At 63.8% G+C, this 57,671-nt stretch carries 43 protein-coding genes and 1 riboswitch (1 of these 44 running past the window's edge); of the genes, 29 read left to right on the top strand and 14 right to left on the bottom strand.

Features of this window, described 5'->3' with window-relative positions:
* The 3 genes from ACVOLV_RS04510 to ACVOLV_RS04500 all read right to left on the bottom strand — a co-directional run.
* Positions 1–494: the start of a TonB-dependent receptor gene (locus ACVOLV_RS04510; protein WP_481553342.1), read on the bottom strand. 2,422 nt of this gene lie to the left of the window's left edge; the window shows 494 of its 2,916 coding nt (coding positions 1–494); it begins with the start codon at positions 492–494; the stop codon falls past the left edge of the window.
* A gap of 126 nt (positions 495–620) precedes the next feature.
* The gene (locus ACVOLV_RS04505) at positions 621–1,592 is read right to left on the bottom strand and encodes a FecR family protein (protein WP_481553369.1); all 972 of its coding nucleotides are present in this window, start codon (positions 1,590–1,592) and stop codon (positions 621–623) included.
* A gap of 88 nt (positions 1,593–1,680) precedes the next feature.
* Positions 1,681–2,181 carry an RNA polymerase sigma factor gene (locus tag ACVOLV_RS04500; RefSeq protein WP_481553341.1) on the bottom strand — a complete coding sequence of 167 codons (501 nt, stop codon included), beginning with the start codon at positions 2,179–2,181 and terminating at the stop codon, positions 1,681–1,683.
* Positions 2,182–2,397: 216 nt separating this feature from the next.
* On the opposite strand from ACVOLV_RS04500, the gene ppa reads away from it, so the two are divergent.
* Both ppa and ACVOLV_RS04490 read left to right on the top strand, forming a co-directional pair.
* Positions 2,398–2,943 carry an inorganic diphosphatase gene (ppa, locus tag ACVOLV_RS04495; RefSeq protein WP_481553340.1) on the top strand — a complete coding sequence of 182 codons (546 nt, stop codon included), beginning with the start codon at positions 2,398–2,400 and terminating at the stop codon, positions 2,941–2,943.
* 161 nt (positions 2,944–3,104) lie between these two features.
* A complete protein-coding gene (locus ACVOLV_RS04490) occupies positions 3,105–4,220 on the top strand; it encodes an HDOD domain-containing protein (protein ID WP_481553339.1) in 1,116 nt (371 codons plus the stop codon).
* 237 nt (positions 4,221–4,457) lie between these two features.
* Here ACVOLV_RS04490 and ACVOLV_RS04485 read toward each other — a convergent pair whose 3' ends face one another.
* The 7 genes from ACVOLV_RS04485 to ggt all read right to left on the bottom strand — a co-directional run bounded on the left by ACVOLV_RS04485 (position 4,458) and on the right by ggt (position 16,549).
* Complete coding sequence (locus ACVOLV_RS04485) at positions 4,458–7,322, bottom strand: TonB-dependent receptor domain-containing protein (RefSeq protein WP_481553338.1); 2,865 nt, start codon at positions 7,320–7,322, stop codon at positions 4,458–4,460.
* A gap of 61 nt (positions 7,323–7,383) precedes the next feature.
* Positions 7,384–8,286: a helix-turn-helix transcriptional regulator gene (locus ACVOLV_RS04480; RefSeq protein WP_303747336.1), complete on the bottom strand. Its 903-nt coding sequence runs from the start codon at positions 8,284–8,286 to the stop codon at positions 7,384–7,386.
* A 133-nt stretch (positions 8,287–8,419) separates the two neighbouring features.
* Complete coding sequence (locus tag ACVOLV_RS04475; RefSeq protein WP_481553337.1) at positions 8,420–10,705, bottom strand: winged helix-turn-helix domain-containing protein; 2,286 nt, start codon at positions 10,703–10,705, stop codon at positions 8,420–8,422.
* Between the two features lie 241 nt (positions 10,706–10,946).
* Complete coding sequence (locus ACVOLV_RS04470) at positions 10,947–11,624, bottom strand: ion channel (RefSeq protein WP_303747338.1); 678 nt, start codon at positions 11,622–11,624, stop codon at positions 10,947–10,949.
* A 69-nt stretch (positions 11,625–11,693) separates the two neighbouring features.
* Positions 11,694–12,284 carry a DUF4136 domain-containing protein gene (locus tag ACVOLV_RS04465; protein ID WP_481553336.1) on the bottom strand — a complete coding sequence of 197 codons (591 nt, stop codon included), beginning with the start codon at positions 12,282–12,284 and terminating at the stop codon, positions 11,694–11,696.
* A gap of 162 nt (positions 12,285–12,446) precedes the next feature.
* A complete protein-coding gene (thiC, locus tag ACVOLV_RS04460) occupies positions 12,447–14,321 on the bottom strand; it encodes a phosphomethylpyrimidine synthase ThiC (RefSeq protein WP_481553335.1) in 1,875 nt (624 codons plus the stop codon).
* A 116-nt stretch (positions 14,322–14,437) separates the two neighbouring features.
* Positions 14,438–14,539, bottom strand: a riboswitch (TPP riboswitch).
* A gap of 306 nt (positions 14,540–14,845) precedes the next feature.
* Positions 14,846–16,549 carry a gamma-glutamyltransferase gene (gene ggt, locus ACVOLV_RS04455; protein ID WP_481553368.1) on the bottom strand — a complete coding sequence of 568 codons (1,704 nt, stop codon included), beginning with the start codon at positions 16,547–16,549 and terminating at the stop codon, positions 14,846–14,848.
* 163 nt (positions 16,550–16,712) lie between these two features.
* Between ggt and ACVOLV_RS04450 the strand changes: the two genes are divergently transcribed.
* The 15 genes from ACVOLV_RS04450 to ACVOLV_RS04380 all read left to right on the top strand — a co-directional run bounded on the left by ACVOLV_RS04450 (position 16,713) and on the right by ACVOLV_RS04380 (position 34,649).
* On the top strand, positions 16,713–17,501 hold the full coding sequence (locus ACVOLV_RS04450) for a type II secretion system protein (protein ID WP_481553334.1): 789 nt from the start codon (positions 16,713–16,715) through the stop codon (positions 17,499–17,501).
* A 4-nt stretch (positions 17,502–17,505) separates the two neighbouring features.
* Positions 17,506–18,054, top strand: coding sequence for a hypothetical protein (locus ACVOLV_RS04445; RefSeq protein WP_481553333.1), 549 nt, complete (start codon positions 17,506–17,508; stop codon positions 18,052–18,054).
* Complete coding sequence (locus tag ACVOLV_RS04440) at positions 18,051–19,442, top strand: hypothetical protein (RefSeq protein ID WP_481553332.1); 1,392 nt, start codon at positions 18,051–18,053, stop codon at positions 19,440–19,442. Before ACVOLV_RS04445 ends, ACVOLV_RS04440 begins: the two co-directional genes overlap by 4 nt.
* Positions 19,439–19,957 (top strand): hypothetical protein, encoded by a 519-nt coding sequence (locus ACVOLV_RS04435; RefSeq protein WP_481553331.1) that lies wholly within the window; start codon positions 19,439–19,441, stop codon positions 19,955–19,957. The genes ACVOLV_RS04440 and ACVOLV_RS04435 overlap by 4 nt, the downstream gene beginning before the upstream one ends.
* Entirely contained in the window at positions 19,954–20,598 is a 645-nt protein-coding gene (locus ACVOLV_RS04430; RefSeq protein WP_481553330.1) for a hypothetical protein, read from the top strand. Before ACVOLV_RS04435 ends, ACVOLV_RS04430 begins: the two co-directional genes overlap by 4 nt.
* A 1-nt stretch (position 20,599) precedes the next feature.
* Positions 20,600–21,373, top strand: coding sequence for a type II secretion system protein (locus ACVOLV_RS04425; RefSeq protein WP_481553329.1), 774 nt, complete (start codon positions 20,600–20,602; stop codon positions 21,371–21,373).
* A gap of 50 nt (positions 21,374–21,423) precedes the next feature.
* Entirely contained in the window at positions 21,424–23,148 is a 1,725-nt protein-coding gene (gene mshL, locus ACVOLV_RS04420) for a pilus (MSHA type) biogenesis protein MshL (RefSeq protein WP_481553328.1), read from the top strand.
* A gap of 110 nt (positions 23,149–23,258) precedes the next feature.
* Positions 23,259–24,101 (top strand): tetratricopeptide repeat protein, encoded by an 843-nt coding sequence (locus ACVOLV_RS04415; RefSeq protein WP_481553327.1) that lies wholly within the window; start codon positions 23,259–23,261, stop codon positions 24,099–24,101.
* Positions 24,098–25,522: an AAA family ATPase gene (locus tag ACVOLV_RS04410; protein WP_481553326.1), complete on the top strand. Its 1,425-nt coding sequence runs from the start codon at positions 24,098–24,100 to the stop codon at positions 25,520–25,522. Before ACVOLV_RS04415 ends, ACVOLV_RS04410 begins: the two co-directional genes overlap by 4 nt.
* Positions 25,509–27,224 (top strand): GspE/PulE family protein, encoded by a 1,716-nt coding sequence (locus tag ACVOLV_RS04405; protein WP_481553325.1) that lies wholly within the window; start codon positions 25,509–25,511, stop codon positions 27,222–27,224. The genes ACVOLV_RS04410 and ACVOLV_RS04405 overlap by 14 nt, the downstream gene beginning before the upstream one ends.
* Entirely contained in the window at positions 27,221–28,477 is a 1,257-nt protein-coding gene (locus tag ACVOLV_RS04400) for a type II secretion system F family protein (RefSeq protein WP_481553324.1), read from the top strand. The genes ACVOLV_RS04405 and ACVOLV_RS04400 overlap by 4 nt, the downstream gene beginning before the upstream one ends.
* 9 nt (positions 28,478–28,486) lie before the next feature.
* On the top strand, positions 28,487–29,221 hold the full coding sequence (locus ACVOLV_RS04395; protein WP_481553323.1) for a type II secretion system protein: 735 nt from the start codon (positions 28,487–28,489) through the stop codon (positions 29,219–29,221).
* A 33-nt stretch (positions 29,222–29,254) separates the two neighbouring features.
* Entirely contained in the window at positions 29,255–32,236 is a 2,982-nt protein-coding gene (locus tag ACVOLV_RS04390) for a hypothetical protein (RefSeq protein WP_481553322.1), read from the top strand.
* On the top strand, positions 32,236–33,315 hold the full coding sequence (locus ACVOLV_RS04385) for a type II secretion system protein (RefSeq protein WP_481553321.1): 1,080 nt from the start codon (positions 32,236–32,238) through the stop codon (positions 33,313–33,315). Before ACVOLV_RS04390 ends, ACVOLV_RS04385 begins: the two co-directional genes overlap by 1 nt.
* The gene (locus tag ACVOLV_RS04380) at positions 33,312–34,649 is read left to right on the top strand and encodes a prepilin-type N-terminal cleavage/methylation domain-containing protein (RefSeq protein ID WP_481553320.1); all 1,338 of its coding nucleotides are present in this window, start codon (positions 33,312–33,314) and stop codon (positions 34,647–34,649) included. The genes ACVOLV_RS04385 and ACVOLV_RS04380 overlap by 4 nt, the downstream gene beginning before the upstream one ends.
* 165 nt (positions 34,650–34,814) lie before the next feature.
* On the opposite strand, the gene ACVOLV_RS04375 is transcribed toward ACVOLV_RS04380, so the two are convergent.
* The gene (locus tag ACVOLV_RS04375) at positions 34,815–35,636 is read right to left on the bottom strand and encodes an AfsR/SARP family transcriptional regulator (protein ID WP_481553319.1); all 822 of its coding nucleotides are present in this window, start codon (positions 35,634–35,636) and stop codon (positions 34,815–34,817) included.
* Positions 35,637–36,277: 641 nt separating this feature from the next.
* Between ACVOLV_RS04375 and ilvC the strand changes: the two genes are divergently transcribed.
* The 9 genes from ilvC to gdhA all read left to right on the top strand — a co-directional run bounded on the left by ilvC (position 36,278) and on the right by gdhA (position 46,838).
* On the top strand, positions 36,278–37,252 hold the full coding sequence (gene ilvC, locus ACVOLV_RS04370; protein ID WP_481553318.1) for a ketol-acid reductoisomerase: 975 nt from the start codon (positions 36,278–36,280) through the stop codon (positions 37,250–37,252).
* Between the two features lie 132 nt (positions 37,253–37,384).
* Entirely contained in the window at positions 37,385–39,112 is a 1,728-nt protein-coding gene (gene ilvG / locus ACVOLV_RS04365; protein ID WP_481553317.1) for an acetolactate synthase 2 catalytic subunit, read from the top strand.
* Positions 39,096–39,347 (top strand): ACT domain-containing protein, encoded by a 252-nt coding sequence (locus ACVOLV_RS04360; RefSeq protein WP_481553316.1) that lies wholly within the window; start codon positions 39,096–39,098, stop codon positions 39,345–39,347. The genes ilvG and ACVOLV_RS04360 overlap by 17 nt, the downstream gene beginning before the upstream one ends.
* A 111-nt stretch (positions 39,348–39,458) precedes the next feature.
* Positions 39,459–40,559 (top strand): threonine dehydratase, encoded by a 1,101-nt coding sequence (locus tag ACVOLV_RS04355; protein ID WP_481553315.1) that lies wholly within the window; start codon positions 39,459–39,461, stop codon positions 40,557–40,559.
* A complete protein-coding gene (locus tag ACVOLV_RS04350) occupies positions 40,556–42,112 on the top strand; it encodes a 2-isopropylmalate synthase (RefSeq protein ID WP_481534435.1) in 1,557 nt (518 codons plus the stop codon). The genes ACVOLV_RS04355 and ACVOLV_RS04350 overlap by 4 nt, the downstream gene beginning before the upstream one ends.
* 35 nt (positions 42,113–42,147) lie before the next feature.
* Positions 42,148–43,566, top strand: coding sequence for a 3-isopropylmalate dehydratase large subunit (gene leuC / locus ACVOLV_RS04345; RefSeq protein ID WP_481553314.1), 1,419 nt, complete (start codon positions 42,148–42,150; stop codon positions 43,564–43,566).
* Positions 43,566–44,144 carry a 3-isopropylmalate dehydratase small subunit gene (gene leuD / locus ACVOLV_RS04340; protein WP_481553313.1) on the top strand — a complete coding sequence of 193 codons (579 nt, stop codon included), beginning with the start codon at positions 43,566–43,568 and terminating at the stop codon, positions 44,142–44,144. The genes leuC and leuD overlap by 1 nt, the downstream gene beginning before the upstream one ends.
* A 169-nt stretch (positions 44,145–44,313) precedes the next feature.
* Positions 44,314–45,375: a 3-isopropylmalate dehydrogenase gene (gene leuB / locus ACVOLV_RS04335; protein ID WP_481553312.1), complete on the top strand. Its 1,062-nt coding sequence runs from the start codon at positions 44,314–44,316 to the stop codon at positions 45,373–45,375.
* Between the two features lie 113 nt (positions 45,376–45,488).
* The gene (gene gdhA, locus ACVOLV_RS04330; protein WP_481553311.1) at positions 45,489–46,838 is read left to right on the top strand and encodes an NADP-specific glutamate dehydrogenase; all 1,350 of its coding nucleotides are present in this window, start codon (positions 45,489–45,491) and stop codon (positions 46,836–46,838) included.
* Positions 46,839–46,954: 116 nt separating this feature from the next.
* On the opposite strand, the gene ACVOLV_RS04325 is transcribed toward gdhA, so the two are convergent.
* From ACVOLV_RS04325 to ACVOLV_RS04315, 3 genes are all read right to left on the bottom strand, one after another.
* Positions 46,955–49,846, bottom strand: a complete 2,892-nt coding sequence (locus tag ACVOLV_RS04325) for a ligand-binding sensor domain-containing protein (RefSeq protein WP_481553367.1) — start codon at positions 49,844–49,846, stop codon at positions 46,955–46,957.
* Between the two features lie 215 nt (positions 49,847–50,061).
* Positions 50,062–53,223 carry an efflux RND transporter permease subunit gene (locus ACVOLV_RS04320; protein WP_481553310.1) on the bottom strand — a complete coding sequence of 1,054 codons (3,162 nt, stop codon included), beginning with the start codon at positions 53,221–53,223 and terminating at the stop codon, positions 50,062–50,064.
* A 3-nt stretch (positions 53,224–53,226) separates the two neighbouring features.
* Positions 53,227–54,354: an efflux RND transporter periplasmic adaptor subunit gene (locus ACVOLV_RS04315; protein WP_481553309.1), complete on the bottom strand. Its 1,128-nt coding sequence runs from the start codon at positions 54,352–54,354 to the stop codon at positions 53,227–53,229.
* Positions 54,355–54,459: 105 nt separating this feature from the next.
* Between ACVOLV_RS04315 and ACVOLV_RS04310 the strand changes: the two genes are divergently transcribed.
* From ACVOLV_RS04310 to ACVOLV_RS04300, 3 genes are all read left to right on the top strand, one after another.
* Positions 54,460–55,134 carry a TetR/AcrR family transcriptional regulator gene (locus ACVOLV_RS04310; protein ID WP_481553308.1) on the top strand — a complete coding sequence of 225 codons (675 nt, stop codon included), beginning with the start codon at positions 54,460–54,462 and terminating at the stop codon, positions 55,132–55,134.
* A gap of 125 nt (positions 55,135–55,259) precedes the next feature.
* Positions 55,260–55,907: a protein-L-isoaspartate O-methyltransferase family protein gene (locus ACVOLV_RS04305; protein ID WP_481553307.1), complete on the top strand. Its 648-nt coding sequence runs from the start codon at positions 55,260–55,262 to the stop codon at positions 55,905–55,907.
* A 20-nt stretch (positions 55,908–55,927) separates the two neighbouring features.
* Positions 55,928–57,286 (top strand): TolC family outer membrane protein, encoded by a 1,359-nt coding sequence (locus ACVOLV_RS04300; RefSeq protein ID WP_481553306.1) that lies wholly within the window; start codon positions 55,928–55,930, stop codon positions 57,284–57,286.
* The last annotated feature ends 385 nt before the right edge of the window (positions 57,287–57,671 follow it).

The following is a 57,671-nucleotide window of genomic DNA, read 5'->3' as shown; positions in this document are numbered from 1 at the left end:
ATATAGGCGGTCGAGCCGGTGGTGCGGTAGGTATCGAGCAGGCGGGCGCTATCACTGCCTGCACCGTCGCCACCGCGTTGGTCGCCGGCCACGCTCAGCGTGCCGGTGACGACCAGATCGTCCGCATTGGCGCCTGCCGGCAGCTTCTCAAGCGTCACCGCGCCATTGCCGCTGCGACGGGCAGCGATGCCGGTGCCGCGCAGCAGCTGTTGCAGCGCCGCTGCCGGCGCCAGCTGACCGGATACCGGCGCGGAGGTCGCGCCATCGGCCAAGGCTGCCGCATAGGCCACCTGTACGCCCGACTGGCGCATGTACTGCCCCAGCGCAGCGGCAAGCGGCTGCGCGGGGATATCGAACTGCGCGGAGGCGCTGGCAACCGTGGCCTGTGCCATTGCGGGAACGGCTGGCGTCAGCACCGCCAGGCCGGCGGCCAGCATTGCAACGTGCAGACGGGACAGGCGCAGGCGTGGGCCGGCGCGGAAAGAACTGGGCATTGAAAATCCTGTTGTCGAAGCCGCAATGAGGCGGCGGAGGTTCGACGTACGTGGCGGCGGCTGAGGTACGGTCGGGGTTAAGACGAATGAACCGGGCAATCCCCCAAGACCAATCGTCCAGCTCAGCTAGCGACGCGCTGGCAGCTCGTTTTGTCGGGCCTGCACGATGGCGATGCCGAACGGCAATCGCGTCACGCTCAGGCCACTGCCCGCAGCCAGCGCATCCAGCGCCTGCTCGGGTTGATCCAGACGCAGCGCGGCATTGATCGGCGGCAACGCCGACAGATCCCCGCGCACGAACACATGGCCTGGACGGTAACGTTGCAACTCGGCGAGCACCTGGGTCACAGCCGCGTTCTCCAGCAGCAACTCGCCACGTCGCCAAGCCGCGACATGATCCGGCGCCAGCTCGGCGCCGCGCTCGGCCACGCCGCGCTTGTCCCACCCCGCAGCCTGACCGGCCTGCAGGTACATCCAGCCCTGGTCCGGGCGCGCCGCAACCCGCACGCGGCCCTGCTCCACTGCCGTAGCGACACGGTCGCCTTCGCGGCTGACCACGAACGCGGTGGAGATGTCCTCCACCACGCCCTCACCGACGGTGATGCGGAATGGCGCATCAGCCTGCGGCACAACCTCGAACCAGGCGCGCCCGCGCAGCAGTTCGATGCGCCGCGAGGCCTCACCGTAGTGCACGGCAATCGCAGCGCCTGCATCCAACACCGCGGTTGAGCCGTCCGGCAGGCTGACATGGCGGATGGCCACATCCGAGCGGTAATCGGCGCGCATGCGCAGGGCCAGTTCGGGCGCGGACATCACCCCACAGAACAGCGCCAGCACCGCCACCGCGGCCAACCAGCGGCGTTGGCTGCGTCGCACCGGCCGCTGCACCACCACCGTGGTCTGCGGGCGGGCAGCGAGGCTGCGCCAGAGCACGCGTTCATGTTCAAACGCATGGCGGTGCCCGGGCTGCAGCAACCACTGCTCGAACGCCTGCATGTCGGGCTCGCCCATGGTTCCCGATGCCAACCGCAGCAGCCAGTCGCGCGCCTGCTGCGCAACGGGACTCTCGGGCGGAACGGAGGATGACGGCGGGCGCATGGGCTGGCTCAGGTAATTACGGTGGTAATGGCTACGGACGGAATACAAGACGACTGGCAGCATCGCATCCCCAAGGGAAGCTGCAGCGCTAGTCGCCGCTGCGCGCCCAGGCCAGGCGCTGCAGGGCCAGCCGCAGGTGGTTCTCGACGGTGGTCACCGACACCCCCATGCGCCGCGCCACTTCCGGCTGGGTCAGCCCCTGCAGGCGGTTGAGGCGGAACATGCTGCGGGTCGGCTCGGGCAGGTGCTCGGCGGCCTCCAGCACCCGCGCCAGCTCGTCCTGCGCCATCACCTGCTCCTCGGTGGACAGCACCTCGTCCGGCCCCCACAGGTAATTCTCGGCCTGCAGGCGCAGCCGACGCGTACGTTCACGGCCGTGATCGGTGGCCAGGTTGCTGGCCAACCGGTACAGGTAGGCACGCGGATTGCCGATTACCGGCTCGTTGCCGACCCCGCGGACCTTGAACCACACCCCCTGGATGACGTCGTCGGCACCGCCGTCGCTGCCGAGGATCTGGCGCACCAGACGCAGCAAGGCCGGGCGTTCGCGGATCAGCAGTTCGGTCAAAGTGGTGGCGTTGCTGGACATGAGGGGCTGTGAAGGCAAGGCAGGCCGCCCGCGTCAGGCGGCCTTGGGCGGACAAGGATATCCGCATAATGATAATGGTTCTCATATGTATTGCGCGACAGTGTGTTCCCCGCGCCCGCTGGGGATCACCCAGCCAGCCGGGGTTTGGTGCGCCGCAATAGTGGTGCGCGTAGAATGGAGCTCTTTTTCAACCAACAACGATTCGGAGTCAGCGCAATGAGCCTGAAATTGGTCTCGCCGGGCAAGAACCCGCCGGAAGAAATCAACGTCATCGTCGAGATCCCGAAGGATTCGGAGCCGGTGAAGTACGAAATGGACAAGGAAAGCGGCGCGATGTTCGTCGATCGCATCCTGTCCACGCCGATGCGCTACCCCTGCAACTACGGCTTCGTGCCGCAGACCCTGTGCGGCGATGGCGACCCGGCCGACGTGCTGGTGGTGCTGCCGCTGCCGCTGGTCCCGGGCTCGGTGGTACGTTGCCGTCCGGTCGGCGTGCTGAAGATGAGCGACGAAGCGGGCAGCGACGAGAAGATCCTCGCCGTGCCGGTCGCCAAGATCTTCAGCGGCTACGCCCACGTCGAAGACATCGCCCAGGTGTCCAGCCACTGGCTGGAGCGCATCGGCCACTTCTTCGAGCACTACAAGGACCTGGAAAAGGGCAAGTGGGTCAAGATCGAAGGCTGGGGCGACGCCGCTGAGGCCAAGCGCATCCTGGTCGAGGCGCACCAGAGCTACCTCGCCACCCAGGAACAGGACGTCTGATTGCGCCGGCGCAGGGTCGTAACACCCGGCCCTGCGTAGCGACAACCATCACGTTTTCCTTGCAGAGGGCATGACCCTTTGCCAGCGAGCAGCTACATTGACAGGCCGGTTTCCGGCCTGTTTTTTGTTCGGATTTTGCGTTTTTTCCAAGGGGAAGTGTCTTGCGAATCCTGTTAGTCGGCGGCGAAGCCAGTCTGTCGGCCGAGCTGCTTGAGTACATCGCCGACCTCGGCGACGAGTGGGAAGTGGAATCGGTTCCGGACGGCAGTGCCGCCATCGTCGCGGTGTCCTCCGCCACGATCGACGCAATCATCGTCGCCCCGGCTTTGCCAGACCTCGCCCCGGCCACCCTGCTCGGCCAGATCCGGACGCTGCGCCCGGAGACCATCCGCATCGCGTTGATCGACGGTGACAACAGCCAGCGCGTGCCATCGGCGCGCATCATTGGCGTGGCCCACCGCTTCCTGCCGCTGCCGCTGCCGCCCGAAGTCCTGCTTGAGGCCCTGACCAGCCTGGAAGAACTGCGCGAGCTGCTGGACAGCCCGCGCCTGCGCCAGGCCATCGGCCGCATCGAGAAGCTGCCCTCGCCGCCGCACCTCTACCTCAGCCTGATGCACGCACTGGAGGAAGACGAGGACAGCAACGCGGCGGAGATCGCCAAGCTGGTTGCCGCCGATCCGGCCATCGCCGCCAAGGTGCTGCAGCTGTCCAACTCGGCCTTCTTCAACAATGGCCGGGCCATCTCCGACCTGCGCGGTGCGGTGACCCGCCTGGGCATGGCCACCCTGCGCGACCTGGTGCTGGCCAGCGAAGTCTTCGCCCTGCCCGGCATGTCCGGCCCCGATCGCGCTGCGATGCAGTCACGCTCACTGCTGGCCTCGCGGCTGGCGGCGAAGATGCTGCCAGCGGCCAGCGCCGAGCTGGGCTCCACCGCCGCACTGCTGGCCGACATCGGCCTGCTGCTGCCCGGCGTGCGCGACGAGCGCCAGCCCGCCGATGCCGATGACTCCCGCCCCGGCCATGCCGAAGCAGGCGCCTACCTGATGGGTCTGTGGGGCCTGCCGATGCCGATCATCGAAGCAGTCGCCTTCCAGCTGCAGCCTGGGCGTTCCAATGTGCGCAGCTTCTGGGTGGCCGGTGCGGTCCACGTTGCCACCGCACTGGCGGCCGGCACCGAGGTCGACGAACAATACCTGGCCAATGTCGGCGTGCTGCCCAAGCTTGAGCAATGGCGCGCGATTGCCGATGAGATGATGGGCTTGAGTGTCGACGCCTGAGCCAACACTGCACTGCACTACAGGATCAGGATTGAATGACAACGGCCGCAGCGCGGCCGTTGTTGTTTGCGCGTGTTGAACGCGGCTGGCGTGCCGGACACTGCAGCCCGTGCGACCTCGCTCGCTCCGGCTGCGCTGTGCTTGGCCGGGCTGCGTTGGCCGTGCTGACAAGGCACAAAGAAAAAGGGTGGGCCTTGCGGCCCACCCTTCGTCATGCGTCACAGATGCTTCGATGGATCAGAAGCTCTGGCTGTACTTCATGTACATGAAGCGACCGATGTCGAAGCCACCGTAGTACGAGAAGCTCGAGTTCGGCTGGCTGTACATGACCGGACCTTCGTGGTTGAACACGTTGTTCACGCCGACGGAGATCGTTGCCTTCCACGGAGCGTTGTAACGAACCTGCACGTCGTGGAAGGTGTTCGAACCACGCTCATGGGTCGGCTGCGCCAAGGTGTACGGCGAGTTGAAGTCCGGCATGTTGCATTCCGGGCCGCCTTCCATGTCATAGGTGCAGGCCTCCTTCATGCTGGAGTAGTAACGCACACCCCAGTTGACGCCGAAGTCGCCGTAGCTCCAATCGACATTCAGGTTCGAACGCACGCGGAAGTTGCCTTCCCAGCCGGTCGACTGCTCGGTCGGGGTGCCGGCTTCGTTGTCACGCTTGTACTCGAGGTAGTCGACGTAGGTCGTCTTCCAGTCAACAACGAAGTTACCGATTGCCAGCTCCGGCAGACGGTACTTGATGCCCAGATCGAAACCTGCGGTTTCCTGGTAGCCGCCGTTGATCAGCGTACGGGTCACGTCGATGACCTGACCGTTGGTACGGCCAGTGGTGCCACGGGTGAAGCGATCGCAAGCCGAATCGATACCCAGCACGTAGCACTGGTTCAGGATCGAGGTGACCGACTCAGCAGCGATCACGTTGTTGATGCGGATCTTCCACCAGTCAAGACTGACGTCCAGGCCCTGCACATAGCTCGGGCTGTACACCAGGCCGGCAGTCCAGGTCTTGGAGGTTTCCGGCATCAGCTCGGCGTTGGAACCGGATTCGAACGGGCTGTACGACTGGGTGCCCGGACCGGTGGACAGTGCGCCACCAGAGGTGATCTGGCGGAAGTCGGAAGCAAGACCACCAGCCTGGCAGGCTGCAGCAACCGACGGGTTACGCACGGCTGCACCAAAGGTGCTGTCGCACGGATCGGTGTAGCTGTCGAAGGTCTGCGAAACGCCACCGTACATGTTGGAGATGTTCGGTGCACGGAAGCCCGTGGCATAGGTTGCGCGAACCAGCAGGTCGTCGATCGGCTTCCACTTCAGGCCGAACTTGGAGTTGATCGTGTCACCGAAGGTGCTGTAGTCCGAGTAACGGCCAGCCAGGTCGAGCGAAAGCTCCTTGGCGAACGGCATGTCGGCCAGGATCGGCACGTTCATTTCCAGGTAGAACTCGTCCAGCTCGTACTTGCCCTGGGTCGGGCCGCCAGCCAGGCTGGTGCTCAGACCCGACTGCAGCATCGCATCCGGGCTGTACTTGCCGCTTTCCTCGCGGTGCTCGTAACCAGCAGCAAAGGCCAGGTCGCCAGCCGGCAGCGTAACCACGCTACCCGACAGGTTGGCGCTCAGCACCTTGGTGGTGTTGGTGTAGGTGTCGTGGCTCGGCAGGAACAGGTAGTCCTGCAGTGCCTGGTTGCCGGTCAGGCCGCCAATGCCGGTTTCACCGTAGCCCAGCAGCGGGTTCCACGGGGTGCAACCTGCAATCACCTTGCTTTCGGTACCGCAATAGGCAACGCCGTCCTTGATGAACGACGGGCCGACTGCATTGGCAACGTTCGGGGTGAACAGGTCGCCGGTGCCGGTCTTCACGCCCTTGTTCTGGTTGTAGACGTAGCCCACATCCCAGTCGAAGTAGCGATCAGCAAACTCGAACGCGCCTTCCAGGCCTGCGCTGAAGCGGAAGGTTTCCTGCTCGGACTCGGTCTGACGCGGCATTTCCGAGGTACGACGGATGAAGGAAGCTTCTTCGCCCAGCGGATTGAAGGCGCTGTCAGCCGACATCGGGGTATCGAAGCGCTCGGACTGGTACGGATAGCCGGCAATCTGCGAGGTCGCGGTGCGCTTGGTATACAGGGCGCTGGCGGTGGCGCGGATGTTCTCGGTCACATCGAAGTTGCCGTTGGCAAAGATCGAGCGACGCTCCAACTTGTTCTGCAGCCACATTTCCGAGCTCGGATTGCCATAGTCGGCCAGGCCAAACTCATGGTAATCAGCCAGATCGCTGCCTGCAGCGCCCTGGTTCTTCACATACCAGTTGTCATCCTTGTCGATCAGGATGCCCTTGTTGGTGGCCGCGGACCAACCGTTGGCACCTTCCTCTTCGGTCGGGACCGGATGCCACTGGCCATTGCCAGTGCGGCTGAAGCGGCGATCCTTGGCTGCCACCGGCTTCTCCGAGCTGTACTCGGCACCGAAGGTCACCGAACCACGCTCACCGGTCTGGCCGTAGACGAAGTTGTAGGTTTCCTTGTCGCCGTCGCCCTGGCCGTACTGGCCGCGGTAGACGCTGGCTTCCAGACCATCGAAGTTCTTGCGGGTGATGATGTTGATCACGCCGGCAATGGCGTCGGAACCGTAGATGGCCGAGGCGCCGTCGGTCAGGACTTCAATACGCTCGACAACCGAGGTCGGGATGGAAGCCAGATCGGTGTAACCACCGGTGCTGGAGCCCATGCGCTTGCCGTCGAGCAGCACCAGGGTGCGCTCCGGGCCGAGATTGCGCAGGTCAACGTACTGACCACCGACTTCTTCACCCGAGGTCAGTGCATCGGCGCGGCTGATGGCCGGCGAACCGGTCGCTGCCAGGTTCTGCACGATGTCGGCGACGCTGGTGAAACCCTGCTTCTCGATGTCAGCGCGCTGCAGCGCGATGACCGGCTGCGCGGTTTCCATGCTGGCCGAACGGATACGCGAACCGGTGACTTCCAGGCGATCCAGGGTGGTCGCACCGGCAGCAGCTTCCTGCGCCGAAGCAAAAGCGGGGGTCAATGCAATAGCAATGCCGGCCGGGAGCAAGCCCAACCGCACTGCAGAATTACGAAGCTTCATCAATCTCTCCAAAGAGCAAAACAAACGACAAAGTTAGCGGTGCGTTAAACACCCCTGAACGTTACGTTCGTACTGCCGCCTTGGTTTTGCGCGAGCCATCCTTAGACTTTGCCGAATCTGGCTTCAATGCCACCGGCATCTCGCGGTACTGCGTTGCAGAGGCACCGAAACGTGCACGGAACGCACGCGCGAAGCTGCAACAGTTATCAAATCCGCTGGCAGAGGCCACTTCACCAATCATCATGTCGGTATCGCGCAGAAGCATCGCCGCGCGTTCCAGTCGCAGGCGCGCCGACAAGGACTGCGGACTCTCTTCATAAAGACTCTGGAACGTTTTGGAAAGATACCAACTGGAGAAGTTGGTCAGTTCAGCCAACTCACCAATGCGCACGACGCGATGGCTGTTGCCTTCCAGGTACATGCGTGCGCGCTGCATGCGGCCGAACACCTGACGCTTGCGGATGCGCGAACGGCCAGGGCAACGCTGCACGGTGCCGGCGAGATCGCGCTGCAGGGAGGCAAGATGCAGCAACAACGGTCGCAGCTGGTGGATGGTCGCCCCAGGCGCCTGCGCCTCACGCCACAGTCGCAACGCCAGACGCGCCTCGCCCAGGCTCATGCGGCCACGACCGGTATAAACACTGCAGTCGGCCAAGGTGCCGAGCATGCGCAGCGCATCGGTATCCAGGCTGATGCCAATGCACATGCCGTCGCGGCCAGCCTGGATCAGCGGGCGCGATTCCTTTTCAAACGCGATCCACTCGCGCTGGCGCAGACGGAATTTGCCTTCCTTGGATTCCACCCATGCGGTGCCACGCAGCTGCAGCCACACCGTGAACACGGTGCCAGAGGTCTGCAGACTACCGAGCCGGGCAACCCCGACACAGGCAGGACGCGGGCCGTCCTCGGCCTGCTTTTCGAACGAAACCGATTGCCCCCGATCCACCCATGAAACCTGCCGCATGTCGTACACCGTCATTTGCCTTTAATGGGCTGACGTTTTGCCAACTTTGGCGTCGATGGTCAGGAAAGTCTGGCGAGAATGCTCCGAATTCTTCCCGATAGTTCCTACGAAAAACTTCCGAAGGAAACTTTCCTTACGGTGACAACCACTTAGCGAGTCCCATCACCCGTCGAGGCGCGCGCAGCGGAACCCGCATCACCCCGATATCGGTGTTATCGGCAGTGGCCAAAGCGATGAAAACCGCGCTGCCATCGGGCGCCAGGCTCAGTCCATTGCCAGCACTGAAGCGCGTCGCGTCCAGGCACTGGCTGCTGCCATCGCCAGCGATGGCGGTCAGACGGCTGCTGCAATCGCGGCTTATATCCTGATACTCGACCGCACCGTTAGCCGCTACAGCCCAGGTGCGATAGCGCCAGCGGCTGGGCAACTCGGCATGCACAGGCTTCACACTGTCCGCAGCCAGATCCGGCGCGGCCTGCCAGAGTCCGCCGCTGGCCAGACGCGTGAACAGGATGCGCTGCCCGGCGCGGTCATAGCGCACCTGTGACACGCCATCCAGTGACGCCAGTCGTTTCCATGGCTGCTGGCTGCGGTCGAACAGGGTCAGCGCCATGCGCTCATCGTCGCCCCGCTCCACCACCAGCAAGGTGTTCGGTGCCGGCCCATAGACCGCCTGCAGTGGTTCGCGCACCGGCACCGCCAGTTTTACCCAATGCCCTTCTTCGGGCGCCACTTCGTAGATGCCAGGTACGCCGTCGGCATCACGCCCGGTCACCAGCAGCTGCCGCCCATCGGCTGCCCAATCCATGGGCTGGCGGGCTTCCGGATGCATTCCTTCGATCATCTGCAGCGACGCCGGCTCATTCAATCGCGCCCACCACAGCGCAAACGCGCCGGAGCGATCGGAGGTAAACGCCAACTGCGCGCCATCCGGAGAAACCATTGGTTGGCCATCGCGCGCCGAAGAAGCGAACAACCGCTGCGGCGCACCTGCATTGACACCCAATGGAATGCGGAACAATCCGTACTGCAGCTGGCTGCGCATGAAGGCGAGGTTGCCGCCACCGCGCGATACCGCCGGGCTCTGCGCATTGTCGATGCCCATGTCACGCAGCAGACGCGTAGCCACATCCAACCGGTACAGGCGCGATTCGCTGTCGATGCGGCGGCCGAATACCATTTCGTCCGGGCCCAACCAGCTCCAACCGCGTATTTCCGCCGCCTCGTCGGTCAAACGCTGCGCGTTGCTGCCATCGGCATCCATCATCCACATATCGCCAACCTGCGGATTGCGCACGAACCCGATCTTCTTGCCATCCGCCGAATAGCGCGGTGCATAGTCGAAGTCATCTGCGCCCATCTCGTACTGCAACGATGACCAGCGCCCGGATGCCAGATTCAAGCTGCGGATACCGCGGCTGGCATAGCGCCCGGTCATCGAGCCGAACAGCAGGCTCTGCCCATCCGGTGCCCAGTCAAAACTGAGCATGTCGGTGCCATCGCAGCGGGTGACACGGCGCAGCCCGGTGCCGGTCGCCGACACCACCAGCACTTCGCAATCACCTTGCGGCAGGAACCGCGCGAAGGCGACGCTGCGCCCATTGGGAGACCACGCCGGGAAACGATCCGATGCCCCGGCCGGCGTGCTCAGCAACGGCGTTGCAACTGCGTTGCCAACACTCTGTATCCAGAGGCTGGAGCGATTATCCTCCTCACGCGCAAACACGACCAAGGCGCCGTCGGGCGAAAGCGAAGGATTCACTTCGACGCCTTCGGTTGCGGTGATCAGACGGTAGGGACGCGCCGGGCTACCCACCACGCGGCTGCCCTCAACTACCGCTGCATCATGTGCCGACGGTGCCTCACGCCCCCACAGCAGCCATGCCATCACCACGGTACTGAGCAGCAGGACGATTCCGACAACCAGCAGGGCCACACGGCGCATCTTCCGACGCTTGTAGCGCCCGGCATCCTGCACCGGTGCGGGCTCTGCATCCGTTGCGACGGCATCTGCATCGGCGACGGCGGGCACGTCAAACGCGGGCGTCCCGGTTTCCGCTTCCGTCTCCCACGACACAGGTGCCAGCAGGCGATAGCCGGTCTTGGCGATGGTTTCGATATAGCTGGTGCCATCGCCCGCTTCAGTGGCTGCGAAGGCCTTGCGCAACTGCGTGACCGCCTGGGTCAGCACGTCATTGGTCGGCATGGTGTCCGGCCAGACTTCCGCAAACAATTCCTCGCGCGTCACCACCTGCCCCGGCCTGCGCGCAAGCGCCAACAACACCCCCACGGATTTGGGAGTGAGGCGCTGGTTTTTGCGTGTCCTTGGCAGCTCCACCTCACGTGAGGAAAGCACCACCAGACACTCACCGACGCGCAGTCGATCAGAGTTGGATTTTTCGGTGAGATTCAGTGCCATCGCGGTCAATCAAAATCGCTGGCGGACACTCATCCTGTGTCCAGCTCATAGAACTCGAATCCCTATAAGCCGCCAAATTCCGCAAAAGGCATCAACGCACAGAGCAAATGTTTTTTCTGGAACGAATATTACTCTAACGACGTTCCCGCGTGCCCGCACGTGGAAGACATCAGGCCCTCTCTCGCCGACGCAATTACATAATCAGCTACATGATTCGCGCCGCATGGCGCGATTTTTTTATCTAGCGTTCAGTTTTCTCGGCTTTGTAGATGGTCAAACCAACCAGCCGCGAAACCACCAAAGCAACGTACATAACGCCTGCAAACTGCTCCAGCATCACCAATGCGCGTGCCTGCGGATGCACCGGCACGACATCGCTCAGACCTACCCCTGACAACAAACTGAAGCTCAGATAAAGCAGCTCCACCCAGCTCCTGAAATCGCCCTCGCTGGTGGCTACAAAACTGCCCGGATAGATGTGCTGACAAACTGAATAGGCGAACGCAAATGCCCACGCCAACAAAGTGAAAGTAGCGCCGGCGGCAAACAGCTCATCCCGGCTCACTTTGTGGTCCTGCAGCATGTAGGCGATCAGGCTGCACGAGGTGTAGAAATACAGCAGGCACTCGAACGCCTGCGCCACTGCAATCAGCGAATAACGTTCAAGCAGAACGCCGGCTATCGAGAACACCACTGCCGGAATTGCCAGGGTCAGGGCCAGCCAGATGCCCAAGGGGCTGCGCCGCACCACCCACACCGCCAGGCCCAGCACCGCCATCCCGAACATGCCGAACAGCGCACGCCCGGCCGGGGTCTGTTCCATCGCCGGATACAACAGCACGCCGAGCAGCTGCACCGCCAGCAACCACGCCGACGGATGCCGCCGCGCCATCACTATCCACTTCAAGCGCGATTGCATACGCGTCCTTTCTCCGCCACTGGCAGCCGCTGCGATTGAATGCCCACCCGCGCTTGGTCGGTGGGGGTCTTAGGGAACCGGATTTGCCGGCATGCCAGCGCGGTAAGGGTAATCGGCGAAAATGGCCGCCACCGCTGCATCGATCCGCTGTGCGCGCTGCTCAGGCTTGATCCTGCCCACCGTACCCACGGCAACACCTTCCCAGACCAGGCGCTTCTCGCGTGCATCCACCACGTCGATGTTCAAGGTGCCCTCGGTGTACTGGCGCACGTCGGTGCGGTCACGCCAATACGGCACGGCAACGTAGCCGCGAGCGCGATAGCTGTAGTAATAGTCGTAATCCACTTCCGGCATCGTGGTGACCTGGGTCTTGTCCTGCAGGTAGGCGTTGAGGTTCACCCACAGATCCGGATTGGTTTCATCGAACCGATAGCCACGCGCTTCCATCTGCGTCCGCACCGACGCACGGATGCGGTTGCTGGTGATGGTGGTATAGCCATGCTGCTCCAGCGCCAGCGGACTGAAGAACGCAAAACTGCGGTAACGCGAGAAGTCGGCGCTGGGGTCGACCTGGCTGGCGACCCGCGGGGTGCTGGCGCAGGCGCCCAGCAGGAGCAGCGAGGACAAGACGAGAAGCAAGGAAACGAAGCGAAGTTTCATGGCCTACCCCTGATATGGACGGCTGCACGCTAGCACGTCCACGCCGATACCGGCGTCAAGCGCCAGCCGGGGCATCCACGCCGATGCCCCGGCCGAAACGTCCAGCCCGCTTGCCGCGGACCTTTCGACGCAGCTTATTGGACGCAATCCATTTGGCGCGCTCTATTCAACGCGATACACCTGCGCGCCCTGCTCACGGAACTGCGCCGACTTCTCGGCCATGCCGGCCGCCAGTGCCTGTGCTTCCTCCACGCCCTGTTCGGCGGCGTACTCGCGCACGTCCCGGGTGATCTTCATCGAGCAGAAATGCGGGCCGCACATCGAGCAGAAGTGGGCCAGCTTGTGCGCATCCTTGGGCAGGGTTTCGTCGTGGAATTCCTTTGCCTTCTCCGGATCCAATCCGAGGTTGAACTGGTCCTCCCAACGGAACTCGAAACGCGCCTTGCTCAGTGCGTTGTCACGGACCTGCGCGCCTGGATGGCCTTTGGCCAGATCGGCTGCATGCGCGGCGATCTTGTACGCCATGATGCCATCACGCACGTCCTGTCGATTCGGCAGACCCAGATGCTCCTTTGGCGTCACGTAGCAGAGCATCGCAGTGCCATACCAACCAATCATCGCCGCGCCAATCGCGCTGGTGATGTGGTCGTAGCCGGGCGCGATATCGGTGGTCAAGGGCCCCAGCGTGTAGAACGGTGCTTCGCCGCATTCCTGCAGCTGCTTGTCCATGTTCTGCTTGATCAGCTGCATCGGCACATGGCCGGGGCCCTCGATGATGGTCTGCACATCGTGCTTCCAGGCGATCTTGGTCAACTCACCGAGCGCCTCCAGCTCACCGAACTGCGCAGCATCATTGGCATCGGCAATGCAACCCGGGCGCAGGCCGTCACCCAGGCTGAAGGACACGTCATAGGCCTTCATGATGTCGCAGATATCCTCGAAGTGCGTGTAGAGGAAATTTTCCTTGTGGTGTGCAAGGCACCACTTGGCCATGATCGAGCCGCCACGCGACACGATGCCGGTAACGCGCTTCGCGGTCAGCGGCACATGTCGCAGCAGCACGCCGGCATGGATGGTGAAGTAATCCACGCCCTGCTCGGCCTGTTCGATCAGGGTGTCGCGGACTATCTCCCAATTGAGTTCTTCGGCACGCCCATCCACTTTCTCCAGCGCCTGGTAGATCGGCACCGTACCAATCGGCACCGGCGAATTGCGCACGATCCATTCGCGGGTTTCATGGATGTGCTTGCCGGTGGACAGATCCATCACCGTATCGCCGCCCCAACGAATTGCCCACACCAGCTTCTCCACTTCCTCGGCGATACCGGAAGAAACCGCGCTGTTGCCGATGTTGGCGTTGATCTTGGTGAGGAAGTTGCGGCCGATGATCATCGGCTCGCTTTCCGGGTGATTGATGTTGTTTGGCAGTACCGCACGACCGCGCGCAATCTCCTCGCGCACGAACTCTGGAGTGATTATCTGCTGGATGTTGGCGCCGAAACTTTGCCCGGGATGCTGGGCACGCAGCCCAGCGTCACGCACCGCTTCCAGCCGCTGGTTTTCGCGGATGGCGACGTATTCCATCTCCGGGGTGACGATGCCACGGCGTGCGTAATGCATCTGGGTCACGTTGGCGCCGGCCACCGCCCGACGCGGCAAGCTACGGCCGGGAAAGCGCACGGCATCGAGCTTGGCATCGTGCTGCCGAGCACGCCCGAACTGCGAACTCAAGCCCTGCAGCTGTTCGGTGTCGCCCCGTTCTTCGATCCAGCGCGCACGCACCGCCGCCAGGCCCGCGGCCAGGTCGATGTTGGCATTCGGATCGGTATAGGGACCGGAGGTGTCGTAGACGGTGACGGGTTGATTCTCCTCGCCGCCAAACAGGGTTGGTGTTCGGGTCAACGCGATCTCACGCATCGGCACCTGCAAGTCGGGCCGCGAACCAGCGACGAATATCTTGCGCGAACCGGGAATTGGCCGGGTCACGGATTCGGAGAGTTGCTGGGCCTGCTGCTGCAGGCTGGGCTGTGCGTTCATTGGCATTCGTCCTGGTCTATCCACACGCGGGGTGCGAAGGCCATGCGAGGGATTCGCATGACGGAACGAAGCGAAGGCGCACGCCACGCGGCCCTGACCCATCACGGGCACAGCGACCGGCAGCACACGAAGCTTCCCTACGCCGGTATGAGCCGGATCAGGTTCGAAGGGTATGTCTCAACCGCGACCCAATGGCCGCGGTACCCCCGCTTCGGGCGGGATTAGACCACAGCTTTGAGGTTGCGCACAGGGGCGAATACTTCAATTGCCCCGTGTTTGGGTGATCGGAGCGTCAGGATTGATTGCACTGACTGATGTTGCTGATTTGTTTCCCCTGCTGATCAACTGCCAAGAGCTACCCCTCCCCAACCCTCCCCTTCGCTATGCGAAAGGGGGGGGCAGTTCTTGGCGATCTACCAGATGAGGACGGAGCCGCCGTTGCCCCCTCCCTTTCGCATAGCGAAGGGGAGGGCTGCGGAGGGGTGCTCTGGCTCTGGCCCTGCCGCAAGCACAACAAGCGAAGGTCAATACCCCGCAGCCTGCCCATCCTTGCGGCTCTCCGAAGCCCCGTAATAAACACCACTCTCAGGATCACGCATGATGGCCTGATAGCCACCATAAGGACCATCTGCAAACACCACGCGATGACCCTTGCGCATCAAGCTGCGCACCGTCTCGTACGCAAAGCCGGTTTCAAGATTGACTTCGCCACCATCGCGCATCGCCGTGGCCTGTCCGGTCGGTTCGGTCGAGCCTTCATGCTGGATCCGCGGCGCGTCGCCGGCTTCCTGCAGGTTCATGCCGAAGTCGACCAGGTTCATCACGATCTGCGCATGCCCCTGCGGCTGCATCGCGCCGCCCATCACGCCGAAGCTGGCGAACGGTTTGCCATCCTTGGTGATGAAGGCAGGAATGATGGTCTGGAACGGGCGCTTGCCCGGCGCATAGCCATTGGGATGATCTTTCTGCAGCACGAACATCTCGCCACGGTCCTGCAGGATGAACCCGAGTCCCGGTGGCGCCATGCCGCTGCCCATGCCGCGGTAATTGGACTGGATCAGCGACACCATCATGCCGTCGGCGTCAGCCACGGTCATGTAGATGGTGTCGCCCTCCTCCAACTGCCTTGGCGTACCCGGCTGTACTTCCTTCAAGGCCTTGTCCAGCGAGATCAGGCTGCGGCGCTGCGCGGCGTAGTCCTTGGAAATCAGCTGCTGTACCGGTGCCGGCGAGAATGCCGGGTCTGCATAGAAACGGGCGCGGTCGGCGAAGGCGAGCTTCTTGGCTTCGACGAACAGATGGATGTGCTCGGGCGAGCCAAATGGAATCTTCGAGAAGTCATAACCCTCCAGCACATTGAGGATCTGCAGCGCGGCAATGCCCTGGCTGTTCGGCGGCAGCTCCCACACATCGTAGCCACGGTAATTGCTGCTGACAGGCTCCACCCACTCGCCCTGGTGCGCGGCCATGTCCTCGTAGCTCAGGTAGCCGCCATTGGCCTTGAAGTAGTCACCAATCGTGCGTGCGATCGCGCCTTTGTAGAACGCATCGCGGCCGCCATCGGCAATCTGCTGCAAGGTATCTGCAAGATTCGGGTTTCGCCACATCTGCCCTTTGCGCGGCGCGTGCCCTTCAATGGTGAACTGCTCCTTGAAGCCCGGGTACTGCGACAGCTTGGGCACCGAACGGTCCCAGTAGTACGCAATCACCTCGGACACCGGATGCCCATTGCGGGCATAGGCGATAGCCGGCGCAAGATTCTCGGCCATCGGCTTGCGGCCGAAACGCTCATGCAGGGCAAACCAACCATCGACCGCGCCTGGCACCGACACCGGCAGTGGGCCAGTCGCAGGAATCTCCTTCAATCCACGGCGCTGAAACTCGGCAAGCGTCAGCGAGCGCGGCGAGCGGCCAGAACCGTTGTAGCCGAACAGCTTCTGCGTCTTCGGGTCCCAGACAATCGCGAACAGATCACCGCCAATGCCATTACCGGTTGGCTCCATCAAGCCCAGCGCGGCGTTGGCAGCGATGGCGGCATCCATCGCCGAACCACCACTTTTCATCACGTCCAGCGCGATCTGGGTGGCCAATGGCTGCGAGGTTGCCGCCATCGCATGCGGCGCGATGACTTCCGAGCGGGTCGCGAATTCGTGACCGGTTACACGATCTGCGGCGAAGGCTGCAGCAGGCATCGCAAACAAAGCTAGAAACAGGACATTGCGCAGCATGAGCAGGGCCAATTGAGTGACCTTGCGACGATAGCCCAGCCACCGCTCTTACGCACGTCTTACGTGCGTCTTACGCCGGCCTTGTATCTAGTGCGCTGAAACAAATCACCCGGCGCTGCAGATACGCGCCGGGCACGCATGTTCTTCCACAAGGGGCTATTCAATGCAAATGCGATCCAAGCGCCGCCAGGGCGGCTTCACTCTGGTCGAGATGGCCGTGGTGCTGGTCATCATCGGCGTGATCCTAGGCGCGGTGATGATCGGCCGCGATGTCCAGCGCAACGCCGAATATACGCGTATCAAGCAGAAGTTCGTCGACCAGTGGGTCGTCGCCTACAACAACTACAACCAGCGCCTTGGCGCGCCGGTGGGCGACAACCAGAGCGCGCCGCGCCTGATGGTCAACGGTGCCAACTTCAAGGACATGTCCGGTGGCGACATGAGCAGCGTTACCGAGCCCTCCGCGATCTGCCGTGGGCAGAAAGGCCAGAACATGGTCCGCCAGATGGAAACCGGCGCGAACTACAACCTGCGTGACCTGATGCGCCGTGCCGGTATCACCCTGCCCCCGGGCCGTGGCGACGGCATGGAAGACCGCTACGTGTATCTGGATACCAACGGCAACCCGCAAGAAATCCAGGTCTGCTTCCAGTGGAACAAGCCGGGCACCGATTCCGGCTCGGGCAACGTCATGGTCATCACCGGCCTGACCCCCGATCTGGCACGCGCCCTGGACCAGGCAATCGATGGCAAGCCGGATGCGCAGAACGGCGCTTTCCGTCAGGAAGGTGTCAAGCGCGCTGCAGCGGGCAGCGCCAACGACCCCGGCATCGAATGGGCTGGCAACAACACCCAGAAGATCGGCGGAACCGGTGATGCACTCTCGGATGGTGCGAACACCGACACCGAGCAGGTCGTGACCTTGGTTGCCCACTACAAGATGAATCAATAAGTCGATGAGCGCTTCCTCTCTGTTCGTCCGCCTCCGCAACTCCCGTCGCACTTCCCTGCTGTTGTTCGCCATTACCTTGGGAACCCTGGTCGTGGCTGCGATCTGGTTCGGCAATGCTCGATCCGCACTGGCAAGCGCCTACCAGAACCTGGGTAGCCGCAATCAGGTGTTGGCGGAGGCGCGCGTGCGCGAGCAGGAAGCGCAGCTTCGCGTCGACTATGCAGAGTCTGCCAGGCAACTGCTGGTGGCTGCCCAGCAGCATGGGCTGTCGCCACAGACCTGGGGCGAACGTCTGATCAATCTTCGTCAGAGCCAGGTAACGCGGGAAGAAGCGCTTCCGCTGTTGGCAACTGTGTTGCGCAGCAATGACCGGATGTTTGGCGCAGATGCGTTCGAGCTGTCCGTCACCCATCCGGAAGAAGGTCTGTTCGATCCGCCCATTTCGGCCGATCGCAAGCCCGCGCCGGTGTCACTGAGCCTGCGCGGCAGCCTGCTGTTCCAGACCGAGTCCACTCCGGACGTTCTCGCTCCCCAATCGGCAACCCTCCCATGATCCCTCTCTACATCATCCAGCAGCAGGGGCAATGGCTGGTATTCGACGACCAGCGGGTCACCCTTGCACCGGTACGCCCGAAGCTCACACGTGCGGCATTTGTCATCAGTGAGTTCGAAGGTGCCGTCAGCAGCGTCATCTCACTGGAAGGCAGCTCGGCGCACGCGGTTGCGCTGATCGAAAAACGCCTGCGCTCGGACGGTATGATTGATGGCGAAAGCAAAATCATCGTCCACAACACGGTCAACATCGGTGCGGGTTACCAGACCTTGTTCAGTGCCGTGCCGTTGGAGCTCTGGCAGCAGACGTATGCCTGGTGCGAAGCCCAACCCGACCATTGCCTGCTGATCCCTTCCACCTCGCTGCTGTGGCATTCGCTCAAGCCCCGGCAGGGCATCGTCCTGCAATCCGGGCGGCAGATCAGTGTGCTGGCGCGGCTGAAGCACAGCATGATCTATCGCACCGCGTTGGCCTACAGCGACGATCCGTCCGATCTGGCAATGACCGCGGACATGCTGGCCAATCAGTTCGGCGAAGATCTGTCCAGCGACGAAAGCGTCGAAGCCATCTCCCTGCAATGGTGCCCGGTACTGGTTCGGCGCCCCAACGAGGGTGAGCAATGGCTGGACGACCTGTTGCGTGAGAACTTCGCCAAGCGTTGTGGCGTCGTGATCAACAGCGTCCCCACCCAGATCGTCAGGGACGAGGAGCACAACGAGTATCGCAGCGGTATCCGCTGGATGAAGTCTGCCTGTGCGGTATCCCAGGCCGCCAACCCGACGGCAAGCCGGGTCGCCTGGCTGGCCGAATGGGCGCTTCCGATCGCCAGCGCTGCATCGTTGTTGTTTGCGATCACGCTGGGAGCGTTGGGAGCGCGCTGGATGCTCAGCGCCCAGGAGGCCAATACCCAGGCCCAGCAGCTGAACAATGACATCGAGCAGATCGAAGCACGCATCGCCGCGATGGAAAGCAAGCAGCAGGTGCCGACCGACTTCCAGAAAACGCTGGATTTCATGGAGCGTGCCAAGACGCTACAGAGCAGCGTAGATCCCTCGGCCTCGCTGGTCGTCGTCCGTGATGCGGCCGATGGTGCCGTGCGCATCCTGCGGGTCAAGCTCGAAGAGAAGCCCAATCCCGCGCCCGGCACTGCAGCCGCACCGGATGGCGCCGAGCACCAGAGCTACACACTACGCATTGACGGCGTCGTTGATCCGGACCGCGGACCGCCCGGCATGCAGGTGCCGATGTTCGTGGAACGCCTGCGCCGCGCAGGATTCGACCCGCAGCCCATCGACCCCCAGGGCGGCGGAGCGAATACCCGTGCCGCCAGCGGCTTTTTCTCCTATCTGCTGAAGAGCCCGGCAACACAGCCGGAGGCACGCTCATGAAAATGAAGTACACCGCTGCAATCGCGCTGCTGGTATGGCTGGCCGTCGTGGGCTGGCTGGCAACGATGGTCATCGTCAAGCCAGCCGTGCTGAGCCTGCGTACCGATTCGGAAGAAACCGCGGCCATGCTTGAGCTGCGCAATGCCATCGCGCGCAACAAACTCTCCATCAAGGAAATCCCGACCTTGCGCAGCTACAGCGACGTCGACACGTCGGTGCCGCTGATCGCACTACTTCCCGGCAACATGCAAACCGCCACAACCGGCAGTCAGGCAAGCTATGGCGTTGCCGTCAACGAGCCGATCATCCACGCCGTCTCGATGGTGCTGGTGGCCAATGGACGGCGCACTGCAGTCGTCAACGACGAGCCGGTCCGCGTGGGCTCCCGCCTGGCCGATGGCTCTCGCGTCCGCCATATCGGCACCGACAGCGTCGAGATCCAAAGTCCGGATGGCGTGCCGACTGTGCTCAAGGTTCCCTCGCCGTACCTGCCGCAAAGCGGGGCCGGCAAGTGAACCCACGCAACAAGACATTGCTGTGGGTAGCTGCCGGTGTAATGGCTGGCGTCGCGCTGGTTATGGGTGTGCGCCAGCTTGGTGGCAAATCGGCAACCGCGGTATTGGCGCAGCCCCAGGCAACCGCGCCAGCGATGGTCGTGGACGGAAAACCAGTAGAGGCCACCGCCGATCAGGACGTCTTGCCCTGGGACCAACCCGGCGGTGCCGCCGGCGCAGCCATCAGCCGCTCGCAGAATGCGCTCTCCGTCAATGCGGTGCCCAGCCCGGAGCAGAACCGTCGCTCGATTGCCGCGATCCGCCAGCAATCCGACCAGAACCTCCGCCAGGTCGATACGCTGCTGCAACAACTGGATGAAGTCGAGAAGCTGGCCAGCGTCCCAGCCCAGGTGCAGCTCAACGCGCTTCGCAACAACCTGCTGGTCGCCAAACGTACCCAGCTGCTTGCGGTGGAAATGGCCGAGCTGACCCAACAGCCTGATACGCCTGCACGCAAAGCCCGCAATGAGGCAATCATTGCCGAGCTGCAACGCCTCAAGAGCCAGCTGGTGCTCGATGTCGCTGCACTGCCGGCCGCGGCCATGCCAGCTGCCAACGGTGCCAATGCAGTTCCCCGTGCCATTCCAGGCAAGGTGCAATGACATGCGCTTGCGCGCACTCAAGCACCCGCCCGGGGCGTCCGCCAATGCCGGCTTCACGCTGGTCGAGCTGGCCGTTGTCATCGGCGTCATCGGCCTGCTGGCGATGACCATGACCTCCGGGTTTGAAAGCATCTCGCAGGCAAAGCAGCGCAATGGTGCAAAAGCCAATGCGCAACAGGCGCGCGAAGCGCTGCGTACGTTCGCTTTGCACAACAAGCGCCTGCCATGCCCTGACCCATCGGCGCAAGGTGACAGCGCACGAGAACCAAGCGGCAGCTGCGGTAGCGCTGTTGGCTGGTTGCCTTACGAGTCATTGGGGTTGGACATACCCGTGCGCGGACAGCGTCTTCGCTATGCCGTTTACCGGGGCCCGGCAGGTGCAGACCTGGTCGCACCTGCTGCCGGCGGCACCGACAACCCCGACCTGGAAGGGAGCAATGGGCTGATTACCGCCCTTGCAAGCGCCGCCCGGGCAACACCCAGCAAAAGCCAAGCCTATTACATCAGCGGGCAGGGCGATCTGCTGCCTGCCTGTGATCCCGCCGGCGCGGTCACCGCGCTGGTCAATCCTGCCTTCGCGGTGATCGCACCGGTGTCGAACCTGGATGCCGGCACCGGTGCAATGGCGGGATTCGAAACGCCAAACCGGAATTTTTCCGCCGCCAGCCTTTGCTTCGGTGCGCCGGACAACACCGCCAACGCCAGCTACGACGACGTCGTCGTCGTGGAAGGACTTACCTCAATGCTTGGATGGGCGATGAGCACCACACGATGAAATCAACCTGTCCTGTCCATCTCCCCGAATCATCCAAAGGCGTAGAACCGATGAAATCGAACGTCACCACCGCCCGCCCGCATCCGTTCCGACCAACGGTACGCGTGTTCGCATTGGCGTTGAGCACCCTTCCGCTACTGGCCTGCACCAATACCCAACCGCGCAGTGTCCGCGAACTGCCACCGGTGGACCGCAGCGCACTGGAGCGCACCGGCACCGCCATCGCCGAAGAATCTGCCAAGTTCAACGAGCAGCAGGACAAGCTGCGCCAGCAGGTCGAGCAGCGCCAGGCAGCAGTCGTCGCGGCCGCCGCGCCGCTGGCACCAACCTATGACCCGCTGGAAAACAGCGTTGTCAGCATCAGCATGTTCAATGCCGACGTCGGCCAGCTGCTGTGGGCGCTGGCAGACGAACTGAAGATGAATCTCATCGTCGACCCGAAGGTTCTGGAGCAGCGCCAGCGCACCAGCCTGCACCTGAAGAATGTGAGCGCACGCGAGGTCTACAACCACATCCTGGAGGCTTTCGATCTGCATGGCGAGACCCGTGGCGGTGCTTTGGTGGTCAGCCAGATGCGCGACCGGATCTTCAACGTCGACGTACTCAACTCCGCCACCTCTTTTGAACTGTCCACCGGTGGTGACGTGTTCGGCGCAGGTGTGCAGGGCGGCGGTGGCGGTGGCCAGTCACTGCGCGGCACCCTGACCATGAACGGCAGTGTCGGCAAGGACAACGATCCCTACAAGCAGCTCAATGAAGCCCTGCAGGTAATCCTCGGGACTGAAAAGGGTGCAACTGCAGCTGCACCGACCGCGCCGGACGGCCCGCCGCCGCCGGAGATGGCCCGCTTCAACCTGGACCCTGGCACCGGCACCCTGTTCGTGCGCGGCCGGCCGTCGCAGATCCGCGCCGTTGAGGACCTGATTTCCCACACCATGCAGAAGATGCGCAAGCAGGTGCTGGTTGAAGCGCAGATCCTTGACGTTTCCCTCAACGACGATTTCCAGTACGGCGTTGACTGGAACGTGCTGCGCAACCGTGTCGCCGGCATCTACGGCGACAACCCGGCCACCATCCTTCCGGACGCAGGCAGCACGCTTCCCTATTCGCGCTACGGCCGCTACGGCGACCAGGGCCGCTCCATCGTCTTCCCCGACCAGACCCTGGGCTCCACCCTCGGCCGCGGCCTGGGCATCAGCTACCTGAGCGACACCTTCTCCGCTGCGCTCAATGCGCTGCGCACGTTCGGCAACGTGAAAGTGCTGTCCAACCCATCGGTGCGCGTGCGCAACGGCAGCCCGGCCTACCTCAGCGTTGGCTCAAACATCCGTTACGTCACCAAATCCACCAGCAACTTCTCCAATACCGGTGGCGGCAGCGCCTACAACCAATCCACCGATATCCAGACCGACTCGCTGTTCTCCGGCGTGGTGATCGGTGTCGCGCCGATGGTGCACGAGGATGGGTCGGTCGAACTGCTGGTGCACCCGATGCAGACGGAAGTGGAGCCCGGCAGCCTGAAGTTGCAGCAGTTCCCCAACGGCAATGCGGTCACCCTGCCGCAGATCAACGTCAAGGGCATCACCACCACGCTCAACCTCAACAACGGCGACACCGTGGTTCTGGGTGGTCTGATCGACCAGAACTCGAGCATGAGCGATGCGGGTATTCCAGGCCTGTCGGATGTGCCGGCATTCGGGCGCCTGTTCGGCCAGCGCGGCAAGACCCACAACACCCGCGAGCTGGTACTCGTGCTGAGGGTAAAGGTGCTGTGAGCCTGATCTACGACGCGCTCAGGCAGCAGGGTGCGGTGGCGGCTGCAACAACAGCCGCCCCCCGGGGCAACTGGTGGGCGCGGCAGCCCGCCAGCACGCGAAACCTCGTCATGATGATGGGAGGTTTGGTTGTGGGTGTTCCGCTGGCCCTGCTGGCACTGTCGCGTCCGACGCCGATGGATGAACGTGGCGCCGCCACGGCTGTCCCGGCGGCTGTGGCTGCTGACGCCAGCAGCACGCCCGTGCAGGCAGGCGTTGCCGCGGTCGATACGGCGCCGCAGTCGGCACTGCTCGCCATGGCAACAAGCGCGCCTGCCGTTCCACGCCCGGAAGCCGGAGCCAGCGGGGCCGCCCCTCCCTCCGGAATCCTCGCCCAGGGTGATGGCCCACAGGCTCAGCATGGCGTGGCCAGCAGATCCTCCGCAGCGCTGGCAGCAATCGCGGGGCGGCCGGCGGCATCGACCTTGGATGCCGCACCGGCCCTGGCCGAACAACAAACGCCTTCATCCCCGCCGCTCAACATCCAGGTCCGCCAGCGCGAACCCGGTCCCGCATCGTCGCATGCGACGGCCGTGGCCGCAGTGGACGACCAGACCGTTCAGGCCGCCATCACTGCAGTCGAACGCGCAATGGCAGCGGACGATACGCAGGCCGCAGGTACGGCACTTGTGCGCCTGGAAGCACTGCTGCCGAAGGAGAGCCTGACGCTGCTGCGTACCCAGGCCTGGGTCGCCCACGCATCCAATGACATGCAGGCCGCCGAGCAGCTTTACCGCCAGATCATCGAGCGCATGCCCGATGACGCCAATGCCGGCGTGAATGTCGCCCTGCTCGATGCACGCCGCGGTGAGGTGGACAATGCGCGCAAACGACTGCAGCGCCTTTCCGGCCTCTATCCCCGATCCACACAGGTATCGCGTGCCCTGTCGGAACTGGATGCTGCCGCACGATGAACGGCGCGCTTTCCTCGCACCTGCATCTGCTTGGGCTGGCGCGTATTCCGTTCCCGCCGACGCCGGACGCGGCCGCCTGGTTTCAGACCAGCCATCTGCAAAGCGAGCTCGTCGAAGCCGTCCACTGTCTGCAGGCGCGGGCCGGTTTTGTGCTGCTCACCGGGGAGATCGGCACCGGCAAGAGCACGTTCCTGCGCCGCCTGTTGACCACCCTGCACAGCGATGGCGTAGTCACCTCGCTGGTATTCAATACCTTCCTGCAGGGCAACGACCTGCTCGCAGCGGTACTGGCTGACTTTGGCCTCACGCCTACCGGTACGCCGGCGCGCGACGTGGAGGCCCTCAACCACTTCCTGGTGCGTTGCTGGCAGCAACAGCAGACCTGCGTACTGATGATCGATGATGCGCAGAACCTGAGCATCGAAAGCCTGGAGCTGCTGCGCCTGCTCACCAACCTGGAGTCAGGGCAGGAAAAACTGCTGCAGATCGTGCTCTCCGGCCAACCCGAACTACGTGACAACCTGGATGCGGTCCAGATCCGGCAACTCACCAGCCGCATCTGCAAGCACGTCCGTCTGGACCCACTGACACCGTCCGAGATCCGCAGCTACGTCGAATTCCGCCTGCATGCCGCAGGAAACCCGCCCGATGCCATCCGCATCCACGACAACGCCGCCGCCGCGCTGCATCGCGCCAGTGGCGGCAACCCACGGCGTATCCACTTCATCATGGACCGATGTCTGTATGGGCTGCATGCCTCGCCGCAGCACCAGCGCATCATCCACGCAGGCCTCATCCGCACCGCAGCCCGCGAAAGCGGCGCACTGCCAGCACGACGTCGCAAGACCTTCCCGCTGGCGGTCGCTGCAGCCGTGCTGGTATCTGCCTGTGCCGGCTTGCTGGCCTTGTTGCCGCGCGGCAGCGACATCGGCGAAGCACAAGCAGCCCCTGCCCCATCCAAGCCTGCGGTCACCGCCCCGCTCTCCGATCCCGCCAGCCTGCCATGGGAGACCTGTCTCCAAGGCCTGGGCCAGCCGCGCCACAGCGCCTGGCTGAGCCGGCCCGCGCTCGATGCGCTGCAGCCGGCGCCGGATATCTGCGTGCGCCGGCAAAGCCAGGATCGCTGGCAGATCAGCTGGCATGAACGCCTCAGCCCGCAACGGTTCATGGATGCCGACATCGGCCCACAGCTCACCGGCAGCCTGCAGCGTCTGCTGCAGGACAAGGGGCACTACGACGGCAGGATCGACGGCAGCTTCGGCCAGCTCTCCCAGCGTGCCCTCGCCCGATTCCAGCAGCAGTACCAGCTTCCGGCCACCGGAAACCTGGACCCGCTCACCCTGCTGTTGCTCGACGCGGCCCTTGCCAAACCGCAACCCAACGCTATCCAAACGGAACCTACGTCCCATGGCCACCGCTGATACCCGCATCCCCTCCGCTACCGCCAACAATACCCAGGGACTGGTAAGCCTCGAACAGGCCAAGCTGGGCGTGCTGCTCAGCGAGCAGGGCCTGCTGGATCCGATCCAGCTGCTCTACGCACGGCAGAAGAACCTGGTCGAGCAACAGACGTTTGGCCGCCTGCTGATCCAGCATGGCCTTGCCAACGAATCGGATATCGTGCGCACCCATGCGGAGATGCAGGGCATCGCCTTCACCCAGGTGGAAACCCTGCCGGTGGCCGACCCACAGGTATTGGCGATGTTCAACCGTGAGCTGTGCCAGCTGCGCCAGTTCCTGCCATTGCGACGCGTGGATGACGTACTCGAGGTGGTGCTGGGGGATGCGGACCCGGCGGCAGTTGGACAGGCGGTATTGCAGCGCTGTGGTCTGCGCTGCCGCTTCCTGCAGGGCGAATACGGCAAGGTCGCACGGCTCATCCGCCACACCTATTACTTTGCCCAGAATCCCATCGAGATGCTGCTCGAACGGGAGATCCGCCGGCTTGCGACCGACAACGATCACGCCCACAGCCCCGAGAAACTTCTGGACTATCTGTTGCACCTGGCGGTCCGCGAGCGCACTACCGATATCCACGTCGCACCCTCCGAGAAGAGCCTGCACGTGCTGTTCCGCATCGATGGTGTGTTGCGCCCGATGTTCGCCATGCCGGTGTCCCTGACCCGCCTGCTGGGCTACATCAAGCTGTCTGCTGAGATGGACATCTCCGAGCAGCGCCGCCCCCAGGACGGCAGCTTCCGCGCGGTGGTTCTCGATGCACCGTTGACGGTACGCGTATCGACCATCGTCGCCGACTCGGGCGAGCGCATGGTGATGCGCCTGTTGCCTGAGCACAGCGACCTGGATGGGCTGGAGCAGCTGGGCTTTTTCCCGGAAGACGTCGCCGCGCTGGAGCGTCTGTTCGCACGCCCGGCCGGCCTTATCCTGATCACCGGCCCAACCGGCTCGGGCAAGAGTTCCTCGCTGCACGCCGCCCTGCGCATGCAGTCGCTGATCGAGCGCAACGTGCTCACCGTCGAAGATCCCATCGAGTACCGCGTCCCCGGCGCAGGCCAGACCGAGGTGAATCGTCGTGCCGGCTACGAGTTCGGTACCGCCCTGCGGCACTTTCTGCGCCACGACCCGGACGTGATCCTGCTCGGCGAAATGCGCGACTCGGAAACCGCGCATGCAGCCCTGGAAGCCGCAGCAACCGGTCACCTGGTGCTGTCCACGCTGCACGTGACCACGGTGTTCGGCGTTGTTCCGCGCTTGCGTCCACTGGGTCTTGAAGCACAGGTAATCGCTGACAACCTGCTGGCCGTGGTCAACCAGCGCTTGGTGCGACAGAACTGTCCCTTCTGCTCGGAGGAATGCGTCCTCACCGAAACGGAAACCCAATGGCTCGGCGTCGCCGCCGGTACCTGCGGCAAGCGTGGCAAAGGCTGCGACCGCTGCCGTGGCAGCGGCTATTTCGGACGCCTGCCGGTCTACGACATCATGCTGGTCGACGAAGCACTGGCCAATGGCATCGCCGATGACATCGGCCGCGAAGGAATCCGCTCGCTGGCCATGAACGCCGGCTTCCGCAGCATCGAGGATGTCGCCAGAGCGCGCATCCTGGCCGGACAGACCACCAGCGAGGAAGTGCTGCGTGTGGTCGGCGTAGGTCCCGACGCATGAACGTTTACTACTACCGCCTGCTGCTGACCAGCGGCCGCGTTCGCAGCGGCGTCACCCAGCTGGCCGTCGAGCACGACAACTCGGCGCGACTTTGGCTCGAGAAGAACTTCGATGCCATCGTGCTGACGCTGTACCGACTGCCGGGCTGGCTGGCGGAGACGCAGCGCTCCATTTCCCACCTGGTCAAACCGAGCATCCGCCCGATTGAACTGGCAGGGATGCTGCGTGACATGGCGGTGATGACCAGTGCCGGTGTTCCGGTCATGGAAGCCCTGCGCGCAGTCGCCAACGAAGTGGGAAGTACCGGCACCTCGAACGCGGCGCGACTCGCGCGGCGCCTGCTTGAGGAACTCGATGCAGGCGCATCACTGACCGATGCCTTCGCGCGTTACCCCGACGCGTTCCCGGAAACGGTACGCAACCTGGTAATGATCGGCGATGAAACCGGCTCCATGGACAAGATGCTCATGGAAGCGGCCGATCATATCGAGCGCGTCGCCAAGATGACCGCCGACACGCGCCAGGCCTTGATCTACCCCGCGTTCGTGTTCTCAGCGATCTTTGCCGCCGGCGGCTTCTGGATCTATTACGTCATCCCCAACCTGTCCGAACTCTTCAAACAGATGAATGCCGATCTGCCACCGCTGACCGTGGCGGTGATGAAAGGCTCGGAATGGCTGATCGCGCACTTCGCATTGATCCTGATCCTGATGTGCGTCAGCGCGTTTGCGCTGTGGGTTACCTGGAGGTACAGCCAGCCGTTCCGCCGGGCTGTCCACTACACACTGCACAAGCTGCCCATCGCCAAGACCATCATGTACTCCTCGGGCCTCGCATTCTTCACCGAGTACATGGCCCTGCTGATACGTGCAGGCGTCGACATGGTCAGCAGCCTTAAGGTCATGGAAAAGGCGATGCGCGACGAGTACTACCGCGACCGCATCATCGCGATCCGGCAGGTACTGGAACGTGGTGACCGCATGTCCGCAGCCATGCGCCAGGTCGGCGGCTTTCCCTCGATGATGGTGCGCATGGTGGGCGTTGGCGAGGAAACCGGCACCCTCGATGCCCAGTTCTCGCGCCTTTCCGAAGAATACAGCCTGCGCCTGCAGCGCCTTATCACCAACCTCTCCGAGATCATCAAACCGGTTGTCGTCCTGTTCGCCGGCGGCATGTTCGTGTTCCTGATCATCGCCCTTCTGCTGCCCGTCTATGACCTGGTCCGCCAGGCCATCAACTCCCCGCAACTTTGAGGTACCGCAATGCCCCGCTCTCCAGGCACCCGTTCCAGCAACTGCCGCGGCTTCACCATCGTCGAAATGTCGGTGGTACTGGTAGTGATTGCCTTGATCATCGGCGCGGTCAGCATTGGCCGTGATGTCTACCGCAGCGCGATGGCTGAGCGCATCGGCAGCGAGTTCGTGCAGGGCTGGTTGATCGCCTACGACCGCTATGTGCAGCAGAGCGGCATCGTGCCAGGCGACAACCCGGCAGCCCCTACCGGCCGGATAAATGGTCGCAAGAATGCGTCGGGTGCGGAGTTGTGCGACAGCCTTTCCAGCCAGGACCTGCGCAACGCCATGCTTGAACGCGGCATTTCCCTGCCACAGGGCCGCGCCGAAGGACAGGAGTCCCGCTTCGTCTACCAGGACAGCCATGGGGTTCCGCAGGAACTGCAGATCTGTTTCAACACCGTCACCAACTGGGCTGAGCCGGAGGCCGGCGGCGCTTACAAGGGGCGCGTGCGCAACGTCATGGTGATCAAGAACCTCACCCCCGAATTGGCACAGCAACTTGATGCACGCATCGATGGCCGTGTCGATGCCCGCTTTGGCCGGCTCCGTGATGCCAGCCGCTACAGCAATACCAGCGCAGTTGGTTCGCCGCCCAGCGCAAATCCATGGAGTGCCGACGACCTGCAGAACTTCCACGGCGGCACAGCAAAGCCGGATGACCAGATCGCGGTTGTCACCGCCTATCTGAAAATGAATCAGTAACCGTAACCAAGCCAGCCCTCAAGGGTGGATGCAATGAAAACTCCATTTATTACCCCAGGCAGCGGCGTCCGCACCAACGCCCATCATCAGGCCGGCATCGGTCTGGTGCATGTCATGTTGATTCTGCTGCTGGTTGGCAGTGCGCTGGCTGCGGGCGCGCTGTTGATGCAGTCCAAACGCGCCCCGCGTGCCGCGCTTGAGCAGGAGCAGGCCCTGCGTTGGGTTGATGAAGCAATCGCCGCGTTCGCCTCCGCGAACGCGCGGCTACCCTGTCCCGCCGATCGGCTCGATGGCCCCGAGAACTGCGACAGCGGCAAGGCCAAGGGCTGGATTCCGACGCAGACGCTGATCGAGGGCTCAGGCACCGGACCCCGCGTGGGACCAGTAGCCTACATGCTGTATCGCGGGAGCGCAGGCGATGCGCTGGATCTGGCTGCGCCGATCAACGCCTATCAGCCAACGGTGCTGAGCGGTGACATCCGCAAGATCGAAGACACCGACAGCGCCGGCAAGGATATCGAACGCGAGTTCGGTGCAATCAACAGCCTGGATATCTGCGTTGCGCTCAGTCGCGCCAGCGCGGCAACGCCCGACCAGAAGCTGGCCAACGTCAGCTTTCCGGATGGGCAATCACGCAATGTTGCCTATGGGATACAGGCCGCCGGCCCTGATTCCGGTCCTGCAATCGTCAACGCATTCGTGGCAGGCAGCGCCCTGACCATGGATGCACCCTCGCGTGCAGCCGATGCCGACTACGATGCACGGGTAAGGGTGCGCACCTTCGATGGACTGGGCCAGGCGCTGGGATGCAGGGTGCTGGAAACCGATGTGGTAGCCACCGGCAATCCGTCCAGCAACGCCGGGCTGCAGTCGCCCTATGATGTCTCGGTGGCATCGATGGATGTCCTTGCCGCATCCGTCACCTTGCATGACACCCTCGGCGCGCTGCGCGACAACAACGTCGATGCGACCAATTCAGCAACGCTCAGTGCGATCAGCGCGCAGGCCACCGCACTGATCGCGGTTTTCCGTTCGGTCGGCACCATCAGCGATTCCATCAGCTCACTGACCTTGGCCACTGCCGATCTCTCTCGTTCGGTTGCAACCTGCATCGCCAGCCTGGGCGTCATGTGCTGGGAAGTGCCGCTCAAGGCCACGGCGGTTGCCCTTGGGGTTGCTTCGCTCATCACCAACACCGCTTCGCTTGGTATCAAGGCAGCAGCGATGGTGCCGACGGCAATAGCACTGGAAAAGAACATCGCCGCGCGTGATCGTGCGCAGAAAGCCGCACGCCCACCGTCGGAAGACCCCAAGGCCGCTGCTGACGAGATGGCCTGCACACTGTATGGCAGCGATCCGCCGGACCTGGATTACAACCCGTGCACGTCGGAAACCGACTTCAAGTACCAGCTCAATCCAGACTATTCCAAGGATCCGGTCTATCTGCTCGACGGCAACGGCAACAAGATTCCGGTGATCGGCGCCGACGGCAAGCCGGTCAAGGATGAGAACGGTAACCTTGTCTACAAGACCGATCCGAGCAAGACCCAGGACCCGAGCCAACAGTACATCCCGGTCTACAAGCTCGACGCCAAGGGTGAAAAAATCCCCCGCCGCGACAACGCCGGCAACCCGCTGTACGACAGCAATGGAAAGCCCCTGTACGAAGTGGAGCGCGAGACGAGCAAACCGGCACAGGGGCTGGACGAGAAGCGCGATCTGGCAAAAGCGGACTGGCAGGACCTGCAGAAGAACGTGGACATCCTGCAAAGCCAGCGCCTGGTGCATTGGACCGACACCAATATCCGTTATCGCATCGAAGAATCGCGATCCACCAGCCTGTATGGCGGACGCTACATCGAGTACCGCTGCGATTACGTGGGCGCCAACCAGGGCGATTTCGTGCGCAGTGGCAGCAGCTGCGTGTCGATAGCGCCGGTGGACGGCATCAAGCAGGGCAGCTACAACCGCGTACAGGTATTCAAGTGGTCGCTGGCCATCGCCGATGCCGTCGCGCGCCGCAGCCAGGCCGAGCTGTGGACGAAAGCCGACCTGCGCTACAACGAGATCGACCAGGAAGTGGAGCAGCTGCAGAAGAACTACGACCAATGGTTCAAGGGCAATAGTTCCATCGTCAAGAGCATGGAAAAAGAGCGCGACGACAAGAACCACTGTGGCGCATCAAACCCTACCGAGCTGACCCGGCAGAAGTGTGTCAACGCGCAGGCCGCCATCCGCTATATCCATACCTGCTACAAACAGGAGGCCGACCTGGCCACGGGTACGACACACGAGGTCTATGAAACCCAACCGGAAGCCAACTGCAAGCCGCTGATGCAGAAGCGCATCGATGATACGGCCGCGCAGAAGGATGCGCAGAGACTGGGGCGTGAGGCCGCAAAAAAAGCATACGACGACCTGCCCAGTCCTTACATCGCCTACCCGGTCAACAATGGCTGGTTCACCCATGCCATCGAGACCATCTACGACAGCGACAAGAACCCCATCGACTACGTCTGGAAGCAATCCACCACGAACATCCAATATGATGTTGGCAAGTGGCAGCTGGCTCCGTACTACGCCCCCGAGCCCTATGGCAGCAGCGGCACCTCGCAGATCCTGGTGACAAGCAAACTGGAGCTGCGCAGCAAGGACGCCTGCGAATTTTTCCAGTTCTTCAGTTCCACCTCGATCGCACTCACGCAAGGGCTGTACTGCCAACGCTATCCCTACAACCGCGCCTATGCCGACTGGTTGCGGGCAAGCACGGCGGCATCGAAGGCCAAGCAGTCCTACGATGATCTGAACACGCAGTTCGATCAGCTGTTCATCCAGTACCGCAAGCTGCGTTGTCCGGAGTTGGACGAGAACGATGCGGAGTTCAAAGCCCTTGGCTGTGTCAAGACCGACGCGAGCAATGCCAACACTCGTCCCATCGGCTTCGGTGCGGAGTCAGCACTGGAGCGCGCCGACAACCGTGGCAGCGTTGGTCCCATGCCCATGAGGGGTTTGTAATGAGTCGCCGCGTCTACCGCACACTGCAGCGCGGCTGGTCCCTGGTCGAGTTGGCGGTGGCACTGTCCATTTCCGCACTACTGGCCATCGTGCTGCTGTCGCTCATTCCGCTTGGCACCGAAGTCATCGACGGGGAACGCCAGCAGCAGGATCTGGATTCAGCCGAGCAGGCGCTGCTTGGCTATGCCCGCACCCATGGACAGTTGCCTGCGGCAGATGTCCATGACGGGACCCCCTGGTTGCCGACAAAAGCCCTGGGGCTTCCGGCAAGGATGCGGGTTCGTTATCTGGTCGAAACGTCGCTGTCCACCACGCCGGGTGATCTGTACAGCCCGCTACTTCCTTCCGGAAGTGGCGCGTCCACGGTCAATGGACTGGATTTCTGCATGCGTCTGCTGCTGAACCAGCGCAGCGGTGCCAGTGTGGGTGGGCTGGGGATGCCGGTGGCCTATTACCTGGCCCATTCCGGCGTTGCCGGCAGCGACCTGGAAGATGCCAAGGACAACTGGAACAACGCCACGGCGACCCTGCCAGGCCTGCCACAAACCGGCTCGGGCCGCCATTTCGCCACGGTCGCCGCTGGCCCGGGCGAGTTGTCCTCGCGGCTGGCGTGCCCGGACCGGATCGCCCGTGCCCAGGGCAGCGCCCAGAATACCTTTGCTGCTTACAGCGCAAAGGAGATGACCGAGTTCAACCGCAAGTTCCGCGAATTCGAGATTCGTATTGCCGAACTGTCAGTGAGCCAAGCCGAAACGGCGCGGGATATCGCCATCTATGACCTGGCCCAGGCCATCGTCGATGAGGCCATCGCAATCACCCTGATGGCCGCAGGTTGGCCACCGGACGGCAGCGCCATCGCCGTCGGCATCAAGCAGGCAGCGTCAACCGCCATATCCATCGCCTCGGCGTCCAAGGCCTTGGCTGATGCACAAAGTGACCTGAGTGACGCCAATGACGAACTCAAGGTCACAACGGGCAATCTTGCCCGCATTACCGCCTATCGCGACAAGCTGGCACGGCTTTACAACAGTGCCAACGACACCACCATCGACCTGGACAAGGCAGGGCTGTCCCAATGAATTCCTGCAATCACCGCGTCGCGTTCAGCCACCAACGTGGTTTTTCTCTGATCGAGCTGACAGTTGTACTGGTGATCCTTGGGATCATTGGTGTGCTGGTGGCACGCTGGCTGAGTACCACCGCCGAGCAGAACAACCAGACGCTGCAACGCAGCCTGCTGCTACGTGCCGACGATGCCTTGATGGGGTTTGCCGCCATCCAGTCGCGCCTGCCCTGCCCGGACGGAAACAACGACGGACTTGAGGATATCGATTCCAGTAGCGGCAACTGCCTGAGTGCCACCGCGGTAGGCAAATTTCCTTACCGCACCCTGGGGCTCCCGGACAGCCGCGCCGCCCGCATCCGTTATGGCGTTCTCCGCCGCAGCCAGAGTTTGACCCTGCCCGAGTGGGGCACCACAACCAGTGCGCCAGTCCTCAATGCCGATCTGGCCGTGCTGACCCCGCGCGCGCAGCAACTGCAGATCATCGGCAACAGCCCAACGGCCGCACCGATGCATGATGTGGAAGCCTGGGACAACTGTTCGCGTCTGCCAGCCGGCACCTGCAGCGACTACCCGCAGGTCGCGCTCAACTCATTGGATTTCTGCGACGGCCTGCGCAACGCGGCCTTGATGCCAACGGATCCCCGCTTCGTACATACGCTGCGTGAGCTTGCGCCCACCACAGCTGCCGCCAACGTCGCCTACGCATTGGTCCTGCCCGGCAATTCACCGGCCGTGGCCAACCATGCAGGTACCTCGGTAGCCTTCCATTCGCCAAGGCAGCCGAGCAGCACTGATTACCAGGACAGGGTTCTGGCGGTCGGCATCGACCAGCTGTGGACCCGCCTGCGTTGCGGTGACAACTACGGCCCGGCCAATTATGCGCACCCCAATGTTGCCATGGCCGCACGGCTGACTTCCCCTGCAATGCACAACTACGCCGAGCAGTTGGAGATCATGCACGACCTCGGGGTTGCCAACGATTACAGCGCCACGGCTGCGCTGATCCTCGCCACCGATTCGCTGACCGACGCTACCGGCACGATCCTGGACACGATAGGTGAAACCTTCGAGACCTATGGCATCTGGAACTGGCGCGTCGGCGTGGCAACTGCCGGGCTGGGTTCTGCGGTAGGCAGCATCATTGCCGCCGGTGTGTCGAAGGGCTCGGCCAATGAATACAAGAATGTCTCCGGCAATCTTCGCACCGAATTCAAAGCCTACTACCCGGGGGCGGCCGACGCCCTGGACGAACAGATCGTCGGCGACGCCCGCCGCAGCGCAATGCTCGGCAGCTTCCCGGACAGTGATGCCAGGCGGATAGCGAAGAACTTTGCCTTCAGCAGGTGATGGCCCAAGCGTGGAACCGGCCACAAGCCCAGGCTGGCCGGCTCCATCCATCGAAGCAATGGAGTCGATGCCAGTGGGAACAGAGCAGGCACGGTGTTTCCTGCAAAGGCCCAACGAAAACGGCCGCCCAATTGCTCAGGCGGCCGGCATCTGAAATTTCACTATTCAGCAGGCCGCGATCATCCCCAGATCGCTGGCAGCACCATTCAGTTGACCGCGGCCACCAATCTGCTCCAGCAGCTGCCGCGTCTCCTTGCCCGGATCCAGTCCCAGCTCCTGCCGCAGCACCGACGCGAAGCGCTGGTACACCTTCAGTGCCGCCGCCCGCATGCCGGTCCCGGCATGGGCGCGCATCACCCGCCGCGCGTGCGCTTCATTCCAGGGGTCACGCTGGCTCAAGGCGCTGGCCAGCTGCACTGCCGACTCCCAGCGCGAGGTTTCCAGCATCTCATCACAGCAGCGCTCGGCCGCGCCCATCAGCTGGGCCTCGAGCATCTGCCGGGTGGTTTCCAGCCACGCCTGGAAGTTGGAGTCGGCAATGTCCTCCATTCCTTCCAGGAACACCCGCTGCTCGGCCAATAGATAGACCGACTGGCACGGCGCCAGCCGCAGCAGATCGACATCGAACAAGGGCTCATTGCCACGCATCAGGCCCACCGCCGAGCGCTCGATGCGCAGGATGTCCGCACCCAGCGCCATCACGCAGAAGCGGTTGAGGTTGCTCAGCACCTGGCGCAGGTTGGTCAGCGCGCTGGTCTCACCCAACGTGGGCCACAGCAGCGCCGCCAGCGCCGCCCGCGAGTGCATCCGGTTCGACTCCATCGCCAGGTAGCCCAGCAATGCCCAGCCCTTTCGATAGATAAGCGGTGCCGGCAAGCCTTCAGCCTGCCCCATCAACTGGACCAAGCCTGTAATCGGTGCGCCGCTGTGTCCGCCACACCGGTTCGCGCCCACACACGTCACGTCCTGCTCTACTGCCTGCGTCATGGTTTTCCCCCGGCTGGCCCAGCAAAAGAGGCCCTTACTTGTTAAACCGGCAAAAGCGGCGCGATCCAATCATCGCCAGGGGAAATTTTTTCCTTCGCCCGCATTCAAGCTGCCACGACAGCCCCGAAACCGCGCAGTCCGGCAGCAAGCGCCGCCGATGCGCTTAGGTTTCAGCCGCAACCATGCCGTAGTGGCGGGGCTTGCGCGGCAATGTCGGGTATTCACACCTGCAAGCGTTGACACGCACCTGCCGGTGGTGGTTATCTCGACCAATGCTGCAACGCCACAACACCACCGCCAACACAACTTCGAACCCGGCTCACGCCGCGGCGTCGCTGCTTGTACTCGTACTTATTACCGAACCTACAGGGGCGGGGCGAGCTGGCGCGTAGCAGAAAATGCCAGATTCGAACAAAGACCCCGCACCGGCCCCGGCGCGGGGTTTTTCGTTTCCAGCTTCTATTTCATCTGAAACCATGTATCCGACCCCTGACACCATGAACAAACACACCGCCAACGCTGCCTGCCGCAGCGCTGCAACCTGCATGGTGCCTCCCCCGCCCGCCCCGGCCGCTGCGTCCTGACGCAACGGCCGTTTTTATTTCTGCCTGACTCTCTTCATTGCAAGGAAACCAAGCACCATGAGCACCAACGAACTGCCCCAGATCAAAATCGCCGTTGTCGGTTACGGCAGCCAGGGCCGCGCCCATGCCATGAACCTGCGTGAATCCGGCTTCGACGTGGTTGTCGGCCTGCGCGCTGGCGGCCCCACCGAGGTCAAGGCACAAGCCGATGGCTTCACCGTCAAGAGCCCCGCCGAAGCGGTCAAGGACGCCGACCTGGTCGCCGTGCTGACTCCGGACATGGTGCAGAAGAAGCTGTACAACGAGGTGCTGGCGCCGAACATGAAGCAGGGCGCCTGCCTGCTGTTCGCGCACGGCCTGAACGTGCATTTCGGCATGATCGAGCCGCGCGCCGATCTGGACGTGGTGCTGGTCGCACCCAAGGGCCCGGGCGCACTGGTGCGTCGCGAGTATGAAATCGGCCGCGGCGTGCCGTGCATCTACGCGGTCTACCAGGACAAGAGCGGCAAGGCCGAGCAGTTCGCGCTGGCCTATGCGGCTGGCCTGGGCGGCGCCCGCGCCAACATCATCAAGACCACCTTCAAGGAAGAGACCGAGACCGATCTGTTCGGCGAGCAGGCGGTGCTGTGCGGTGGCGCGTCCTCGCTGGTCCAGGCCGGCTTTGAAACCCTGGTGGAAGCCGGCTACCAGCCGGAAATCGCCTACTACGAAGTGCTGCACGAACTGAAACTGATCGTCGACCTGTTCTACGAAGGCGGCATCACCCGCATGCTGGAGTTCATCTCCGAGACCGCGCAGTACGGCGATTTCGTCAGCGGCCCACGCGTCATCGATGCCTCGGTGAAGGCACGCATGAAGGACGTGCTGACCGACATCCAGAACGGCACCTTCACCAGGAACTGGGAAGCCGAGTACGAAGCCGGTCTGCCGAACTACAAGAAGTTCCAGCAGGCTGACAAGGAACACCCGATCGAAAAGGTTGGCAAGGAACTGCGCGCCAAGATGGTTTGGCTGCAAGGTCAGACGGCGTAAGAACGTGCCGGCGAATCGTCCAGCGCAGCATCCCGTGTCCCGCGCCAAGCGCGGGGCCCGGGGCATGCACGCGACGGTCGCAGTCAGGTTCCATCCCGCGGTCCCCCACCCGCAACAGGCAAAGGTCGCTGCATGAACACTTCCACCCCCGCTGCGCCCCGTAACGGCGCACGCTGGCTGACGCAGGCCCTGGAAGCCGAAGGCGTGCAAACGCTGTTCGGCTACCCGGGCGGCACCATCATGCCGTTCTACGACGCATTGGTGGACTCCAGCCTCAAGCACATCCTGGTACGACACGAGCAGGGCGCCGCCCTGGCTGCCAATGGCTATGCCCGCGCAAGCGGCAAGGTAGGCGTATGCGTGGCCACCTCCGGCCCGGGTGCGTCCAACCTGGTCACCGGCATCGCCGACGCCATGCTCGACTCGGTACCGATGGTGTGCCTGACCGGTCAGGTCGCTACCCCGCTGCTGGGTACCGATGCGTTCCAGGAACTGGATGTGTTCGGCATGACCATGCCGATCGTCAAGCACAGCTGGTTGGTGCGCAGCGTCGATGAGCTGCCGCACGTGGTTGCCGAGGCCTTCCGTGTCGCCCGCGAAGGGCGGCCCGGTCCGGTGCTGATCGACCTGCCCAAGGACGTGCAGTTGGGTGATGCCTCGCATCTGCCCGAGCACGTGCCGGCCTCGGTGGATCCGGTGCCGGCACCTTCGGCCGAACGCCTGGCTGCCGCGGTGGAGATGATTGCCGCTGCCGAGAAGCCGGTGGTTTACGGCGGTGGCGGCATCGGCCTGGCCGATGCGGTTGGTGAGTTCCGCCACTTCGTCGAAAGCTCGGGCATCCCGACCGTGCTGACCCTGCGCGGACTGGGTGCGCTGCCGGCCAATCATCCGCAATACCTGGGCATGCTGGGCATGCACGGCACCCGTGCCGCCAACATGGCGGTGCAGGAGTCGGACCTGCTGATCGTGGTTGGCGCGCGCTTCGATGACCGCGCCACCGGCAAGCTGACCGAATTTGCCCCGTTCGCCCGCGTCATCCACCTGGATGCCGATGCCTACGAGATCTCCAAGCTGCGCGCGGTCGACATCGCCATCCCCGGCAACGTCAAGACCGGGCTGCAGGCACTGACCAGCATCCGCAGCAGCTGCAACAGCTGGCGTGCGCGTTGCGCCGCCAACCGTGAAAAGTTCGCCGCCCGCTATGACGCCCCCGGCCATGACATCTACGCCCCGGCGCTGCTGAAGCGGCTGAGCGAAGTGGCACCGCCGGATACCGTCATCGCCTGTGATGTTGGCCAGCACCAGATGTGGGTGGCGCAGCACTGCCGCTTCAACCACCCGCGCAATCACCTGACCTCCGGCGCGCTGGGCACGATGGGCTTCGGCCTGCCGGCGGCGATGGGCGCGCAGTTCGCCTGCCCCGATCGCACCGTGGTGCTGGTCTCCGGTGATGGCAGCTTCATGATGAACGTGCAGGAGCTGGCCACCATCGCCCGCTGTCGCCTGCCGGTGAAGATCGTGCTGCTGGACAACTCCTCGCTGGGCATGGTCCGCCAGTGGCAGGAGCTGTTCTTCGCCGAGCGTTACAGCGAGATCGACCTGTCCGACAACCCGGACTTCGCCGCGCTGGTGCAGGTGTTCGGCATCCCCGCTACCCGCATCACCCAGCGCGCGCAGGTCGAGGACGCATTGGCCGCCATGCTGGATACGCCCGGCCCGGCGTTCCTGCATGTATCCATCGATGCACGCGCCAACGTGTGGCCGCTGGTGCCACCCAACAACGCCAACAGCACCATGCTGGACAGCAACCCAGCCCATGCCAAGGCAGCGCAGGAGAGTTCCAATGCAATACCGGCTTGACCTGGTGCTGAAGCCTGCCGAAGGCGCGCTGGTGCGCGTGATCGGCATGGTCGAACGGCGCGGCTTTGCCCCCAGCAACATCGCCGGCACCCGCAATGCCGACGATGCCGGCCGCTGGCACGTGCAGATGGATATCCATGGCACGCGCCCGCCGGAAACCCTGTGCCACCAGCTGCAGAAAGTCTATGACTGCGAATCCGTGCAGCTGGTATCGGTAGCAGGTGCCAGCGCATGAGCAGCGACGTAAGTGGCGTACCGGTAGTACGCCGCCGCAAACCTCGGAGGCGTCTTCTTCGACGCGAACAGTCGACAGCTGGTTCGCTCGTATCCGGTGACGGCCACGTACATGCCTGATCGTGGCCGCACCGTCGCCGTTGCAACACCCGCTGACGTCCTGAACGTCAGCGTTGCCGACGTATTGGCCGCGCAGGCCCGCCTGCGCCGTTTCCTGCCGCCTACCCCGCTGCATTACGCAGAGCGTTTCGGCACCTGGTTGAAGCTGGAAAATCTGCAGCGCACCGGGTCCTACAAGGTGCGTGGCGCCTTGAACGCGATGCTGGCGGCATTGGAGCGCGGCGACGAACGCCCGGTGATCTGCGCCTCGGCCGGCAACCACGCCCAGGGTGTGGCCTGGGCCTCGCACCGGCTGGGCGTGCAGGCCATCACGGTGATGCCACATGGCGCTCCGGCCACCAAGATCGCTGGCGTCCAGCACTGGGGCGCCACCGTGCGCCAGCACGGCAACAGCTATGACGAGGCCTTCGCCTTCGCCCGTGAGCTGGCCGAGCAGAACGGCTACCGCTTCCTGTCCGCCTTCGACGACCCCGACGTGATCGCCGGCCAGGGCACGCTGGGCATCGAACTGGCACCGCATGCACCGGACGTGGTTATCGTGCCGATCGGCGGCGGTGGCCTGGCCTCGGGCGTTGCGCTGGCCTTGAAGTCGCAGGGCGTGCGCATCATCGGCGCGCAGGTTGAAGGCGTGGACTCGATGGCACGCGCGATCAAGGGCGATGTGCGCGAAGTTGACCCGGTGCCGACCCTGGCCGATGGCGTCAAAGTGAAAATCCCCGGCTTCATCACCCGCCGCCTGTGCGCCAGCCTGCTCGACGATGTGGTCATCGTGCGTGAAGCCGAGCTGCGCGAAACCCTGGTGCGGTTGGCGCTGGAAGAACACGTCATCGCCGAAGGTGCTGGCGCACTGGCGCTGGCCGCTGGCCGCCGCGTCTCCGGCAAGCGTAAGTGTGCGGTGGTATCCGGCGGCAACATCGATGCCACGGTATTGTCGACACTGTTGTCTGAAGTACGCCCCAGCCCACCACGCAAACCGCGACGGCGTAACGCCGAACGACTTAGAAGCCGTGTCGTTGCATCGACACAGCGCAGTTCCAAATCCGAATCCCCCCAAATTTCCGTTACCGCCGCAGTCGAGGAGACCCTCTGGTGAATACTCCAACCAACAATACCCCGCGAATTACCATCTTCGACACGACCCTGCGTGACGGTGAACAATCACCCGGCTGCAGCATGACGCCACCACAGAAGCTGGTGATGGCAAGGGCGCTGGCGGAACTGGGCGTGGACGTGATCGAAACCGGCTTCCCCGCAAGTTCGCAGTCCGACCGTGAAGCCATGGCACTGATCGGCCGCGAGGTACGACAGCCGGTCCTGGCAGTGCTGTCGCGCTGCCTGGCCGGCGATATCGAAACCTCCATCAAGGCTTTGGAAGCCGCAGCGCGCCCGCGCCTGCACCTGTTCCTGTCCACCAGTCCGCTGCACCGCGAGCACAAGCTGCGCATCAGCAAGGAACAGGTGCTGGAATCGGTGCACAAGCATGTGAGCATGGCGCGCGGCTACCTGGACGATGTCGAGTTCTCCGCAGAGGACGCCACCCGCACCGAGCTGGACTTTCTGACCGAGGTCACCCAGGTCGCGATCGCCGCAGGCGCGCGCACCATCAACCTGCCCGACACCGTTGGCTTCACCACGCCGGAAGAAATCCGAGCGATGTTCCAGCATGTGATCGCCAATGCGGCCGGCGCTGACAAGGTGGTGTTCAGTACCCACTGCCACAACGACCTGGGCTTGGCCGTAGCGAACTCGCTGGCCGCCATCGAAGGTGGAGCACGCCAGGTGGAAGGTTCGATCAACGGCATCGGCGAGCGCGCCGGCAACTGCGCGCTGGAAGAAATCGCGATGGTGCTGAAGGTGCGCAACGCCTTCTACAACAACTTCGACACCGGCTTCGACACGCGCCGCATCGTGCCCACCTCGCAGCTGCTGCAGCGCCTGGTCGGCATGCCGGTCCAGCGCAACAAGGCCATCGTCGGCGCCAATGCCTTCGCGCACGAATCCGGCATCCACCAGCACGGCATGCTGCGCAACCGCAATACCTACGAAATCATGCGTCCGGAAGACGTGGGCTGGGAGTCCTCGCAGATGGTGCTGGGCCGCCACAGCGGTCGCGCCGCGGTCGAAGCACGCCTGCGTGCGCTGGGCTATTGGCTGGAAGAGGAAGAGCTGAAGCTGATCTTCGAGCAGTTCAAGGCACTGTGCGAACAGCAGCGCGTGGTTACCGACGCCGACCTGCAGACCCTGATGCAGGGCACCTCCAGCAGCGACGGTTACCGCCTTGCCTCGATGACCATCAGCGATGTCGGCAGCCGCGCCAATGCACTGGTCGAGCTGTCCGATCCGGAAGGCAACCGCGTGGCTGAAACCGCGCAGGGCGATGGTCCGGTCGATGCCCTGTTCTCGGCATTGTCGGCCGCCACCGGCGTGCAGCTGACCCTGGACAGCTACCACGTGCACAGCGTCGGCATCGGCGCCGATGCGCGCGGCGAAGCCAACCTGAGCGTGCGCCACGAAGGCGAAATCCTCGAAGGCACCGGCACCAGCCGTGACATCATCGAAGCCAGCGCGCTCGCCTGGCTGGATGTCACCAACCGCCTGCTGCGCCAGCGTGAAAGCAGCACCACCGAGGAAGCCGTCAGCGCCTGAGCGCGACGGCAGAACATAGGCAACGGAACGAACCAATGAGCTCCGCACCCAAAACCCTGTACGACAAACTGTGGGATGCCCACGTTGTCGTTCCCGAATCCGACAACGCGCCGGCCGTGCTGTACATCGACCTGCACCTGATCCATGAGGTCACCTCGCCGCAGGCCTTCACCGAGCTGCGCGAGCGCGGCATCACGCCGCGCCGCACCGATCGCACCAAGGCGACGATGGACCACTCCACGCCGACCCTGCCGGCCGGCCCGGATGGCAAGCTGCCCTACGCCAGCAAAGCCTCCGAAGCGCAGGTTGAAACCCTCGCCAAGAACTGCGCCGAGTACGGCATCGAACTGTTCGACCTGTCTTCGGCCAACCGCGGCATCGTCCACGTCATCGCCCCGGAGCAGGGTTTCACCCAGCCAGGCATGACCATCGTCTGCGGTGACAGCCACACCTCCACGCATGGCGCGTTTGGGTCGCTGGCCTTCGGCATCGGCACCAGCGAAGTCGGCCATGTGTTGGCCACGCAGTGCCTGTTGCAGCGCAAGGCCAAGACCATGGCGATCACCGTCGATGGCGAGGTGGCGCCGGGCGTGGGTGCCAAGGACGTGGTGCTGCACATCATCGGCGTGATCGGCGTCAACGGTGGCACCGGCCACGTGCTGGAATTCCGTGGCTCGGCGATCCGTGCGATGGACATGGAACAGCGCATGACCCTGTGCAACATGTCGATCGAAGCCGGCGCCCGCGCCGGCATGGTGGCGCCGGACCAGATCACCTTCGACTGGGTCGCCAAGACCCCGCGCGGCCCCAAGGGCGCCGACTTCGACGCCGCCGTGGCGTACTGGTCCTCGTTGAACAGCGACGAAGGCGCGCGCTTCAATGTGGAAGTGCAGATCGATGCCGCCGACATCCGCCCGACCCTGACCTGGGGCACGCACCCAGGCACCGCGATTGCCGTTGATGCGCCGATTCCGGCCGCCAATGACGCCGCCGCGCAGAAGGGCCTGGACTACATGAAGTTCGAAGCCGGCCACAGCTTGATCGGCACGCCGGTCGACGTGGTGTTTGTCGGTTCCTGCACCAATGGCCGCCTGAGCGACATGCGCGAAGTGGCGCAGGTACTGCGCGGCCGCCACGTCGCCGATGGCGTGCGCATGCTGGTGGTGCCGGGTTCAGAGATCGTCAAGCGCGATGCCGAGGCCGAAGGCATCCACGAGATCGTGCGAGCCGCCGGTGCCGAATGGCGCGAGCCGGGCTGCTCGATGTGCATCGCCATGAACGGCGATCTGGTCGCACCGGGCCAGCTGGCGGTGAGCACCAGCAACCGCAACTTCGAGGGCCGCCAAGGGCCGGGCTCGCGTACCTTGCTGGCCTCACCGATGAGCGCGGCGTGGGCGGCGGTGAATGGCCGCGTTGCCGATACCCGCGATCTGTTTGCCAAGGAGGTGGCGTGATGGCCGCATTGACCACGATCACCTCGCGCAGCGTGGTGCTGCGCCAGACCAATATCGACACCGACCAGATCATCCCGGCGCGTTTCCTGTCCACCACCGAGCGTGCCGGCTTGGGCAAGAACGCCTTCAATGACTGGCGCTGGCAGGCGGATGGTTCGCCGAATGCCGAATTCGCCTTCAACCAGCCGCATAACCAAGGCCGCGCCATCCTGTTGGCCGGACGCAATTTCGGCTGTGGCTCCTCCCGCGAACATGCGCCGTGGGCGCTGACCGATCTGGGCCTGCAGGCGATTGTCAGCAGCGAGATCGCCGATATCTTCCGCAACAACGCGCTGAAGAACGGCCTGCTGCCGATCGTGCTGGACGAAGCCGATGTGCAGGCGCTGATGCAGAATCCGGATGACGAACTGACGGTGGATGTAGCAGCGCTGGAGCTGCGCACCTCCAGCGGCAAGGCGTACAGCTTCCCGTTGGATGGCTTCTCGCAGACCTGTCTGCTGGAAGGCGTGGATCAGCTGGGCTGGTTGCTGGGCCGGGTCGATGAGATCGAGCGGTATGAGGCGGCTCGCGCGGCCTGACGAAACACCCCTCCCCTTGCCCGCGGAGCCGGCAGGGGGAGGTTGGGAGGGGGTTGGCTTTGGCTTGTTCTGCTCCAAGAGCAACGGCAGAAGCTACCCCTCCCCAGCCCTCCCCTGCGCCTTCGGCGCAAGGGAGGGAGTTCTCAACAACAGCAACCGGAACCCTTACATGCAAGCCAACATCGTCGTACTGCCGGGTGACGGCATCGGTCCAGAAATCACCGCCGTTGCCGTTGACGTGCTCAAGGCCATCGCAGCCCGATTCGGTCACAGCTTCAGCTTCAGCGAACACGACATCGGTGGCGTCGCCATCGACAATCATGGCGAGCCGCTGCCGGCAGTCACCCTCGATGCCTGCAGCAAGGCCGACGCGGTTCTGCTCGGCGCCGTCGGTGGCCCGAAGTGGTCCGACCCGAACGCCAAGGTGCGCCCGGAACAAGGCCTGCTGGCCATCCGCAAGGCCCTGGGCCTGTACGCCAACCTGCGCCCGGTGCGCACCCATCCGGCCGCGCTCAATGCCTCGCCGATCAAGCCCGAACTGCTCAAGGACGTGGACTTCGTGGTGGTCCGCGAACTGACCGGCGGCATCTACTTCGGCGACAAGAGCCGCGATGCCGACAGCGCCAGCGACCTGTGCCGCTACACCGTGGTCGAGATCGAGCGCGTGCTGCGCAGCGCCTTCCGCCTGGCCCAGCAGCGCCGCGGCAAGCTCACCTCGGTGGACAAGGCCAATGTGCTGGAAACCTCGCGCCTGTGGCGTGACATCGCCGCACGCATCGGCCGCGAGGAATTCCCGGAGGTGGAACTGGAACACCAGCTGGTCGATTCCATGGCCATGCACCTGATCGCCAAGCCGCGCGTCTACGACGTGATCGTCACCGAGAACATGTTCGGCGACATCCTCACCGATGAGGCCTCGATGCTGGCCGGCTCGCTGGGCCTGCTGCCGTCGGCTTCGCTCGGCGAACAGGGCAAGGTCGGCATCTACGAGCCGATCCACGGCTCGGCACCGGATATCGCCGGCAAGGGCATCGCCAATCCCTATGCGACCATCCTCAGCGCGGCGATGCTGCTGCGCCATTCGTTGGGCCTGGAAGCAGAGGCAGCCGCGATCGAACAAGCGGTGAGCGCCGCACTCGACGGCGGTCACTTCACCGCCGACCTCGCCGCACAGGGGCAGGCGCTCAACACCCAGCAAGCCGGGCTAGCCGTGCTTGCGCAGTTGAACTGATGTAACTGGACGCGGCCCTTGGCCGCGTCTTGCTTTGCGGGCTGTTCCCGCCAGGTGGATACCACGCCGTTTCTTCATTGGACCTGTCGCTTCAGGTCCCGCACGAAAAAGGAATGACTTTGAACTACCGCACCCCCGACGACTTCCTGGCCCATGTGGCCAAGCGCGACCCCAACCAATCCGAGTTCCTGCAGGCAGTGAAGGAAGTGGCACACAGCCTGTGGCCGTTCCTGCAGCAGAACCCGAAGTACACGCAATATGGGTTGCTGGAACGTCTGGTCGAGCCGGAGCGGGTCATCCAGTTCCGTGTCGCCTGGGCCGATGACAAGGGCCAGACCCACGTCAACCGCGCCTGGCGCGTGCAGCACAGTTCGGCGATTGGTCCGTTCAAGGGCGGCATGCGTTTCCACCCATCGGTGAACCTGTCCATCCTCAAGTTCCTGGCCTTCGAACAGACATTCAAGAACGCCTTGACCACGCTGCCGATGGGCGGCGGCAAGGGTGGCTCGGACTTCGATCCCAAGGGCAAGAGCGATGGCGAAGTAATGCGTTTCTGCCAGGCCTTGATGCTGGAGTTGTACCGCCACCTTGGTCCCGATACCGATGTACCGGCCGGTGATATCGGCGTGGGTGCGCGCGAGGTCGGCTTCATGGCCGGCATGATGAAGAAGCTCAGCAATGACGCCTCCAGCGTTTTCACCGGCAAGGGCCTGGCTTTTGGCGGCAGCCTGATGCGACCGGAAGCCACCGGCTTCGGTACGGTCTACTTCGTCGAGCAGATGCTGCACCACGCCAAGCGCCAGACCCACGGTGCCAAGGTGCTGGTGTCCGGTTCCGGCAACGTCGCCCAGTACGCGGCGATCAAGGCCAGCGAGCTCGGTGCCAAGGTGCTGACCTTCTCCGATTCCGGCGGCACCCTGTACGCGCGCGACGGCTTCGATGACGCCGCCATCCAGGAAGTGATGGTGCTGAAGAACGAGCGCCGCGGCCGCCTGTCCGAGCTGGGCGATGATGCGCGCTTTGAATTCCTGGCTGATCGCCGTCCCTGGCACATCCCGGCCGACATCGCCCTGCCCTGCGCTACCCAGAACGAGCTGGATGAAACCGACGCACGTACCCTGGTCCACAACGGCGTGCTGTGCGTGGCCGAAGGCGCCAACATGCCGTCCACACTCGAAGCGGTGGATGTGTTCCTGCAGGCCGGCACCCTGTACGCGCCAGGCAAGGCCAGCAATGCCGGCGGCGTGGCCACCTCGGGCCTGGAAATGAGCCAGAACGCGTTGCGTCTGTCCTGGCGCCATGCAGACGTCGACGAACGCCTGCACGTGATCATGAAGGAGATCCACGCCAACTGCGTGCACCACGGCGTACGTGCCGATGGCAGCGTCAACTATGTCGACGGCGCCAACATCGCCGGTTTCGTCAAAGTCGCCGATGCGATGCTGGCGCAGGGCCTGTACTGAGTCCGTCCCGCCAACAGCAAACCGCCATTGACGGCAGCTGCGGGTGCCGTCAATGCATCGCTCCACTGCCTGGGCGCTGCAGAGTCACCACGGCCAGTCAGGCCAGCTGCCTGACATCATGCCAATACGCGGTTGCGGCCCTCGCGCTTTGCGCGGTACAGCTGCCTGTCCGCCGCCGCCAGCAAGGTGCGTCCATCCGCTTGCCCCGGGCCCAGTGCGGCGACGCCGATGCTGACGGTGACATTGACGTCGGCATCAACCTCTTCAAAGCGCAGCCTTGCCAGACGGATCCTCAGCTCGTGCAACGCCGCCACTGCCTCCTGCAAAGGCATGCCGTGAATGACCACGAGGAACTCCTCGCCGCCATGCCGCGCGACAAACTGCTCTTTGCCAAGCCGCAGCTGCAACAGCCCGGCGATATCGCGCAGCACCTGATCACCGGCCTCGTGGCCGTAACGGTCGTTGATCTGCTTGAAATGGTCCACGTCCACCAGCGCCACATTCAGCGGCGTGCCATCGGCGACAGCCTGCTGCAGGGATTTCTGCAGGTAGGCGTCGCCGGCACGCCGATTGGGCAGGCCGGTCAGCGCATCATGCATGGCCTGGTGTTCCAACCGCTGCAATAGGCTGGCGCGCTCGAAATCAGCCTGCTCAAGCGCTCGGTTCTTCTCGCTCAGTTCCTGCGTTCGCGCAGCGATCTCGTTGTTGAGCCGCTTCTGCCGGAGCCGGTAGCTCGTCGCACGCCAACCCAGCAACAGCAGCAATAATCCGAGCAACGCGATCCCACTCAACCAGCGCACCCAGGGCCGCTGCCACAGCGGTGCGGCGATATCCAACTGCACCACCGCCTCGCCACCACGGTTGACGTTGTCCCAATCCAACGGCAGCGACATCGCCTGTATCCGCAACCGGTAGTGTCCGGGCGGGAGATTGGTATAGACCGCTTCAATCCGGCTACCTGCGTCTACCCAATCCCGGTCAAAGCCTTCCAGACGATAGCGATAGCGCATCTTGTCCGGCGCGCGGAAGCCCAGCCCGGCATAGGCCACGGCAATGCGGTCCACGCCGGCAGGCAGGTCATAGCTGTCGCGCAGCGGCTGCGGATCGCCATCCACCACCACGCTCTCGATGGCGATAGGCAGCTTGCGGAAGCGTGTATTGCCATCCACGCGCTGCGGATCGATCACCGCCAGGCCACCGGCGGTGGGAAACAGCAGTTCCCCTTTGTCGGTCAACCAACCCGCCGGGGAAGAAGCACCGTTGCCCTGGCTGCTGGGCATGCCGTCGGTATGGTCCAAGACCTGCACCGACAGATGCGTGCGTGCGCCGGCCGCCACCGCGACCAGCTCACGCCGATCCAGGCGGAACACGCCCTGGTTGCTTGGCAGCCACAGGTGCCCGCCACCGTCATCGATCACCCGGAAGATCTTGTCCCGCGGCAAGCCGTTGCGATGGTCGAACACGGTGATATCCAGGCCGCGCTTGCGCAGCAGGCCATGATCGGTGGCCATCCACAGGTCACCATTGTCGTCGCCGAGGAAATCGAAGACGTAGCGCGCCGGGAAATCCAGGTCCGCCGACCAGGCCTGCAGCTTGCCGTCCGCCCCCAGCCCCGCCATGCCGCCGTTGGTGCCAATCCAGAGCACGCCCGACAGATCGCGGTACAGGGCATGCACCGCCAGCCCTGGCAGGCCTTCGTCCAGACCGTAGTGGCGCAGCTTTCCCTGCTGGTGATGGAACAGGCCTTCGGAGCTGCCTATCCACAGGCCGCCATCACTGTCACTGAGCAGGCTGCGCACCAGCGGCGCTACCGTGCCCGGCAAGCTGATCTGCTGCACCACCCGACCAGCCTCATCCAGCTGGAACACGCCCTGGTTGTAGGTGCCGGCCCACAGCGCGCCACCACGGGTGGCCAAGGCCAGCACCGATGCATCGCGGCCATTGCCCGGCAGCAGGCGCACCCGGCTGATGGTCTCGCCACGCAGCCGATCAAGCCCTTCGGAATGACCGATCCAGACATCACCATCGGCCGTCTGGATCAGCGCGCGCACATAGTCCGACCCCAGCCCGTCTTCGCTGGTGAGCCCACGCGCGGCACCTTCATCGATGCGGAACAGGCCATCGGTGCTACCCGCCCAGACCAAGCCTTCGCGATCGATCATCAGCGCCGGACTGACCTGCCCGGGAATCACGATCCGCTCGGTCTTGCCAGCATCCCAGCGCAGGAGACGCCCGGCGGACAGGCTCAACCACAGCGCACCGCTGGCATCCAGACGCACCGAATCCACGCGTTCGCCCGGCAGCAGGTGCTGGCGTTGACCATCGCGGTGCAGCCAATGGACGCCGTCGTCGGCAGCGACCACCCAACCGCCCTTGCCATCATCCAGCAGGTCGCGCACCACCCAGCCGGCGGTGTTGTTCCATGCACTGAGCTGGCCTTGCTGCACCTGGTAGACGCCCTTCTCGGTCGCCACCAGCACCGTGTCATCCGCGCCAAGATGCAGCGCGGTGATCGGTACCTCAGGCAATCCCAAGGCGCTGCCGGCATCCAGCAGCTGCCCGGAGGGCAGCAGTCTCAGCAGTTTTTCCTTTGCCCCTATCCATAGCCCGCCGGAGCGGTCGCGCAGCAGCGCGCTGACCGTCAAATGCCGTGCATCGGCCCCGCCCAGCGCTTCCCAGCGCCCACGGTGATAGCGGTAGACACCATCGGAAATCGTGCCGAACAGCACCGCACCATCGGCCTCCGGCAGGATGGCGAGCACCCCGGACAGCTCGACCCCCGGTGTGTTCTGGCGATCGAACACGGTGAAGCTGCGGCCGTTGAAGCGGACCACGCCTTCCCAGGTACCCAGCCAGATGAACCCGTCACTACCCTGCGCTACCGACTGCACCAGGTTGTGCGGCAGCCCCTGTTCCATGCCCCAACCGGCTACGGTGTGCCGTGCGGCCAGTACGGAAGGGACGATGGCAGTCGTTGACAGAACGCCTGCGAGCAGCGCCCACAGCATCACAGCCAGCCGCTTGCGGACGGCAGCGGCTTGGGAAATGACGTAGGAAACCCTTTGGCGTCTGAACAAACCCGCCTCCGCAGGTCGCGCCGGCTCCCCCGCCGACGCGACAATTTACCATCTCAACCGTGAATTCCGGCGTCGAATCTTACGGCCGGCCTTACGACCGGCCATATCGCCGAGCGCGCCGACGGCGGATCAGCCGAAGCCAGCCTTCAGTGGCTGGCCTCATCCGGGCGCACCCGGAACCAGGCCGCATACAACGCCGGCAGGAATACCAGGGTCAGTACCGTGCCGACGATCAACCCGCCCATGATCGAGATCGCCATCGAGCCATAGAAGGCACTGCGCGACAACGGGATCATCGCCAGCACCGCCGCCAGCGCGGTCAGCACGATCGGCCGGAAGCGGCGCACGGTGGCATCGATGATGGCGTGCCAGCGGTCGTGGCCGGCGTCGATGTCCTGCTGGATCTGGTCGATCAGGATCACCGAGTTGCGCATGATCATGCCGGCCAGGGCGATCGTGCCCAGCATCGCCACGAAGCCGAACGGCGCCTGGAACAGCAGCAGGAACCAGGTCGCGCCGATGATGCCCAGCGGCGCGGTGATGAACACCATCGCCGCCCGCGAGAAGCTGCGCAGCTGCACCATCAGCAAGGTCGCCACCACCACCAGGAACAGCGGCATGCCGGCCTTGATCGAGTTCTGGCCACGCGCCGAGTCTTCCACGGTGCCACCGGTTTCCAGCAGATAGCCGCTGGGCAAGGCGTCGCGGATCTCGCTCAAGGTCGGCACGATCTGCTCGACCACGCCCACCGGCAGCATGCTGTCGCCGATATCGGCACGCACGGTGACGGTCGGCAAGCGGTCGCGGTGCCAGATGATGCCGTCCTCGAAGGCGTACTCCAGCTTGGCCACCTGCGACAGCGACACCGACTTGCCGCTGGCGGTCGGAATGGCCAGGCTGCCGAGCATGTCCAGACGCGCGCGCTCATCATCCGGGCCACGCAGCAACATGCCGATCTGGCGGTTGCCTTCGCGGTAGGTACTCACGCTCATGCCCGACAACGAACTGGTCAGGAACTGCGCCAGCTGTGCGCTGCTCACGCCCAGTACGCGGGCACGGTCCTGGTCCACGACCAGCCGCACCACCTTGCTCGGTTCGCTCCAGTTGAGGTTGACGTTGGTGGTATGCGGGTTCTGCCGCACCTTGTCCGCTACCTGCGCGGCAATCGCCTGTACCCGCTCGATATGCTCGCCGGAGATACGGAACTGCACCGGGTAGCCAACCGGCGGACCGTTTTCCAGACGGGTCACACGCAGCTGCACATCACCGAACTTCGGCACCACCTCTTTCAACAACCAATCACGCAGCTGTTCGCGCGCCTTGGTGTCTTCGGCCAACACCACGTACTGGGCGAAGTTGGTGGCTGGCAGCTGCTGGTCCAAGGGCAGGTAGAAACGCGGCGAACCATTGCCAACATACCCGACGAAGTTGGCCACGCCCTTGTGGCCCTTGATCAGCGCTTCGAACTTCTGCGCCTGCGCCTGGGTAGCGGTCAGCGACGCGCCTTCGGCCAGTTCGATATCCACCATCAATTCTGGCCGGGTTGAATCCGGGAAGAACTGCTGCGGCACGAAGCGGAAGATCACCAGCGAGAACACGAACAGACCGGCAGTGGCCAGGATCACCAGCCAGCGACGACGCAGGCAGGCATCCAGGAAGCCGCGGAAGCGCTGGTAGAACGCGCTCTTGTAAGGGTCATGGTCGTGCGCCAGTTCCTTCGGCTTGATCAGGTTGGCCACGGCCGGATTGCGGTCGGCCCAACGCAGCCGCAGCGCGTGCCAGCGCCCGGCAATACTGCCCGGCTTGGGCGGCTGCGGGTTGTGCAGGTCCGGCAGCATTTTGTCGCCGAGGTAGGGAATGAACAGCACCGCGGCGATCCACGACACCACCAGCGCGATCGTCACCACCTGGAACAGCGAACGCGTGTATTCACCGGTGCTCGATGCCGCCGTGGCAATCGGCAGGAAGCCGGCCGCAGTGATCAAGGTGCCGGTCAGCATCGGGAAGGCGGTGGATGTCCAGGCAAAGCTGGCCGCACGCAGGCGGTCGTAACCTTGCTCCATCTTGGTGGCCATCATCTCCACCGCGATGATCGCGTCATCCACCAATAGACCCAGCGCCAGCACCAGGGCACCCAGCGAGATCTTGTGCAGGCCGATATCGAACTGGTGCATGACGAAGAAGGTCATCGCCAGCACCAACGGGATCGACACCGCCACCACCAGGCCGGTGCGCCAGCCCAGCGAGAAGAAGCTCACCAGCAGCACGATCACCACCGCCTCGGTCAGCACCTTGACGAACTCGCCCACCGATTCCTTCACCGCGTGCGGCTGGTCGGAGACCTTGCGCAGCTGCATGCCGGCCGGCAGCGTCTTCTGCAGCTGCTCGAACTCGCTGTCCAGGGTCTTGCCAAGCTTGAGGATGTCACCGCCGTTCTTCATCGCCACCGCAATGCCGATGGCATCCTCGCCCATGAAGCGCATCTTGGCCGAGGCCGGATCGGCGAAGCCACGCTTCACCTCGGCGATATCGCCCAGACGCACAGTGCGTTCGCCGGCCTGGATCGGGAAGTTGCGGATGTCTTCGACCGAGGTGAACTGCCCGCTCACGCGCAGCTGCACGCGATCGGTCGGGGTCTCGAACCAGCTGGCCGGGGCAACCGCATTCTGCTGCGCCAAGGCCTGCTGCACCTGCTGCATCGACACACCCAGCGTCGCCAGCTTGGTGTTGGACAGCTGGATCCACACCTTCTCGTCCTGCAGGCCGAGCAGGTCGACCTTGCCCACATCATCCACGCGCTGCAGTTGCAGCTGGATGCGGTCGGCGTAGTCGCGCATCAGCGCATAGTCGAAACCCTTGCCGGTCAGCGCATAGATATTGCCGAAGGTGTCGCCGAACTCGTCGTTGAAGAACGGCCCGATCACTTCGGCCGGTAGCTGCGAGTGGATGTCGCCGACCTTCTTGCGCACCTGGTAGAACAGCTCGGGCACGTCCTTGGACGGCATCGAGTCGCGCGCCATGAAGATCACCTGCGACTCGCCCGGGCGCGAATAGGCCTGGATGAATTCGAACTCGCCGGTGTTCATCAGCGCTTTTTCGATCGGCTCGGTGACCTGCTTGGACACCTGCTCGGCGGTGGCGCCGGGCCACATGGTCTGCACCACCATCGCCTTGAAGGTGAACGGCGGATCCTCGGACTGCCCCAGGTGCTTGTACGACCAGGCACCGATGATCGCCATCGCGATCATCATGAACAGCACCAGCGGGCGGTTACCCAGCGCCCATTCAGAGAGATTGAAGCGTTTCACGCCTCACTCCCCTTTCTTTGCGGATGCAGCGGCAGGCGCAAGCACCGGGCGATTACTGCGATCCACGGCGGTCACCGGCTGGCCCTCGCGCAGCAGATGGCCGCCTGCGGCAACCACCCAGTCTTCAGCCTTCAGACCCGTCAGCACCGGCACGCTTTCCGGGCCGTAGGCACCCAGCGTCACCGCGCGCGCCTGCACCTTGCCATCGGCCGGGTTCACAACCCATACGCTGGCCTGCTGCGGCTGCTTGCCAGCCTGCACCGCTGCCAGCGGCACGCTCATCACACCGTTCTTGCCGTGGGCGGCGAATACCCGCGCGCTCTGGCCCAGTTCAACGGCTTCCAGCGCTTCAGCCGCCAGGCTGACCCGCGCGGCATAGGTACGTGCCTGCGGATCGGCCGCGGCAGCGATCTCTCGGATGCTGCCCGACAGCCGCTTGCCCTCCTGGTTCCACAGCTCGACCTCGACCGCCTGGCCAACGCTGAAATCACGGATGGCGCTTTCCGGCAGCGCGATGGCAACTTCGCGCGCACCATCGGCGGCCATCGTATAAATGGTCTGGCCGGCAGCGACCACCTGCCCGGCCTCGGCCTCGCGGGTGGCGATCATGCCGCCTTCCGGTGCATGCAGCTGGGCATAGCCCGATTGGTTGCGGGCGACATCGAGATTGGCCCGCGCCGCATCGGCCTGGCCTTGGGCAGCCTTCAGCGCAGCGGTCTGCGCATCCAGCGCCGACTGGCTGACCAATTGCTGGCTGGCCAGCGCCTGGTAGCGCTTGTGCTCATCGCGGGCACGCACCAGATCCGCCTCGGCGGCGGCGAACTGGGCCTGCGCCGCACGCGCCTGCAGGTTGTAGTCGGCAACATCGAGTTCGGCCAGCAACTGGCCCTTGTTCACCCGCTGGCCGGCGTCGACCTCACGCCGCAGCAACTTGCCGCCAACGCGGAACGACAATGCGGTTTCCTCGCGGGCCCGTACTTCGCCAGGATAGGCACTGATTGCCATCCCGCCATTGCCGGAGGGGTGCTCCACCAGCACGGGCACGGCGGGTACAGCGGCGGTTTCGGGCTTGCCGCAGGCAACAAGCAAGGGCAAGAACAGGCAACAACCAATCCAGCGCAGGGTGTTCATAAGTAGGGTCGCGAACGCAAGGGGAGAGAGATGGCGGGTTTCACCGCCATTACTAAACGCGTCGGTATAGTATAAATATCGAACCAGCTGGTCTAGTATTACCTGATGTCTCCGAAAAAACCCTCCCCAGCGTCGGCAGCAGCGGCGCCACGCAGCTCAGGTCCGGGTCGCCCCAAGGACCTGGGCAAGCGCGCGGCCATCCTGGAGGCGGCCAAGGAGTTGTTCATCGAGCAGGGTTTCAACGGCGTCAGCATGGACGAAATCGCTGCCCGTGCCAGCGTCTCCAAACTCACGGTCTACAGCCATTTCGGCGACAAGGACACCTTGTTCAGTGAGGCGATCCAGGCCAAGTGCGTGGAAATGATGCCCGACGAGCTGTTCATCACCGACAACGAGGCCCCGCTGCACGGCCAGCTGCTCGGCATCGGCCACGCGTTTTTTGGCTTGATCAGCAGCGACGCAGCCATTGCCACCCAGCGCATGATGATGACCACGGATACCGACGACCATGTCCGCCAGATGTTCTGGCAGGCCGGCCCGGCGCGTACCGAAACCGCGCTGGCCGAGTTCCTCGGCGCCCGCGTCGTGCGTGGCCAGCTGGAAATCGATGACCTGGCCCTGGCCGCGCGTCAGTTCTTCTGCCTGATCAAGGGCGAGGTCCATACGCATATGATGTGTGGCCTGTGCGCTGCCCCGGATGAGCTCGATGCCGACGCCCATATCGCCGCCAGCGTTGATTTTTTCCTGCGGGCATATGAACCGCGACAGAAACCTGAATGAACCGGTGGTCCGAATGACTTCCGGCACTGCGTCGGGCGCCGCTGTCCCCGCAATGTTCAGTCCGTACTTTGTGCCTGGTAACCGGTAAAATGGCCGGCCCACTGCGCTGGAATGATGAGCTTCCCATGACGATCGATTACTCCCACGTCCGCGAAATGATGGTTGAACAGCAGATCCGGCCCTGGGATGTGCTGGAGGTCCGCGTGCTGGACGTGCTGGCCCGCCTGCCGCGTGAAGCCTTCGTCGCCGAATCGCACCGCGCCCTGGCCTATGCCGATATCGAGCTGCCGCTGGGCCATGGCCAGAAGATGATGAAGCCGGTCATCGAAGGCCGTACCTTGCAGGCGCTGGATCTGCAGCCCAGCGACGAAGTGCTGGAAATCGGCACCGGCAGCGGCTTCCTGAGCGCCTGCATGGGCGAACTGGCCCGCGAAGTGCTGAGCCTGGAAATCCAGCCCGAACTCGCCGAGCGTGCCCGCCAGAACCTGGACGCCGCCAAACTGGGCAGCAATGTCCGCATTGAAGTGGCCGATGGCCTGAATTGGCAGAGCCAGCGTCAGTTCGACGCGATCTGCATCACCGGTGCGGTGGAAACCGTTCCGGTCGAACTGCTGAAGCTGCTGCGCACTGGCGGCCGCCTGTTTGCCATCCGCGGCGTATCGCCGGTGATGGAAGCGGTGCTGGTCCAGGCCGACGGCACTGTCAATTCGCTGTTCGAAACCGATCTTGATTACCTGCAGGGCGCTGCGCCCGCACCGCAATTCCAACTCTAAAACCGTCCAAGGAAGCCGCAATGATCCGCCGATCCCTCACCCTTGCGCTGGCAGTCGCTCTCACTCCGCTGACTTCCCATGCCGCCGACCTGTTGCAGGTCTACGAAATGGCCCGCAACGGTGACACGCAGCTGGCTGCGGCCGAGTCCACGCGCCTGTTCGACAAGGAAGGCGCGGTACAGGCACGTGCCGCGTTGCTGCCGCAGATCGGCGGTGAGGCTTCGCTGGACCGAGCCCATTCCAAGGCTGACGGCGTCAGCGGCAGCGCTACCACCAAGACCCGCAGCTACGGCATCACCGGCAGCCAGACGCTGTTCAACTGGTCGCAGTTCGCGAATCTGCGCGCGCAGCGCGATATCAGCAAGGCCGCTGATTTCACCCTGGACTCGGCCAACGATGACCTGGTGGTGCGCACCGCGACCACCTACTTCAACGTATTGGTCGGCATTGAATCGCTTACCGCTGCCGAGACCAACGAAGCCGCTGCCAAGAAGCAGTTCGACTACGCCGACAAGCGTCTGGAAGTAGGCCTGGCGCCGATCACCGACGTGCACGAAGCCCGTGCCCAGTACGACCAGGCCCGCGCCAACACCATCCTGACCCGCAACTCGCTGGAGGACGCCTATCAGGCACTGACCGAGCTGACCGGCCAGCCAGTGCGTGACGTCCGCGGCCTGCCGGTCGACTTCCGTCCGGAAGTGCCGGCCAACCGTGCCAGCGTTGATCAGCTGGTCAGCGATGCTGTGTCACGCAACCCGGCACTGAAGGCGCAGGAACTGCAGGTCAGCGCCGCTGAGTCCAGCGTCTCCTCTGCCCGCGGTGGCCACTACCCGACCCTGTCGCTGGGTGGCAACTGGGGCAAGAGCGCAAAATGGGGCGACAGCATCGGCGGCAGCTCGCTCTCCCCCGACACCACCAGCAACAGCATCGGGCTGACCTTGAGCGTGCCGATCTTTGCCGGCGGCGCCACCCAGTCCGGCGTGCGTCAGGCACTGGCCCGTCGCGACATCGCCCAGGATACGTTCGAGCAGCAGAAGCGCGCCCTGGATCGCAACACCCGCAATGCTTATCAGGCATTGGTTGCAGGCATCAGTGAAGTAGAAGCGCGTCGCCTGGCCGTGGTTTCGGCACAGAGCGCGTATGACGCCTCACAGGTAGGCCTGGAAGTCGGTACCCGTACCGTGCTGGACGTGGTGCAGAACCAGAAGACGCTGTTCCAGGCGCAGTTGGATTACGCACAGTCGCGTTACAACTTCCTGCTGAGCCGTCTGCAGCTGAGCCAGGCCGTGGGTGATCTGGAAATCGCTGAAGTCCAGGACATCAACCGCCTGCTGACGGTAGATGCCGCTGCCAAGCTGCAGCCGAACAACGCGCAGTAACGCCGCGCAGCAACGCAATGCAGAAAGGCGGGCCTCGGCCCGCCTTTCTTGTTCCTGGAACATTGCTGGCGATCACCTTCACCCGATCGGCATCGTTTCTCTTTCTTTTGCAGGAGCGGCGTAAGCCGCGAAGCACGCACGGCATCAGCCCGCATCAGCGCCAAGACCTCCAACACCGCCAGCTTCGCGGCTTACGCCGCTCCTACAACAAACCCGGCAGACCCCGGGTGCGCTGCACATAGCCGGGCCACCCAAGCAGCATCGCTTTTCTTTCTTTTGTGGGAGCGGGGGTAGGGGCGCCGCGGGCGCCACAGAAACAGGGGCAGCCCCCCCCGGGGGGGGGCCCGCCCCCCGGGCGGGGCGGGGGCGGGGCCCCCACCACCTA

Source organism: Stenotrophomonas sp. STEN023 (assembly GCF_056760135.1).
This window is presented reverse-complemented; position numbering and strand designations above follow the sequence as displayed.

Coding starts and splice junctions, on each gene's coding strand:
- ACVOLV_RS04505 (WP_481553369.1), bottom strand. CDS start 1,592: ATGCGCCCGCCGTCATCCTCCGTTCCGCCCGAGAGTCCCGTTGCGCAG.
- ACVOLV_RS04500 (WP_481553341.1), bottom strand. CDS start 2,181: ATGTCCAGCAACGCCACCACTTTGACCGAACTGCTGATCCGCGAACGC.
- ppa (WP_481553340.1), top strand. CDS start 2,398: ATGAGCCTGAAATTGGTCTCGCCGGGCAAGAACCCGCCGGAAGAAATC.
- ACVOLV_RS04485 (WP_481553338.1), bottom strand. CDS start 7,322: ATGAAGCTTCGTAATTCTGCAGTGCGGTTGGGCTTGCTCCCGGCCGGC.
- ACVOLV_RS04480 (WP_303747336.1), bottom strand. CDS start 8,286: ATGCGGCAGGTTTCATGGGTGGATCGGGGGCAATCGGTTTCGTTCGAA.
- ACVOLV_RS04475 (WP_481553337.1), bottom strand. CDS start 10,705: ATGGCACTGAATCTCACCGAAAAATCCAACTCTGATCGACTGCGCGTC.
- ACVOLV_RS04470 (WP_303747338.1), bottom strand. CDS start 11,624: ATGCAATCGCGCTTGAAGTGGATAGTGATGGCGCGGCGGCATCCGTCG.
- ACVOLV_RS04465 (WP_481553336.1), bottom strand. CDS start 12,284: ATGAAACTTCGCTTCGTTTCCTTGCTTCTCGTCTTGTCCTCGCTGCTC.
- thiC (WP_481553335.1), bottom strand. CDS start 14,321: ATGAACGCACAGCCCAGCCTGCAGCAGCAGGCCCAGCAACTCTCCGAA.
- ggt (WP_481553368.1), bottom strand. CDS start 16,549: ATGCTGCGCAATGTCCTGTTTCTAGCTTTGTTTGCGATGCCTGCTGCA.
- ACVOLV_RS04450 (WP_481553334.1), top strand. CDS start 16,713: ATGCAAATGCGATCCAAGCGCCGCCAGGGCGGCTTCACTCTGGTCGAG.
- ACVOLV_RS04445 (WP_481553333.1), top strand. CDS start 17,506: ATGAGCGCTTCCTCTCTGTTCGTCCGCCTCCGCAACTCCCGTCGCACT.
- ACVOLV_RS04440 (WP_481553332.1), top strand. CDS start 18,051: ATGATCCCTCTCTACATCATCCAGCAGCAGGGGCAATGGCTGGTATTC.
- ACVOLV_RS04435 (WP_481553331.1), top strand. CDS start 19,439: ATGAAAATGAAGTACACCGCTGCAATCGCGCTGCTGGTATGGCTGGCC.
- ACVOLV_RS04425 (WP_481553329.1), top strand. CDS start 20,600: ATGCGCTTGCGCGCACTCAAGCACCCGCCCGGGGCGTCCGCCAATGCC.
- mshL (WP_481553328.1), top strand. CDS start 21,424: ATGAAATCGAACGTCACCACCGCCCGCCCGCATCCGTTCCGACCAACG.
- ACVOLV_RS04415 (WP_481553327.1), top strand. CDS start 23,259: ATGATGATGGGAGGTTTGGTTGTGGGTGTTCCGCTGGCCCTGCTGGCA.
- ACVOLV_RS04410 (WP_481553326.1), top strand. CDS start 24,098: ATGAACGGCGCGCTTTCCTCGCACCTGCATCTGCTTGGGCTGGCGCGT.
- ACVOLV_RS04405 (WP_481553325.1), top strand. CDS start 25,509: ATGGCCACCGCTGATACCCGCATCCCCTCCGCTACCGCCAACAATACC.
- ACVOLV_RS04400 (WP_481553324.1), top strand. CDS start 27,221: ATGAACGTTTACTACTACCGCCTGCTGCTGACCAGCGGCCGCGTTCGC.
- ACVOLV_RS04395 (WP_481553323.1), top strand. CDS start 28,487: ATGCCCCGCTCTCCAGGCACCCGTTCCAGCAACTGCCGCGGCTTCACC.
- ACVOLV_RS04390 (WP_481553322.1), top strand. CDS start 29,255: ATGAAAACTCCATTTATTACCCCAGGCAGCGGCGTCCGCACCAACGCC.
- ACVOLV_RS04385 (WP_481553321.1), top strand. CDS start 32,236: ATGAGTCGCCGCGTCTACCGCACACTGCAGCGCGGCTGGTCCCTGGTC.
- ACVOLV_RS04380 (WP_481553320.1), top strand. CDS start 33,312: ATGAATTCCTGCAATCACCGCGTCGCGTTCAGCCACCAACGTGGTTTT.
- ACVOLV_RS04375 (WP_481553319.1), bottom strand. CDS start 35,636: ATGACGCAGGCAGTAGAGCAGGACGTGACGTGTGTGGGCGCGAACCGG.
- ilvC (WP_481553318.1), top strand. CDS start 36,278: ATGAGCACCAACGAACTGCCCCAGATCAAAATCGCCGTTGTCGGTTAC.
- ilvG (WP_481553317.1), top strand. CDS start 37,385: ATGAACACTTCCACCCCCGCTGCGCCCCGTAACGGCGCACGCTGGCTG.
- ACVOLV_RS04360 (WP_481553316.1), top strand. CDS start 39,096: ATGCAATACCGGCTTGACCTGGTGCTGAAGCCTGCCGAAGGCGCGCTG.
- ACVOLV_RS04355 (WP_481553315.1), top strand. CDS start 39,459: ATGCCTGATCGTGGCCGCACCGTCGCCGTTGCAACACCCGCTGACGTC.
- leuC (WP_481553314.1), top strand. CDS start 42,148: ATGAGCTCCGCACCCAAAACCCTGTACGACAAACTGTGGGATGCCCAC.
- leuD (WP_481553313.1), top strand. CDS start 43,566: ATGGCCGCATTGACCACGATCACCTCGCGCAGCGTGGTGCTGCGCCAG.
- leuB (WP_481553312.1), top strand. CDS start 44,314: ATGCAAGCCAACATCGTCGTACTGCCGGGTGACGGCATCGGTCCAGAA.
- gdhA (WP_481553311.1), top strand. CDS start 45,489: ATGACTTTGAACTACCGCACCCCCGACGACTTCCTGGCCCATGTGGCC.
- ACVOLV_RS04325 (WP_481553367.1), bottom strand. CDS start 49,846: ATGCTGTGGGCGCTGCTCGCAGGCGTTCTGTCAACGACTGCCATCGTC.
- ACVOLV_RS04315 (WP_481553309.1), bottom strand. CDS start 54,354: ATGAACACCCTGCGCTGGATTGGTTGTTGCCTGTTCTTGCCCTTGCTT.
- ACVOLV_RS04310 (WP_481553308.1), top strand. CDS start 54,460: ATGTCTCCGAAAAAACCCTCCCCAGCGTCGGCAGCAGCGGCGCCACGC.
- ACVOLV_RS04305 (WP_481553307.1), top strand. CDS start 55,260: ATGACGATCGATTACTCCCACGTCCGCGAAATGATGGTTGAACAGCAG.
- ACVOLV_RS04300 (WP_481553306.1), top strand. CDS start 55,928: ATGATCCGCCGATCCCTCACCCTTGCGCTGGCAGTCGCTCTCACTCCG.